54 protein-coding genes and 6 tRNA genes (2 of these 60 only partly in view) are annotated in these 56,949 nt (G+C 54.6%); 27 read left to right on the forward strand and 33 right to left on the reverse strand.

Annotation, left to right across the window (positions count from 1 at the left end; all coding sequences use genetic code 11):
• From rpoB to MKFW12EY_RS18380, 19 genes are all read right to left on the reverse strand, one after another.
• Positions 1 to 1,618, reverse strand: partial view of a DNA-directed RNA polymerase subunit beta gene (gene rpoB, locus MKFW12EY_RS18290; RefSeq protein ID WP_221053527.1) — the 5' portion only. 2,459 nt of this gene lie to the left of the window's left edge; only the first 1,618 of its 4,077 coding nucleotides appear in the window; its start codon is at positions 1,616 to 1,618; the stop codon falls past the left edge of the window.
• Between the two features lie 126 nt (positions 1,619 to 1,744).
• The gene (rplL, locus tag MKFW12EY_RS18295; RefSeq protein WP_221053528.1) at positions 1,745 to 2,116 is read right to left on the reverse strand and encodes a 50S ribosomal protein L7/L12; all 372 of its coding nucleotides are present in this window, start codon (positions 2,114 to 2,116) and stop codon (positions 1,745 to 1,747) included.
• Between the two features lie 47 nt (positions 2,117 to 2,163).
• On the reverse strand, positions 2,164 to 2,658 hold the full coding sequence (gene rplJ, locus MKFW12EY_RS18300; protein ID WP_064024020.1) for a 50S ribosomal protein L10: 495 nt from the start codon (positions 2,656 to 2,658) through the stop codon (positions 2,164 to 2,166).
• 182 nt (positions 2,659 to 2,840) lie between these two features.
• On the reverse strand, positions 2,841 to 3,536 hold the full coding sequence (rplA, locus tag MKFW12EY_RS18305; protein ID WP_064024014.1) for a 50S ribosomal protein L1: 696 nt from the start codon (positions 3,534 to 3,536) through the stop codon (positions 2,841 to 2,843).
• Positions 3,536 to 3,967 carry a 50S ribosomal protein L11 gene (gene rplK / locus MKFW12EY_RS18310; protein ID WP_054763025.1) on the reverse strand — a complete coding sequence of 144 codons (432 nt, stop codon included), beginning with the start codon at positions 3,965 to 3,967 and terminating at the stop codon, positions 3,536 to 3,538. The genes rplA and rplK overlap by 1 nt, the downstream gene beginning before the upstream one ends.
• A gap of 97 nt (positions 3,968 to 4,064) precedes the next feature.
• On the reverse strand, positions 4,065 to 4,598 hold the full coding sequence (gene nusG, locus MKFW12EY_RS18315; protein WP_064022739.1) for a transcription termination/antitermination protein NusG: 534 nt from the start codon (positions 4,596 to 4,598) through the stop codon (positions 4,065 to 4,067).
• A complete protein-coding gene (gene secE, locus MKFW12EY_RS18320; protein ID WP_054763024.1) occupies positions 4,598 to 4,978 on the reverse strand; it encodes a preprotein translocase subunit SecE in 381 nt (126 codons plus the stop codon). The genes nusG and secE overlap by 1 nt, the downstream gene beginning before the upstream one ends.
• Before the next feature lie 38 nt (positions 4,979 to 5,016).
• Positions 5,017 to 5,092, reverse strand: a tRNA-Trp gene (locus tag MKFW12EY_RS18325).
• Positions 5,093 to 5,126: 34 nt separating this feature from the next.
• The gene (gene tuf / locus MKFW12EY_RS18330; protein WP_054763846.1) at positions 5,127 to 6,317 is read right to left on the reverse strand and encodes an elongation factor Tu; all 1,191 of its coding nucleotides are present in this window, start codon (positions 6,315 to 6,317) and stop codon (positions 5,127 to 5,129) included.
• Between the two features lie 35 nt (positions 6,318 to 6,352).
• Positions 6,353 to 6,428: transfer RNA gene (locus MKFW12EY_RS18335), tRNA-Thr, on the reverse strand.
• Positions 6,429 to 6,447: 19 nt separating this feature from the next.
• Positions 6,448 to 6,521, reverse strand: a tRNA-Gly gene (locus MKFW12EY_RS18340).
• A 20-nt stretch (positions 6,522 to 6,541) separates the two neighbouring features.
• A tRNA-Tyr gene (locus tag MKFW12EY_RS18345) sits at positions 6,542 to 6,626 on the reverse strand.
• A 63-nt stretch (positions 6,627 to 6,689) separates the two neighbouring features.
• Positions 6,690 to 7,247 carry an aminoacyl-tRNA hydrolase gene (gene pth / locus MKFW12EY_RS18350; protein ID WP_054762723.1) on the reverse strand — a complete coding sequence of 186 codons (558 nt, stop codon included), beginning with the start codon at positions 7,245 to 7,247 and terminating at the stop codon, positions 6,690 to 6,692.
• 16 nt (positions 7,248 to 7,263) lie between these two features.
• Positions 7,264 to 7,860, reverse strand: a complete 597-nt coding sequence (locus tag MKFW12EY_RS18355; protein ID WP_054762721.1) for a 50S ribosomal protein L25/general stress protein Ctc — start codon at positions 7,858 to 7,860, stop codon at positions 7,264 to 7,266.
• 44 nt (positions 7,861 to 7,904) lie between these two features.
• Positions 7,905 to 8,858 carry a ribose-phosphate diphosphokinase gene (locus MKFW12EY_RS18360; protein ID WP_054762719.1) on the reverse strand — a complete coding sequence of 318 codons (954 nt, stop codon included), beginning with the start codon at positions 8,856 to 8,858 and terminating at the stop codon, positions 7,905 to 7,907.
• A gap of 35 nt (positions 8,859 to 8,893) precedes the next feature.
• A tRNA-Gln gene (locus MKFW12EY_RS18365) sits at positions 8,894 to 8,968 on the reverse strand.
• A 9-nt stretch (positions 8,969 to 8,977) separates the two neighbouring features.
• Positions 8,978 to 9,829 carry a 4-(cytidine 5'-diphospho)-2-C-methyl-D-erythritol kinase gene (ispE, locus tag MKFW12EY_RS18370; RefSeq protein WP_054762729.1) on the reverse strand — a complete coding sequence of 284 codons (852 nt, stop codon included), beginning with the start codon at positions 9,827 to 9,829 and terminating at the stop codon, positions 8,978 to 8,980.
• Positions 9,830 to 9,849: 20 nt separating this feature from the next.
• Complete coding sequence (gene lolB, locus MKFW12EY_RS18375) at positions 9,850 to 10,416, reverse strand: lipoprotein insertase outer membrane protein LolB (RefSeq protein ID WP_054762717.1); 567 nt, start codon at positions 10,414 to 10,416, stop codon at positions 9,850 to 9,852.
• 2 nt (positions 10,417 to 10,418) lie between these two features.
• Positions 10,419 to 12,143: a tetratricopeptide repeat protein gene (locus MKFW12EY_RS18380; protein WP_221053529.1), complete on the reverse strand. Its 1,725-nt coding sequence runs from the start codon at positions 12,141 to 12,143 to the stop codon at positions 10,419 to 10,421.
• A 148-nt stretch (positions 12,144 to 12,291) separates the two neighbouring features.
• Here MKFW12EY_RS18380 and hemA point away from each other — a divergent pair, with 148 nt between their 5' ends.
• The 4 genes from hemA to MKFW12EY_RS18400 are packed head-to-tail and all read left to right on the forward strand — an operon-like array spanning position 12,292 to position 15,915.
• On the forward strand, positions 12,292 to 13,542 hold the full coding sequence (gene hemA / locus MKFW12EY_RS18385; RefSeq protein WP_064022745.1) for a glutamyl-tRNA reductase: 1,251 nt from the start codon (positions 12,292 to 12,294) through the stop codon (positions 13,540 to 13,542).
• Between the two features lie 6 nt (positions 13,543 to 13,548).
• Positions 13,549 to 14,634 (forward strand): peptide chain release factor 1, encoded by a 1,086-nt coding sequence (prfA, locus tag MKFW12EY_RS18390; RefSeq protein WP_054762710.1) that lies wholly within the window; start codon positions 13,549 to 13,551, stop codon positions 14,632 to 14,634.
• A complete protein-coding gene (prmC, locus tag MKFW12EY_RS18395; protein ID WP_054762709.1) occupies positions 14,627 to 15,493 on the forward strand; it encodes a peptide chain release factor N(5)-glutamine methyltransferase in 867 nt (288 codons plus the stop codon). Before prfA ends, prmC begins: the two co-directional genes overlap by 8 nt.
• The gene (locus MKFW12EY_RS18400) at positions 15,490 to 15,915 is read left to right on the forward strand and encodes a M67 family metallopeptidase (protein ID WP_054762726.1); all 426 of its coding nucleotides are present in this window, start codon (positions 15,490 to 15,492) and stop codon (positions 15,913 to 15,915) included. The genes prmC and MKFW12EY_RS18400 overlap by 4 nt, the downstream gene beginning before the upstream one ends.
• Here the strand turns inward: MKFW12EY_RS18400 and MKFW12EY_RS18405 are convergent.
• The 5 genes from MKFW12EY_RS18405 to MKFW12EY_RS18425 form a co-directional block, all read right to left on the reverse strand.
• Positions 15,912 to 17,300 (reverse strand): sigma-54-dependent transcriptional regulator, encoded by a 1,389-nt coding sequence (locus MKFW12EY_RS18405; protein WP_221053530.1) that lies wholly within the window; start codon positions 17,298 to 17,300, stop codon positions 15,912 to 15,914. The genes MKFW12EY_RS18400 and MKFW12EY_RS18405 overlap by 4 nt on opposite strands.
• A gap of 5 nt (positions 17,301 to 17,305) precedes the next feature.
• Positions 17,306 to 18,250 (reverse strand): cation diffusion facilitator family transporter, encoded by a 945-nt coding sequence (locus tag MKFW12EY_RS18410; protein ID WP_221053531.1) that lies wholly within the window; start codon positions 18,248 to 18,250, stop codon positions 17,306 to 17,308.
• Between the two features lie 58 nt (positions 18,251 to 18,308).
• Positions 18,309 to 19,736 (reverse strand): sensor histidine kinase, encoded by a 1,428-nt coding sequence (locus MKFW12EY_RS18415; RefSeq protein ID WP_245006352.1) that lies wholly within the window; start codon positions 19,734 to 19,736, stop codon positions 18,309 to 18,311.
• A 176-nt stretch (positions 19,737 to 19,912) separates the two neighbouring features.
• Positions 19,913 to 21,358 (reverse strand): porin, encoded by a 1,446-nt coding sequence (locus tag MKFW12EY_RS18420; protein WP_221053532.1) that lies wholly within the window; start codon positions 21,356 to 21,358, stop codon positions 19,913 to 19,915.
• Positions 21,359 to 21,693: 335 nt separating this feature from the next.
• Entirely contained in the window at positions 21,694 to 22,545 is an 852-nt protein-coding gene (locus tag MKFW12EY_RS18425) for an HDOD domain-containing protein (protein ID WP_054762725.1), read from the reverse strand.
• Positions 22,546 to 22,725: 180 nt separating this feature from the next.
• Here MKFW12EY_RS18425 and MKFW12EY_RS18430 point away from each other — a divergent pair, with 180 nt between their 5' ends.
• Together MKFW12EY_RS18430 and MKFW12EY_RS18435 are read left to right on the forward strand one after the other, a co-directional pair.
• Positions 22,726 to 24,561, forward strand: a complete 1,836-nt coding sequence (locus MKFW12EY_RS18430; RefSeq protein WP_054762703.1) for an EAL domain-containing protein — start codon at positions 22,726 to 22,728, stop codon at positions 24,559 to 24,561.
• A gap of 151 nt (positions 24,562 to 24,712) precedes the next feature.
• Positions 24,713 to 25,189, forward strand: a complete 477-nt coding sequence (locus MKFW12EY_RS18435) for a hypothetical protein (protein ID WP_221053533.1) — start codon at positions 24,713 to 24,715, stop codon at positions 25,187 to 25,189.
• A 44-nt stretch (positions 25,190 to 25,233) separates the two neighbouring features.
• On the opposite strand, the gene MKFW12EY_RS18440 is transcribed toward MKFW12EY_RS18435, so the two are convergent.
• Positions 25,234 to 26,574, reverse strand: coding sequence for a sigma-54-dependent transcriptional regulator (locus MKFW12EY_RS18440; RefSeq protein ID WP_054763602.1), 1,341 nt, complete (start codon positions 26,572 to 26,574; stop codon positions 25,234 to 25,236).
• Positions 26,571 to 28,193, reverse strand: coding sequence for a sensor histidine kinase (locus MKFW12EY_RS18445; protein ID WP_064022753.1), 1,623 nt, complete (start codon positions 28,191 to 28,193; stop codon positions 26,571 to 26,573). The genes MKFW12EY_RS18440 and MKFW12EY_RS18445 overlap by 4 nt, the downstream gene beginning before the upstream one ends.
• Positions 28,194 to 28,291: 98 nt before the next feature.
• On the opposite strand from MKFW12EY_RS18445, the gene sucC reads away from it, so the two are divergent.
• From sucC to MKFW12EY_RS18470, 5 genes are all read left to right on the forward strand, one after another.
• Positions 28,292 to 29,461, forward strand: a complete 1,170-nt coding sequence (gene sucC, locus MKFW12EY_RS18450; protein WP_054763603.1) for an ADP-forming succinate--CoA ligase subunit beta — start codon at positions 28,292 to 28,294, stop codon at positions 29,459 to 29,461.
• Positions 29,461 to 30,333, forward strand: a complete 873-nt coding sequence (gene sucD / locus MKFW12EY_RS18455) for a succinate--CoA ligase subunit alpha (RefSeq protein ID WP_221053534.1) — start codon at positions 29,461 to 29,463, stop codon at positions 30,331 to 30,333. The genes sucC and sucD overlap by 1 nt, the downstream gene beginning before the upstream one ends.
• Before the next feature lie 3 nt (positions 30,334 to 30,336).
• The gene (locus MKFW12EY_RS18460; RefSeq protein ID WP_221053535.1) at positions 30,337 to 31,983 is read left to right on the forward strand and encodes an NAD+ synthase; all 1,647 of its coding nucleotides are present in this window, start codon (positions 30,337 to 30,339) and stop codon (positions 31,981 to 31,983) included.
• A 4-nt stretch (positions 31,984 to 31,987) separates the two neighbouring features.
• Positions 31,988 to 33,112, forward strand: a complete 1,125-nt coding sequence (locus tag MKFW12EY_RS18465; protein WP_221053536.1) for a hypothetical protein — start codon at positions 31,988 to 31,990, stop codon at positions 33,110 to 33,112.
• 242 nt (positions 33,113 to 33,354) lie between these two features.
• Positions 33,355 to 35,436 (forward strand): putative bifunctional diguanylate cyclase/phosphodiesterase, encoded by a 2,082-nt coding sequence (locus MKFW12EY_RS18470; protein WP_064025347.1) that lies wholly within the window; start codon positions 33,355 to 33,357, stop codon positions 35,434 to 35,436.
• 37 nt (positions 35,437 to 35,473) lie between these two features.
• On the opposite strand, the gene MKFW12EY_RS18475 is transcribed toward MKFW12EY_RS18470, so the two are convergent.
• Positions 35,474 to 38,950, reverse strand: a complete 3,477-nt coding sequence (locus MKFW12EY_RS18475; protein ID WP_096876483.1) for a PPi-type phosphoenolpyruvate carboxykinase family protein — start codon at positions 38,948 to 38,950, stop codon at positions 35,474 to 35,476.
• 318 nt (positions 38,951 to 39,268) lie between these two features.
• On the opposite strand from MKFW12EY_RS18475, the gene MKFW12EY_RS18480 reads away from it, so the two are divergent.
• The 5 genes from MKFW12EY_RS18480 (at position 39,269) to MKFW12EY_RS18500 (ending at position 46,069) form a co-directional block, all read left to right on the forward strand.
• Positions 39,269 to 39,784: an RNA polymerase sigma factor gene (locus MKFW12EY_RS18480; RefSeq protein ID WP_054763291.1), complete on the forward strand. Its 516-nt coding sequence runs from the start codon at positions 39,269 to 39,271 to the stop codon at positions 39,782 to 39,784.
• Between the two features lie 91 nt (positions 39,785 to 39,875).
• Positions 39,876 to 40,829, forward strand: a complete 954-nt coding sequence (locus MKFW12EY_RS18485; protein WP_221053537.1) for a FecR family protein — start codon at positions 39,876 to 39,878, stop codon at positions 40,827 to 40,829.
• Positions 40,830 to 40,965: 136 nt separating this feature from the next.
• Positions 40,966 to 43,329: a TonB-dependent receptor gene (locus tag MKFW12EY_RS18490; RefSeq protein ID WP_054760626.1), complete on the forward strand. Its 2,364-nt coding sequence runs from the start codon at positions 40,966 to 40,968 to the stop codon at positions 43,327 to 43,329.
• 3 nt (positions 43,330 to 43,332) lie between these two features.
• Complete coding sequence (locus tag MKFW12EY_RS18495) at positions 43,333 to 44,499, forward strand: PepSY-associated TM helix domain-containing protein (RefSeq protein ID WP_054760623.1); 1,167 nt, start codon at positions 43,333 to 43,335, stop codon at positions 44,497 to 44,499.
• A gap of 241 nt (positions 44,500 to 44,740) precedes the next feature.
• A complete protein-coding gene (locus MKFW12EY_RS18500; protein ID WP_245006353.1) occupies positions 44,741 to 46,069 on the forward strand; it encodes a D-alanyl-D-alanine carboxypeptidase family protein in 1,329 nt (442 codons plus the stop codon).
• A 12-nt stretch (positions 46,070 to 46,081) separates the two neighbouring features.
• Here the strand turns inward: MKFW12EY_RS18500 and MKFW12EY_RS18505 are convergent, their stop codons facing one another.
• Positions 46,082 to 46,294: a SlyX family protein gene (locus MKFW12EY_RS18505; protein WP_054760621.1), complete on the reverse strand. Its 213-nt coding sequence runs from the start codon at positions 46,292 to 46,294 to the stop codon at positions 46,082 to 46,084.
• A gap of 129 nt (positions 46,295 to 46,423) precedes the next feature.
• On the opposite strand from MKFW12EY_RS18505, the gene MKFW12EY_RS18510 reads away from it, so the two are divergent.
• From MKFW12EY_RS18510 to MKFW12EY_RS18560, 11 genes are all read left to right on the forward strand, one after another.
• Positions 46,424 to 46,726: a DUF6763 family protein gene (locus MKFW12EY_RS18510; protein WP_054760620.1), complete on the forward strand. Its 303-nt coding sequence runs from the start codon at positions 46,424 to 46,426 to the stop codon at positions 46,724 to 46,726.
• Positions 46,727 to 46,736: 10 nt separating this feature from the next.
• Positions 46,737 to 47,585, forward strand: a complete 849-nt coding sequence (locus MKFW12EY_RS18515; RefSeq protein WP_054760618.1) for a hypothetical protein — start codon at positions 46,737 to 46,739, stop codon at positions 47,583 to 47,585.
• 13 nt (positions 47,586 to 47,598) lie between these two features.
• Complete coding sequence (metA, locus tag MKFW12EY_RS18520) at positions 47,599 to 48,663, forward strand: homoserine O-succinyltransferase MetA (protein ID WP_221053538.1); 1,065 nt, start codon at positions 47,599 to 47,601, stop codon at positions 48,661 to 48,663.
• Positions 48,660 to 49,127: a nucleoside deaminase gene (locus MKFW12EY_RS18525; RefSeq protein WP_054760615.1), complete on the forward strand. Its 468-nt coding sequence runs from the start codon at positions 48,660 to 48,662 to the stop codon at positions 49,125 to 49,127. The genes metA and MKFW12EY_RS18525 overlap by 4 nt, the downstream gene beginning before the upstream one ends.
• A 443-nt stretch (positions 49,128 to 49,570) precedes the next feature.
• The gene (locus MKFW12EY_RS18530) at positions 49,571 to 50,689 is read left to right on the forward strand and encodes a tyrosine-type recombinase/integrase (RefSeq protein ID WP_221053539.1); all 1,119 of its coding nucleotides are present in this window, start codon (positions 49,571 to 49,573) and stop codon (positions 50,687 to 50,689) included.
• Positions 50,689 to 51,693 carry a hypothetical protein gene (locus tag MKFW12EY_RS18535; protein WP_054760613.1) on the forward strand — a complete coding sequence of 335 codons (1,005 nt, stop codon included), beginning with the start codon at positions 50,689 to 50,691 and terminating at the stop codon, positions 51,691 to 51,693. The genes MKFW12EY_RS18530 and MKFW12EY_RS18535 overlap by 1 nt, the downstream gene beginning before the upstream one ends.
• Positions 51,694 to 51,882: 189 nt before the next feature.
• Positions 51,883 to 52,122 (forward strand): hypothetical protein, encoded by a 240-nt coding sequence (locus MKFW12EY_RS18540; protein WP_054760611.1) that lies wholly within the window; start codon positions 51,883 to 51,885, stop codon positions 52,120 to 52,122.
• Positions 52,119 to 52,652, forward strand: a complete 534-nt coding sequence (locus MKFW12EY_RS18545; protein WP_054760609.1) for a hypothetical protein — start codon at positions 52,119 to 52,121, stop codon at positions 52,650 to 52,652. The genes MKFW12EY_RS18540 and MKFW12EY_RS18545 overlap by 4 nt, the downstream gene beginning before the upstream one ends.
• A 145-nt stretch (positions 52,653 to 52,797) precedes the next feature.
• On the forward strand, positions 52,798 to 53,265 hold the full coding sequence (locus MKFW12EY_RS18550; protein ID WP_221053540.1) for a hypothetical protein: 468 nt from the start codon (positions 52,798 to 52,800) through the stop codon (positions 53,263 to 53,265).
• A gap of 272 nt (positions 53,266 to 53,537) precedes the next feature.
• Positions 53,538 to 53,945, forward strand: a complete 408-nt coding sequence (locus MKFW12EY_RS18555) for a DUF5681 domain-containing protein (RefSeq protein ID WP_054760632.1) — start codon at positions 53,538 to 53,540, stop codon at positions 53,943 to 53,945.
• Positions 53,942 to 54,427: a hypothetical protein gene (locus tag MKFW12EY_RS18560; protein ID WP_054760605.1), complete on the forward strand. Its 486-nt coding sequence runs from the start codon at positions 53,942 to 53,944 to the stop codon at positions 54,425 to 54,427. The genes MKFW12EY_RS18555 and MKFW12EY_RS18560 overlap by 4 nt, the downstream gene beginning before the upstream one ends.
• Positions 54,428 to 54,595: 168 nt before the next feature.
• On the opposite strand, the gene MKFW12EY_RS18565 is transcribed toward MKFW12EY_RS18560, so the two are convergent.
• The 5 genes from MKFW12EY_RS18565 to flgA all read right to left on the reverse strand — a co-directional run.
• Positions 54,596 to 54,672: transfer RNA gene (locus MKFW12EY_RS18565), tRNA-Arg, on the reverse strand.
• A gap of 40 nt (positions 54,673 to 54,712) precedes the next feature.
• Positions 54,713 to 55,492, reverse strand: a complete 780-nt coding sequence (locus MKFW12EY_RS18570; RefSeq protein WP_054760602.1) for a flagellar brake protein — start codon at positions 55,490 to 55,492, stop codon at positions 54,713 to 54,715.
• 34 nt (positions 55,493 to 55,526) lie between these two features.
• The gene (locus MKFW12EY_RS18575) at positions 55,527 to 56,021 is read right to left on the reverse strand and encodes a flagella synthesis protein FlgN (protein WP_054760600.1); all 495 of its coding nucleotides are present in this window, start codon (positions 56,019 to 56,021) and stop codon (positions 55,527 to 55,529) included.
• Positions 56,022 to 56,025: 4 nt separating this feature from the next.
• Positions 56,026 to 56,331, reverse strand: a complete 306-nt coding sequence (flgM, locus tag MKFW12EY_RS18580) for a flagellar biosynthesis anti-sigma factor FlgM (protein ID WP_054760599.1) — start codon at positions 56,329 to 56,331, stop codon at positions 56,026 to 56,028.
• A gap of 70 nt (positions 56,332 to 56,401) precedes the next feature.
• On the reverse strand, positions 56,402 to 56,949 hold the 3' portion of the coding sequence (gene flgA / locus MKFW12EY_RS18585; RefSeq protein WP_054760597.1) for a flagellar basal body P-ring formation chaperone FlgA. Its footprint extends 142 nt past the window's final position; the window shows 548 of its 690 coding nt (coding positions 143–690); the start codon falls outside the window, past its right edge; the stop codon is at positions 56,402 to 56,404.

A 56,949-nucleotide genomic window follows, 5' to 3' on the forward strand; every position in this document is an offset into this window, starting at 1 on the left:
CCAACGCGGAAACCCGGCGTTTATGTGTGACCTGCGACAGCGGATTATTTTGGTCCATGAACTGCGACAACTGGCTGGAACCGAAAAACTCCTTCACCGCAGCTGACACCGGTTTGGCGTTGATAATTTCCTGCGGCATATAGCCTTCCGAATCGGCCAGGGTTAAACGCTCTCTGACCGCACGCTCAACCCGCACCAAACCGATACGGAATTGGTTTTCGATCATTTCACCGACTGAGCGGACGCGGCGATTTCCCAAATGGTCGATATCGTCCACGGTGCCGTTACCGTTTCTGATTTTGATCAATTCTTTCAGGACATCGATAATGTCTTCTTTGCTGAGCGTTCCCGGACCGTCGGTTTCTTCTCTGCCCAACCTGCGGTTAAACTTCATGCGTCCAACGGCAGACAGGTCGTAACGTTCGTCGGTAAAAAACAGGTTCTCGAACAAATTTTCGGCCGACTCCACGGTGGGCGGCTCGCCCGGACGCATCATCCGGTAAATTTCGACCAGGGCTTCCAGCCGGTTGGTCGTCGTGTCCAAGCGCATGGAGTTGGAAATGTACGGACCGCGGTCGAGATCGTTTACGTACAACGTGTTGATTTCGGACACACCGGCGTCGATCAGTTTTTGCAACAGGTTATCGGTAATCTCGTCGTTAACATTGGCCAACAACTCTCCGGTCGATTTGTCGATAACGTTGTGGCCAAGAATTTTGCCGTACAAATAGTCGCGCGGGACTTCAATTTCGGTCACACCGGCTTTTTCCAACTGGCGGACATGCTTCGCGGTGATTCTGCGGCCCTCTTCAATCACAACCTTGCCGTCGTGTTTGATATCGAATACCGCCATCTCGCCGCGCAAACGCTCCGGGATCACATGGAACATCAATTTGTCGGCATTCAAAGAGAACTTGTTGGTGTCGAAGAAAATCTTAACCATCTCTTCGTTTTCGTATCCCAGCGCTCGCAGCAGAATCGTGGCCGGAATTTTCCGGCGTCTGTCGATACGTACGTAAACGGCGTCTTTATGGTCGAATTCGAAATCCAACCAAGAGCCGCGGTACGGAATCACCCGAGCATTGAAAAGCAATTTTCCCGAAGAATGAGTTTTGCCTTTATCGTGGTCGAAGAATACGCCGGGCGATCTGTGCAATTGCGAAACGATAACACGCTCGGTACCGTTGATCACGAATGTACCGTTGTCGGTCATCAACGGCAGTTCACCCATGTAAACTTCTTGCTCGCGGATATCCTTGACAACTTTAGTATTAGCCGGCGCATCTTTGTCGTAAATCACCAGGCGCACCAATACTCGCAGCGGCGCCGAAAACGTCGCGCCGCGTTGCTGGCATTCTCTCACGTCGAAAGCGGGCTCTCCCAAGCGATACTTAACGTATTCCAATACGGCGTAACCAGAGTGGCTAACCACCGGAAATACGCTGGAGAATGCTGCGTGCAATCCTTGGTTGCGCCGTTTATCGGGCTCCACACCGGATTGCAGGAAATTCGCATAGGAATCAATTTGTGTCGCTAATAGATATGGGACGTCGAGTACCTCTGTACCTTTCCCAAAATTATTACGGATACGCTTTTTTTCGGTAAAAGAATAGGCCATATTGCTTCTATACCTTCGTCGTCAGAGAATATTTGTACTGCTTTTTACAAGCAGTAAAAGGCCGACGGCAAGATGCCGTCAGCCCGGTTTGGTAGGCTTACGCCAGATATGTAGCAGTCAAGATACTTATTTGATTTCGGCGGTTGCGCCAGCTTCCTCAAGCTCTTTTTTGGCCGCTTCGGCTTCACCTTTGCTGACGCCTTCCTTCAATGTGGTTGGAGCGCCTTCTACAGCGTCTTTTGCTTCTTTCAGACCCAAGCCGGTCAAACCGCGAACCGCTTTAATGACAGCAACTTTATTGTCGCCGAAGCCTGTCAAAATTACATCGAACTCGGTTTGTTCTTCAACAACTGCAGCAGCGGCAGCTGGAGCGGCAACAGCGACCGCAGCAGCCGCAGAAACGCCAAATTTTTCTTCCATCGCAGAAATCAGGTCAACGATTTCCATCACAGTCATATTCGCAACTGCTTCAAGGATGTCTTCTTTTGAAATTGCCATTTTTTATTCCTCTAAATATTTAAAGTTGTATATCGTAGGTCGCGAATTTATGCCGCTTCTTTCTCGTCTCTGATAGCCGCCAACGTACGAGCCAATTTCTCGACAGGGGCTTTCATGACCGACATCAGCATGCTGATACCTTGATCGCGAGTCGGCAATCTCGCCAGACGTTCCAATTCCGATCCGCCGAAAGCTTGACCGCCAATTGCCACAACTTTGGCGATTAACTTGTTGTTTTCTTTCGCGAAATCGTTTACCAAGCGCGCAGCAGAACCAGGATCCTCCATCGAAAAAGCTAAGATCAGAGGTCCAACCAACCCATCTTGCATGCATTCGAATTCGGTTCCGGCGACGGCACGTTTTGCGAGCGTATTTTTTACAACGCGCAAATAAACACCCGTTTCTCTCGCGGTTTTCCTGAGCTTGGTAAGTTCAGTAACGGTCAATCCACGATATTCTGCGGCAACCGCAGAAAGGGCTTTGGCGGCGAATTCAGCAACTTCCTCTACGACAACTTTTTTGCCATCTAAATTGAGTGCCACATCTATCTCCGGTGTGTTTCTGAATTTTCATCAGAATCAATAAAACGCATCTTTGCGATGCCCCTTACGGGTATCTTTCACCTTTTGGTTCCAGCTCCCGTCTGCGTAGGATAATTAAGCCTGAGCCCCTACGGTCTTTGACGGTTGCCGGCTTAGTCCGGCAACCCAAAGTTTTTTGAATATTAAATATCGATGCTTGTTTGATCGATCCACAGGCCTGGCCCCATGGTCGAAGACAGCGAGATTTTTTTCAGATAAATACCTTTGGCAGCAGTCGGCTTGGCTTTTTTCAAGTCGCCAATGAGAAACTCAAGGTTTTGTTTGAGCGCATTTTCGTCAAACGAAACTTTACCGATCGAACAATGGATAATACCTGCCTTGTCAGTACGGTATCTGACTTGACCGGATTTGGCATTTTTCACTGCGGTTGCAACATCGGGGGTAACGGTACCGACTTTTGGGTTAGGCATCAGACCTCTTGGACCTAAAATCTGGCCCAATTGACCTACAACACGCATCGCGTCGGGAGAGGCGATAACAACATCGAAATTCATTTCGCCACGTTTGACCTGCTCGGCAAGATCGTCCATGCCAACGACATCGGCACCTGCCTCACGCGCGGCATCGGCGTTAGGCCCCTGAGTGAACACTGCTACTCTAACGGTTTTCCCGGTGCCATGAGGCAAAACAGACGCTCCGCGTACGTTTTGATCGGATTTACGCGGATCAACGCCGAGGTTGACACTGACGTCTACAGATTCGTCGAATTTACTATTAGCAAATTCTTTCAACAAACTGACCGCTTCGCTGACAGAATATTGTTTGCTGCGCACAACTTTTTCTTTGATGGCTTTTGCTTTTTTCGAAATTTTAGCCATTACACGCCCTCCACGTTCAAGCCCATGCTGCGAGCGCTTCCCGCAATAATTTTGATGGCAGCTTCCATATCGGCTGCATTCAAATCTTCCATTTTGGTTTTGGCAATTTCTTCCAACTGGGCTCTAGTTACGGTACCGACTTTATTGGAGTTTGGCTTAGCGCTACCACTCTTTATTCCGACCGCTTTTTTCAACAATATCGAAGCAGGTGGAGTTTTAGTAATGAATGTGAAGCTTTTATCGCTGTAAACGGTGATCACGACGGGGAGAGGCAACCCTTTTTCCACGTCCTGGGTTCTGGCATTGAACGCTTTACAGAACTCCATGATATTAACGCCACGTTGACCTAAAGCAGGACCTACCGGCGGACTCGGATTCGCCTCCCCCGCTTTGACCTGTAATTTGATATACGAATCAATTTTTTTTGCCATTTTATACTCCCAACGGGTTATAACGCTTTATAAGCTCCCCAAGAAACAAAAATCCCGGCCACGCGAATGGCAGGGATTTCTAAAAACCTACATTTGATTAAATTTTTTCGACTTGGCCAAACTCAAGCTCGACTGGCGTTGAACGACCAAAGATCAGAACAGATACTCTCAGGCGGCTTTTCTCGTAATTTACTTCTTCGATATTGCCATTAAAGTCTTTAAACGGACCGTCTATAATTCTGACGACCTCACCTACTTCAAACAGAACCTTAGGTCTTGGCTTGTTGACACCCTCTTCGACGCGACTCAATATCGCCATCGCCTCTTTTTCTGAAATCGGTGAAGGCCTATCTGAGGCGCCGCCAATAAAACCCAACACTCTAGGCACATTACGCACCAAATGCCAGGTTTCGTCATTCAACTCCATCTGGACCAGCACATAACCAGGAAAAAACTTTCGCTCACTTTTCCGTTGCTGCCCCATCCTCATTTCAACAACTTCTTCTGTTGGGACAAGGATTTTACCGAAGTATTCTTGCAAACCTTCTCGCTTGATTCGCTCTTCAAGAGCCTGCTTTACTTTATTCTCAAAGTTCGAATATGCATGCACAACATACCAGCGAAGCGCCATTACTTAACTCCCTGGCCCATCAATAGCTGGACACCCCAAAACAGGAACATATCGAGCAACCAGAGTATCAAGCCGACGATAAAAACCATTAAAAAAACCATCAGCGTGGTACGCACCGCCTCATCTTTTGTCGGCCAAACAATCCGTTTGAATTCTTGCTTAGACTCCAGGATAAAACCCCACAAACCGCGCCCTTTTGCCGTAGCAAAACAAAGGCCGGCAGATGAAGCCAAGACCGCCAACAGGGACAGAACCCTGTACAGAAGCGGGATATCGGAGAAATAATAAAACGCTACAACGCCCGCAACAGCAACCACCAAGGACAAAGACAGCTTAACAATATCACCTACAGAGGTGACTTCTTCCGCGTGTGCGTTCATTTATCAGGACTTGAAATTAATTGAAACGATTTTCTGAGTGGCAGGCCAGGAGGGACTCGAACCCCCAACTTGCGGTTTTGGAGACCGCTGCTCTACCAATTGAACTACTGACCTAATTCAGAAAATAAACTTTCAGCCAAAAGCGGCGTTACTCGACAATAGAAGCCACAACACCCGCACCTACGGTACGACCACCTTCGCGGATCGCGAAGCGCAAGCCGTCTTCCATCGCGATCGGCGAGATCAATTTAACGGTGACGGAGATATTGTCGCCCGGCATTACCATTTCTACGCCTTCAGGCAGCTCAACCGCACCGGTTACGTCAGTCGTTCTGAAGTAGAATTGCGGACGGTAGCCGTTGAAGAATGGGGTGTGACGACCACCCTCTTCTTTCGACAATACGTAGATTTCCGCTTTGAAATGGGAGTGCGGCTTGATGCTGTTTACGTGCGCCAATACCTGACCCCGCTCGACATCGTCACGTTTAGTACCACGCAGCAGGATACCGACGTTGTCACCGGCTTGGCCTTGGTCCAGCAATTTGCGGAACATTTCGACACCGGTGCAGGTGGTTTTTTGGGTATCGCGAATACCGACGATTTCAACCTCTTCGCCAACTTTGATAATACCGCGCTCTACACGACCGGTTACCACGGTACCGCGACCGGAAATGGAGAATACGTCTTCGATCGGCATCAGGAATTTGCCGTCGATCGCACGTTGCGGCTCTGGGATGTAGCTGTCCAGCGCCTCAACCAGTTTAACAACCGATTGGACACCGATTTCGCTTTGCTCGCCTTCCAGTGCCTTCAACGCTGAACCAACGATGATTGGGGTGTCGTCGCCCGGGAATTCGTATTGGTTCAACAACTCGCGAATTTCCATCTCAACCAGTTCGATCAACTCAGCATCGTCAACCATATCGGCTTTGTTCAGGAACACGACGATGTAAGGAACACCTACTTGGCGAGACAACAGGATGTGCTCACGCGTTTGCGGCATCGGGCCGTCGGCAGCGGAGCAAACCAGAATAGCGCCATCCATTTGAGCGGCACCGGTAATCATGTTTTTGACGTAGTCGGCGTGACCCGGGCAGTCAACGTGGGCGTAATGGCGATTCGCTGACTCATATTCAACGTGAGATGTTGAAATGGTGATACCGCGAGCGCGCTCTTCGGGTGCGTTGTCGATTTGATCGAATGCTTTCGCTTCGCCACCTTGCAGTTCAGCCATCACTTTGGTCAAAGCCGCTGTCAGCGTGGTTTTGCCGTGGTCAACGTGGCCGATCGTCCCTACGTTTACGTGCGGTTTCTTTCTTTCAAATTTTTCTTTAGCCATTTCGAAACACCTACAACAATACGATCAAAATAAACTGGAGCTCATAACCGGATTTGAACCGGTGACCTCTTCCTTACCAAGGAAGTGCTCTACCTACTGAGCTATATGAGCAAAAACAACCTACTCAGAATGGAGCGGGTGATGGGAATCGAACCCACGCAATCAGCTTGGAAGGCTGGAGTTCTACCATTGAACTACACCCGCAGGATTCCTCAAAAACAAGATGGTGGAGGGGGGAGGATTCGAACCTCCGAAGGTAGAACCGGCAGATTTACAGTCTGATCCCTTTGGCCGCTCGGGAACCCCTCCGTACTTATTCGATCAATTTTCCTCTTCTTTCCCAAAGAGGTCAAGCTTTTTTTAAACCACTCCTTACGACAGCGAATTAACAACAGCTAAATCACCCGCCAGCAAAGCATCAACATCCTTCAGCAAAACTTCAAACAAATCGGAGAGCCGTGCCAACGCATCCCCAGAAAAACCGGACAATACATAATCAGCAACACCACCCACCAGAGGGCGACTTATTCCGATTCGCAAACGATGAAAATCTCTAGTTCCGATATGATCAATAATGTCGCGCAGACCGTTATGACCGGCATGCCCCCCGCCCCGCTTGAGCCTAACCAAACCCTCCGCCAACTCAAGCTCGTCGTGCACCACCAACAACTCGCCAGGGTCCAGCTTGTAATACCGCAAAACCGCACCAACCGAAGCACCGCTTCTGTTCATAAATGCCATTGGCTTCAACAACAAAATCTTGCCGTCACCAACAAAGCACTCAGCAACATCCGCTTGAAATTGCCCAGCACGAGACCACCCAGCACCACAAAAAGCAGCCAAACGATCTACAAACAAAAACCCGGCATTATGCCGGGTTTTTTCATACTGCTGACCAGGATTACCCAGACCAACAATTACCTTAATCATTCGCCCTTTCGGATAATCATTCAGACTCTTCCGAACCCCTGGTTTTCACAACCTGAGCCACCGGATGATTATGCTCAGAACCATGAGCCAAAGCAGGCAATTCGACACCCGCCGGCAACACCAAATCAGACAAGTGAATGGTCGCCCCGATATCCACCCCAGCCAAATCCACTTCGATGAATTCCGGCAACGCCGAAGGCATACACACCACCTCGACATCAGTCATGGCGTGAGTCACGACACCGCCCTTCTTGACACCAACGCAGACAGATTCATTAACAAAGTGCAAAGGAACATGGACTTTCAGTCTATGAGAATCATCGACACGCATGAAATCCATATGCAAAATCTGAGGCTTTGCAGGATGACGCTGAATGTGCTTCAAAACCGCTTTCTCAGTTTTACCGCCAACAGTCACATCCAGGACGTGGGAATAAACCGCCTCATGCGCAAGGTGCTTGACGATCTCGTTATGATCCAATATCAGCATCTGAGGAGAAGCAGAGCCGCCGTAAATAACCGCTGGCACCTTACCTTGACGACGAACAACTTTCGCAGAAGCACTCCCCACGCCAACACGGGCCTCCGCAACAAATTCAAACACGTTTGCCATTATTTCTCCTCACGCTTGCCATTCAAGCACTACTTTAATTCTTGTTAATCAACATATAACGAACTCACGGACTCTCCAACCGCTATTCGCCTTATAGTTTCAGCCAGCATTTCAGCAACGCTTAACTGCCTAATCTTAACAACCCCCCCCAACTCTTCAGTCAGCGGTATCGTATCGGTCACAACCAACTCATCAAGCAAGGACTGCCTGACATTCTCTGCCGCAGGCCCGGACAACACAGGATGCGTACAGTAAGCAACGACTTTTTTCGCACCATGCTTCTTCAATGCCGCAGCCGCGTGACACAGCGTTCCCGCCGTATCTACTAAGTCATCGACCATTACACAAGTTCTGCCGTCGACATCACCGATGATGTGCATGATTTCGGAGACATTTGGCCTAGGCCTGCGCTTATCTATAATCGCTAAATCCGCATCACCCAACCGCTTGGCAATCGCCCTAGCCCTCACTACGCCGCCAACATCAGGAGAGACGACTATCAAATCCGGATATTCTTGCCGCCAGATATCACCCAACAAAATCGGAGATGCATACACATTATCGACCGGGATTCCGAAAAACCCCATAATCTGATCAGAATGCAGATCGACCGTAAGCGCCCGATCCGCACCAGCATTACCAATCATGTCAGCCACCAAACGCGCCGTTATCGGAACCCGCGCCGATCGCGACCGCCTGTCTTGTCGCGCATAGCCGTAGTATGGCATCACCGCAGTTATCCTAGCCGCAGACGCACGCCGAAGCGCATCAATCATCACCAACAATTCCATCAAGTTTTCATTGGTGGGCGAACAAGTCGGCTGAATAACAAACACATCCCTTCCGCGGACATTCTCTTGAATCTCCACAAAAATCTCGCCGTCGCTAAAACGACCGACGCTAGCCATGCCCAGACGCATATTCAGCTTCTTTACGATACCTTCAGACAAGGCCTTATTGGCATTGCCGGAGAATACCATTACTGAAGCTTCGCGCATTCAAGCACTCCCAAGGGATTTAAATTTGGAAATTATGGCTGGGCTGCTAGGATTCGAACCTAGGTATGCGGGGATCAAAACCCCGTGCCTTACCGCTTGGCGACAGCCCAATAATTGAATTAAAACTTTCCTTGTCCTAACTTAGAGTGAAGAGGCGACCTATCGACGCCTTTGGCGAGATAAACCTGCCACACCTCACTTAATTCGAAGAACGCGCGCCTTGCTAAATCTTCGGAATCAAATTCCGCAAAAACACAAGCCCCCGTCCCGGTCAGCCTAGCCACTCCGAATTGCGACAAGGCTTCGACAGCCTCTGTGATTGTAGGATATAAATCACTCACAACCGGAAGGCAATCGTTTCGTGCATCCCCTGCAAGAAAGTCCGTCATTGTGATGGGTTTGCTATTCCTTGTCAACCCATCAGCCAAAAAAATTTGCCTCGTGTCGACATGGCAATCCGGCTTAACTACCACGACCCACCGATCAGGAACGCTAACTGCGGAGAGCTTCTCTCCAACACCCTCCGCCCAGGCAGTACGACCAAACACAAACACAGGAACATCGGCCCCCAAGCGCAACCCCAGCTCCATCAGCGTTTCCAAGGAAAGCCCCACCCCCCAAAGCCGGTTCAACACCAACAACGTAGTGGCCGCATCGGAACTCCCGCCGCCCAAACCGCCGCCCATCGGCAAATTTTTCTCGATCTCGATCCACACACCCTCAGAGCAACCCGTATATTCTTTGAGCAACCTAGCCGCCCTTACGGTCAAATCGTCGCCCTCGGGCACCCCAGGGATTGGGTTCCGTAACCTAACCCTGCCATCCACGGAAGGACTGAAACTAATCCAATCACATAAATCGATAAATCGAAAAACGGTTTGCAATAGATGGTAACCATCCGCTCGGCGACCGGTTATTCTCAACATCAGATTCAACTTTGCCGGAGCCGGCCACTTCTCGCCCCACCCCATCGAATTCAATTGCCCCTCAGTCACGACAAATCCCACTGATCCACTATTAACTTAATTTTTGTCCTGTCTTTCTCGATATTGATTTTCTTGGGCAAAGACGCCGCCTCGATCCGGTGCGAATCTTTAAAAGTAACCCGCCAGCCGGCTTGCATAAAACCGGCATCCAACTCGACATCCGGCAAATCGGGATCGATAATACCGAACACCCAATATTTCAGCGACTTGACCGGCATCGCCACACCCAACCGCTCGGACAGGACCTGCTCTGCAGAACCGAAGAACTCTTGCTGATTTTCGCCGTCGTCAATAGTAACGGTACCGTCGGCCACACTGATCGCCAACCGGCCTTGCGCCAAGGGTCCAAGCAGCTCTATATCGTCTCTGACTCCGCGATGCCGCCAGTTCACGGACGCGGAAAACGACTCCCGCTCATCCGCAACCGCCAGCCTGCCGGCAAAAGCCCATTGCTCATGCGCCTGCAACGCCTGGGTTTCGAAGGGACGGTAGACGGACACACCGGATTCGTTAACCAGCGAACAAGCCGACAACGCCAAAAAACAAGTCAATCCCAACCCTCGAAGAAGCATAATCACTGGCCGTTCTGCAAAAAGCGTTTTTTGAACTCAAGCAGATATTCGTCATCCGGAGATTTTTTAAACGCGGCATCGAACAATTCCCTCGCCTGCTTTTTGTCGCCCATCTCCCAAAGCACCTCGGCAATATGGGCGGCAATCTCGTTTTCCGGTTGTTTCTCGTAGGCCTTGCGCAAATATTCCAAGGCCAACGCCAACTTACCCTGCTTATACAACAACCAACCGTAGCTATCGACGATCACCGGCTCATCGGGTTGCAACTCGATGGCCTTGCCCAAATATTTTGCCGCCTCATCGTAGCGTTGCGTTCTATCGACTAGGGTATAACCCAGCGCATTCAACGCCGCCACGTCGTCCGGTTTCTTCTCCAAAATCTTCAACAAATCGGCTTCCAGAACGTCAAGCTTATCCAAACGCTCAGCAACCAGCGCACGGGCGTAAAGCACATCGCGATTCTCCGGAGCCTCCTTAAGCGCCAAACTTAATGCATCGAAAGCTTCCTGATACCGGCCGGACTGGTTGTACAACTCCGCCTTGACCATCAGAATCCGTAGACGCTGCTCAGGATATTTGACCTCCATCCGCTTGACGCGCGCCTCGACGTCATCTAAACGCTTCTGCCCCATCAACAACGACACTGCCGCCATATCGGCGTCGAACGCATAATTGCCTTCTTCGACCCGATCGAACCAAGCCAAGGCTTTTTCCGGTCGCTGTTGGTCCAGCTCTATCTTGCCCAGATAAAAACTGGCTTGGCCTTCCCATTCCGGATTGGACAAAAGCTTCTCCAAAGTATTTTCGGCTTTGTCGACCTGGTTTTGCTGCATGTGAATCAAAGCCAGCGTAAACAGTGTCTCGGGATCGTCGGGCTTATCGTCCAGCACCGACTGGCAAAGCTTGATCGCGTCGTCGTAATCGCGATTACTGACCAAAACCTCCAACAGCATTTTGCGCAGCTGCTTGTCGTTCGGCGCTTGTTTGACCGCTTTTTCAAGATACTCTCTGGCCTTGACCAAGTCGCCTGCGCGCCCGGCCAACTGGGCTTGAAAAATAACCGCCTTGTTCCAGTCGGGCTCCAATAACAGCGCTTGGCTGATTTTTTGTTGGGCCAGTTCGTTTTGTTGCAGTACCGAAGCCAATACGGCCTGGACGAAGAAGATGCCGGCATGCGCCGGACGCATTTGCGCCAACTCATCCAACACGTCGTAAGTAAACTGAGTCCGGCCCTCTTTTTCCAACAGTTTGCTCATCTCCAGCAACCCGGCTTCGAAACCGGCGGGATCGTCGACCAGCATCGCATCGAGATTATCCAGCGCAGCCTTACGGTCCGAATTCTTAATCGCCAACAGCGCCGCGAATTTTCTGGCCGCCAAATTTTTGCCGTCTTTAGACAGCCATACCGTCAACGCTTCCCGCGTCCGCGTTTCGTCCTTCAAGAACAAGCCGATTTTCACCGCCCTTTCGGCGATGCGCGGATCGTCGACCCGTTTTGCGGCCTGCAAGTAAGCATCCATGGCCAAATCGTATTGGTTGCGCTGGCCTGCCAACTCCGCCGCCATCAGCAAATACAACACCTCTTCGTCGATCACGGTGTTGCGGTTAACCCGGCTTTCCAGGCCGTCGACCTTTGCCGGCCGCCCCTCGACCGTTGCCTCCTTTTCAGGCGCAACAGCACATCCGGCTAAAGATAAAACTATTGCTGTGGCTATCCATTTGTTCATGCAATCAATCGACCCGTGTTCAGAAAATTGTTTTAAATAGATTACCAGAAAAACCCCGGCGAGTAGGGCCGCTGTTTGATTGGATTTGGACAAAAACAGCGCATTACTTAAAATATAGGAATTTTCTTAAGTGATTACGCTTAAACCAATGACTCTTCTTGCCGTAGGGATAAATTACAACACTGCGCCGGTCGCCGTCCGCGAACGGTTAGCGTTCCCGTCGGAAGCCCTGGAAAGCACGCTGAAAAATTTGTGGAGCATCCGCGAAATCAGCGAAGCGGCAATACTTTCTACCTGCAACCGTACCGAATTTTACTGTCAGGCCGATAGCGACGACCAAAGCTCTCTGGTGGAATGGATTGCCGATACCAAGCGGATCAAACCTGCCGAGTTCACGCCCTACCTATACAGCTATAAAGACAGCCAATCGATTCGCCACATGTTTCGCGTCGCCTGCGGCCTCGATTCGATGATACTCGGCGAGCCCCAAATTCTGGGCCAGATGAAAACCGCCTACCACGCCGCCTCGCAAGCCGGCACGCTGGGCCGCAACCTCAGCAAGCTATTCCAGCATACCTTTTCCGCCGCGAAAAAGGTGCGTACCGATACGGCGATCGGCTCCAGCCCGGTTTCCGTGGCCTTCGCCGCGGTGCAACTGGCGCAGCAAATCTTCGACAAGCTGAGCGACCAGACCGCACTGTTGATCGGCGCCGGCGAAACCATAGAACTCACCGCCCGGCATTTGTTCCAACACGGCATCGGCCGGATTATCATCGCCAACCGCACTTACGATAAAGCGCACGCGCTCGCCGCCCAATTTAACGGCTATGCCATCTCGCTGGCGGAACTGCCCAACCATCTGGCCGAAGCCGATATCGTAGTTTCGTCCACCGCCAGCCAGTTGCCGATTTTAGGCAAAGGCCGGGTCGAGAGCGCGATCAAAATCCGTAAACACAAACCGATGTTCATGGTCGATTTGGCCGTGCCGCGCGATATCGAGGCCGAAGTCGGGCACTTACGCGACGTTTATCTGTACACGGTAGACGACCTGCAGCACACCGTGAACCAGAACATGGACTCCCGCCGCCGCGCCGCCGAACAAGCCGAAGAGATCATCGACACCCAAGTCGAACATTTCCTGGCTTGGCTGCGCTCGCAAGGCGCCCAAGAAACCATTCGCGATTACCGTGCCCAAGCGGAGCAGACCCGCGACGAAGCCTTGCAACGAGCGCTAGCCCAACTCAACAGCGGCGCCAGCGCCGAAGACGTGTTGCAACGCCTGGCCCATACCCTGACCAACAAACTCATCCATACTCCGTGCGCGCAACTGCGCGATGCCGGCGCCAACGAACGCCACGACCTGATCGCCGCCTCCCGCGAAATTTTCAAATTAAGATAACTGTTAATGAAACCCTCGATAAAAACCAAGCTGGAAAACCTCGGCGAGCGCTTCGAAGAAATTACCGCGCTGCTAACCCAACCGGAAGTGCAAAGCAACCAAAACCAATTCCGCAGCCTGAGCCAGGAGTATGCCCAGCTCGAACCCATCGTCGCCTGCTACAAACAATACCAAGATAACGAAGCCAATTTGGCAGCGGCCAAGGAAATGGCCAAAGACAGCGACCCGGAACTGCGAGAGATGGCCAAGGAAGAAATCGCCGCGGCCGACAGCCGGCGGGAAACCCTGGAGCAGGAATTGCAAATCCTGCTGCTGCCGAAAGACCCCAACGATAACCACAACGTCTTTCTGGAAGTCCGCGCCGGTACCGGCGGCGACGAAGCGGCGATTTTTTCCGGCGACCTGGCGCGCATGTACCAACGCTATGCCGAGCGCCAAGGCTGGAATGTGGAAATCATCAACGAAAACCGCGGCGAGCATGGCGGCTACAAAGAGATCATCATGCGCGTCGCCGGCCAGAACGTCTATTCGCAATTGAAATTCGAATCCGGCACGCACCGGGTGCAGCGGGTGCCGGAAACGGAATCGCAGGGCCGAGTGCATACTTCGGCTTGCACCGTGGCGATCATGCCGGAAGTCGACAGCGTCGACGAAATCGAGATCAATCCGGCCGATCTGCGCATCGACACCTACCGCGCCTCCGGCGCCGGCGGCCAGCACGTCAATAGAACGGATTCGGCGATTCGCATCACCCACATTCCGACCGGCGTCGTCGTCGAGTGCCAGGACGAGCGCTCGCAACACAAAAACCGGGCGCGGGCAATGTCGGTACTGCAAGCGCGTTTGCTGGCCGCCGAACAAGAAAAAATCCATGCCGAACAATCGGAAAGCCGCAAACTGCAGGTGGGCAGCGGAGACCGTTCCGAGCGTATCCGCACCTACAATTACCCGCAGGGCCGCCTGACCGACCACCGCATCAACCTGACGCTGTATAAATTGGAAGACATTATGGAAGGCGCGCTGGAGCAAGTCATTCAACCCTTGATCCACGAGCACCAGGCCGAATTGCTGACCCAGCTCGGCAATGTCTGACACCGATCGCGGCGAACAGTCAAGCATCGCCGATTTGCTGGCTTCCGCCGCCCGCACGCTAGCCGAAAGCTCCGAAACCGCCTGGCTCGACGCCGAAGTTCTGCTTTGCCATTGCCTGGATAAGCCGCGCTCATATCTGCGCGCCTGGCCGGAGCACCGGCCGGATGCCGAACCGGTCGCCGAATTTCGCAGCTTGCTCGAACGCCGCCGGCAAGGCGTTCCGGTGGCTTATTTGACCGGCTGCCGCGAATTCTGGTCGCGCGACTTTCTAGTCAACGCCGACGTACTGATTCCGCGACCGGATACCGAGTTACTGATCGAACTCTGCTTGAGCTTGCTGCCGGCCGATAGTACCGGCAAGGTCATCGATCTGGGCACCGGTTCCGGGATACTGGCGATTACGCTGGCCGCCGAACGGCCGCTGGCCCGCGTCACCGGTACCGATGTCAGCCCGGCGGCACTGGAAATCGCCAAGCGTAACGCTGCGCAGCTCCGGGTAACTAACGTCGAATTCGCCGCATCGAATTGGTTTGCGGAAATTACCGAATCCGGTTTTGACTTGGTGGTCAGCAACCCGCCGTATATTGCCGACGACGACCCACATTTGCAGCAGGGCGATGTCCGTTTCGAACCGGCCGGCGCTTTGGTCAGCGCCGAAAACGGCCTGAAAGACATCCACTCGATCGCCGAACAAGCCCGAGCCCACCTGAAGCCGCAAGGACACCTGCTGCTGGAACACGGTTACAATCAACAAGCCGGCGTCCAGGCGATTTTGGCGGCGCTCGGTTACCGGCAGATCGCCACGCACAACGATTTAGCGAATAATCCTCGCGTTACCACAGGGGTATGGAATTCATGACCAACACTTTAGAAATCAACCTGCCGCGCAAACTGACCAACCAATTGCTGCATCTGGCGCAAATGTCACCGGAGGCCGAGATCTGCGGTTTGATCGGCGCCGACGCCAGCGGCAAACCGGTCGGCTGCTATCCGGTCAACAACAGTGCCGCCGAGCCGAAACGCCGATTTTTACTGGATGCGGCCGAACAAATCGCGGCGATGAAGCAAATGCGCGAAAACGGGCAAAGCCTGTTCGCGATTTACCATTCCCATCCCGACGCGCCGGCCACGCCCTCGGCCACCGACATCGCCGAAGCCGCTTATCCGGATGCGCTGAATTTGATTATCTCGTTGAACACCAAAGGCGTATTGGAAATGCGCGGCTTCAAGATCGACGGCAATAACGTCACCGAAGCCGTGTTGAATTTGATCGAAGCCTAAGAGCCCTTGCACTTCAGGTTGTATTTCTGCACCCGGTAACGCAAAGTCTCTCGGGTCGTGCCCAACATCCGTGCAGCCGCGGTGACATTTTCGTCGGTGCGGTTCAATACTTCCTGGATCAGGTATTTCTCCATATCGTGCAGGCTCAGACTGCCGTCCAACGGCAGAAAAATGCCGTTTTCGTTTTGCTGCACGGCCGGACCGGTCGGTGCATTCGGCAATTGCAACCAATGCTCGGGAAAGTTCTCGTCGGTTGCCAGCAACACGCAGCGCTCGACCACATTGCGCAATTCGCGCACGTTGCCGGGCCAATCGTAGCCTTTCAATAAAGCCCAGGCCTGTTTGGAAATTTTGCTGACATTCTTCGCCGACTTGCGGTTGCTCTCGGCGACGAAAAACGGCACCAGTTCCTCCAAATCCTGCTTGCGCTCGCGTAAGGCCGGCACCCGCAGGCTCATCACGTTCAGGCGGTGGTACAAATCGCTGCGGAATAAGCCCAGCTCGACTTTTTGCAACAGATTCAAGTTGGTGGCGGCGATGATTTGCACGTCTATCGCAATCTCGGTTTCGCCGCCCAAACGCCGAATGCGCAAATCCTCCACCGCCTTCAGTAACTTGGTCTGCAAATCCAGATCCATCTCGCCGATCTCGTCGAGAAACAAAGTGCCGGTGTGGGCCTGCTCGAACAAACCGCGGTGGCGCTTCTTGGCACCGGTAAACGCGCCGGCTTCGTACCCGAATAATTCCGATTCCAACAATTCCCGCGGCAACGCCGCACAGTTGATCTCGATCAGCGGCGCATTGGCCCGGTTGCCGGAGGCGTGCAGGATGCGGGCGATCAAGCCCTTGCCGGTACCGGTTTCGCCGGAAATGATCAAACTGGAAAACGGCGTATTCGCCACCTGGGCGATCATAGTCCTCAGTAAAGTCGCCGCCTGACTGCCGCCGATCAAGGCATCTACCGTGTGCTTGCTGTTGCGCGCCATAGCCTGATGCTGCACCTGGCGCTGGGCCCGCGCACTGCGCGCTGCACCTTCGACCAACAAGTTCAGCCGCTCCAGCTCGCAGGGTTTTTCGACGAAGTCGTAAGCGCCCAAACGCACCGCCCGCACCGAGTCGGCAACCCCGCCGTAACCGGTTAAAAACACCCATTCGCTGCTGACGATTTTGTCCTTGATTCTTTCCAGCAAATCCAGGGCATTGCCGTCCGGCAGGTTCATGTCGGACAACACCACCAACGGATCGATAGTCTGGCTCAACAAATGCCGCTCGGCTTGTTGCAGATTCTCGCTAATCGTCACTTCCCAATTTTTTTTCCGAAAAAAACGCGCCAGCTCGGAACCGAGCAAGGCCTCATCTTCGATGATTAACAGAGTGTCCGGCATAGGCGTTATTTATGCTCCCAGGAGGCAAGGTCTTCGATCGGTTCCAGATGGGTGTCGATATCGATGTTGTCCAAATTGTCCATGATCCGCCGCTCGATGTCTTCCAGCAAATCGTGGCCCTGCTGTACGCTCCATTGGCCCGGCACCAGCACGTGCACCGACATGAAACGGCGGGCACCGGCGTAACGGGTCCGCAAGGCGTGGTAGGCAATAGCATGGCTGGCGACGTATTGCTCCAACACCTCAACGATGGCTCTGACCTCGTCGGCCGGCAAGGCCGCGTCGAGCAATCCGGAAACGGTACGCCGAATCAACTGCAAGCCGGCCCAAACGATATGCAAGGCCACGCCGATCGCCAGCAACGGATCCAGAATTTCCCAGCCGGTCATACCCAGACTTTTCGCCAGACTCAAACTGGCTTCGAACCGGTTGCCCACTGAAATCAAGGCAATCCCGACCAGGATGCCGACCGTGGTCCAGACGTCGGTCATCAAGTGCTTGCCGTCGGCTTCGAGCGTGATCGATTGCCGGTTGCGGCCAACCCGGATCAAAATGCGCGCGACCGCCAGATTGATCAACGACGCGAACACCGATATGGCAATACCCAAATCCAGTTGTTGCAAAGCCTGCGGATGCCACAAGCGATCCCAAGCCGAAAAACCGATGCTGAAAGCCGCAAGCAGAATCATCACGCCTTCGGCGCCGCTGGAAAAATACTCGATTTTCTCGTGGCCGTAGGCGTGGGTAGCATCCGGTGGCCGGGCGGAAATACTCAACACGGCAACCATGATCACCGCCGCCAACAAATTAATCACCGATTCCAGTGCGTCGGATAACAAACCCACCGACCCGGTCAGCCAATAGGCGTAACTTTTCAGCGCGATAGTCGACACGGCCGCGGCGATGGACAGCCAACCATAAGCGGCGAGAGATTTCGGTGCGTCAGCCATTAGCGTTGCATTGTCAGAAAAGGCTGAATATTAGCAGATTGAACTACGCCGGCCGGCCTCATACGGTCAGCGGCAAGGTCAATGTTACGCAAGCATGGCCCTGGGCATCGTTTTGCAATTGCAGCGCCCCTTGGTGGTCTTTGGCGAAACGCCGGACCATCGCCAACCCCAAACCGCTGCCGCCGTCCTTCAGGCTGACAAAGGGGCGGATGCCGTGGCGCAAAAAGTCGGCGCTGAAACCCGGACCGGAATCGACCACGGTAAGCTCCAACTTGTCGTCTACAATCTCGGCCGTGACGTCGACGGCGCCGTTATTGGGGCCGATGGCCTGCACCGCATTCAACAATAAATTCAGGATCGCCTGGCGGAACTCGCTCTCCGGCAAGAAGGCATACAGGTTATCGGCCACCCGACAATTGAACGCCACATTTTCCCGGGCCTGGTATTTCAGCAAGGTTAACAATTCTTCCAGCAAAGGCTGCACCGCGACCCGTTGCGACGTCTCGCCGTTACTGCGGGCCGAGGCCAATAAATCGTTCAAATTGCGAGTCAGCCGCTGCACTTCGCGGTACACCATCCGCAACCGTTCCGCCAATTCGCTGTCGCCGCATTCCTCCAACATGTTCTCCAGTGCCAATTGGATACTGGCCAGCGGATTGCGCAGTTCGTGGGCAGTGCTGGCCGCCAATTCGGCCAATGCCGCCAAACGCTCGGCCTTGGCCAACTGCTGGCTGCGCTCCAGCAAAGCGTGGCTGGTTTGCCGGACTCGGTATTCCAGCAATTCGGTATGCTGCAAATGTTCGCGCTCCAGCTCCACCAGACGCGAGACCAAATGGTTATAGCGGTCGAACAAGGCGTGCATTAAAGGATCCGAGGTGCTGCGGTTGATCGGCTTCATTTCGCCTTCCGCCAGACCGGACAACAGTTCCTTCAAACAGTCCAACGGTTCCAATACATTGGTGCGGAAGAAATAACCGACGATCCACAGCAGCAACAGCGGCAACAAAATCGCCAACTGCATTTCGAGTTCGCCGTCGTCCTCGATATTGATCAACAGCCGCTCTTCTTCTTGAGCCTGGCGGTCCAGAACCTGCTTGATCAATTGCAAGGCATGGACCAGATTGGCCTGGTCGCCCTGCACCGCCTTGCCGAACACTTCCTGCAATTGCTGCAGATTAGCCGGAATCGCGCTGTCGTAGTCGCTCAAGCCGCCGATCAATTGCTCCTGGATATCGGACATTTGGCTTTTCTCGGCTTCGGAGGCGCTCTGATTGGTCGACAGCGTCAATTGCAGTTGCAGCAGTTCGAATAGCGTATCTTCCAAATGGTGGCCGCGGCCGATATCGCGTTCGATGATGTGGATCCGCTGATCGTTAACCCAGGTCAAGCGGCCGATCGCCAACAATTCGGCAATCACCAACAGGCCAAGAACAAAGCTGACGAAAATAACCGGCCGAAACAGCAGGCGGCGCATGGTGGGGTACATAGGCGGATACCGGGTAATCGTAAGATAGCTGGGGAGTTTACCCGACGTTGTTCGAAGTCGGTAAGCGGATAGCTAGCGACATCCGGTTTTTATTCGGCAAAAAAAACGCCTCGTTTCAGGAAAAACGAGGCGTTCATTCCACACATGCCGCTGCCCGGGTAATACCCGCGGCTCGATTAGTAGTTGAACTGCAACTGGGTACGGATCATGTCGCCGCTGGCTTGCTGCAAAAATCCGGCGGCGGTTGTTTGAGTTTGGATTTGGGTACGGTTCATAGTTGAGTAAGCCACAGTTAACTCCAAAGCCTTATTGATTTGATACTCGACACCTGCCTCGACTTCATCAACCGACACTCTCGGGGCATTGGTAACGCCTTTCCACGCGCCGTCGTAGGTTTGCCATTTCACATAAGGGAACATCGTGCCTTTGGTACCGAATACTTCGTCGATTTTGTACATGGCTTGGACATAACCGCCTTCCAAATGTTTGCGGTCGATGACGTTGGTTACCGGATCGAGCGTGGAGCCCGCCCCCCAGTTCCATTCCGCTTGCAAGCCGAATGGTTGCGGGAATAAGACTGCGTGGACGCCTACCCGGTCTTCGCTGTTATCCCGCGCGGTCGGGGTGCCGGAACCGAAGCGGCTGGTATACGCCGCAGTGGATCGGTTAAACCGGCCCGATAACGCATCAGCCCCAATTTCCACTACTTGACCTCTCAGGCCCATGAAGCCCAGGTCGAATGGATAGGTAGAGTGGGCTACCAAATACATCCCGTCATTGGCTTCGGCTTTGTTGATACCTTGACCGTTATAAACACCGATACCCAAGACACCGTAATCACCCGAGGTTTTCAAGCCCTTCTTGGTCAAATCCTTCCAGAGCTTTTGTACGTCGGACGGACTCCAGTAGGCAAATAAGCCCAAATCACGTTCGCTGGGTACCGCGCTGTTCAGGGCGTCGTCGCGGTCCAGGGTCAAACGGTTTTGCGAGGATTGCAGGTTTTCCCAACCGAACGGTACTTTCGATTGGCCGGCGCGAATCCGATATTCATGGGCTTTGTCGAAGGCCAAGTCGGCATAAGCATCGCGCAACTGGGCAAAGTTTAGGTCGCCGTTGGTAGTGGCGAAATCCGGTTGCAAGTACAACGAGATATAGTCGTTGATGTCGCCGGAGAAAACCAAACGTACCCGGCGCAATGAGAAGTTACTGTTATTGCCGATCGAACCATCGCCGACCGATTTCAGCTCCGGTTCGCCAGCGACGCGATCCCCACTCAGAGGCTGGTTATAACGCATTTGGGTATAACCGCGCATGTTGATCTTGTTGAACCACTTCTCGTCGTTCTTGGCCTTGTCTTCGCGCTGAGCCACGATATGCTCTTCGATGGCTTTCAATTCGTTGGTTTTCAGTTCCAGATCGGTTTGAATCGCAGTCAAATCGGCTTTTTGTTTGGCATTGTCTTCGACTTTTTCGAAAGACCCTAATTTGGTCCGGCCGGGACCGGGCTCGGCAAAGATCTGCTTGGTTTTGTCGTCCACGTACAGGTCCAACGCGACGGCTTCGGCAAAGCTGCCGGCACCCATCACCGCCACGATTGCCAAACTAAGCTTGGAAAGTTTCATCAAAAATGCTCCGTAATTTAAATAAATCAATAAATTAAGACAGGCCAACCGGCTTGGCCGGCGAGTTTGGAAGCATTTTAGGGAGGCAATATGACAGCTTTGTGACAGCTCGGTTTAAGCAACGCCAACGTTGCTTAAAGGCAACAAATCCGCCGAATCGGATCGAAAATATTTGATAGGCAGCACATATTCAACCGCGCGGCTTGCCGCCGGCAATCATGCAACAAAGCTGTCCTTTTTGGATTTGCAAGCGTGGCGGCCGCAAAAACGGCCGTAACATTTGCGTCACAACCGGCTGCAAGCCTTAGCGGGCAGGCACGGAAAAGCGGGATAAATTAGCGGGAGGGGTAGAACAGTTTAAAAATGACTTCGAATTCGTCGCTGATCTTGTCCAGTACGAAACTGATTTGTTCCGGGGACAGGTTGAGGGCGCTGACCGCCAGCGCGTCGTAGGGGTTCTCGATCCGGCTCAGGCAATTGGCCAACCGCACCATCGCGGCCAAGTCGGAATACGGGCTGATGGTGTCCGGAAAACTATGCAAGCGGATGCTTTCCACAATGGCTTCCGGCAGATTCCAGAGCTGGCACAGTTGGGCACCGACCTGAAAATGGTCGAATCCGATCACGCTTTGCTCGGTATGGACATCGTCGTCCACTTCCAGATGCGCCTGCGCTTGCAACAACAAATCCACTTCCCGAGCCAATACCGGAATCCGGCGGTAGAACACCAACTGGCCCAAGTTATGCAGCAAACCGCAGATAAAGGCGACTTCCGCGTGGTGCTTGCCGAATTGCGCGTCGAGTTCGCGGGCGATCAGCGCGCAACGCAGATTGCGCGCCCAAAAGTCGTGTATCGTGAAAATCTGGCCGGGCAAATCGGAAAACCGCTCCACGATAACCGCGCCAAGCACCAGATTCTGCAGCTCGCGGGTACCGATCAGCGTGATGGCGCGAGCAATGGAACCGACTTGGGCCGGAAAGCCGTAGAAAGCGCTATTGACGATCTTCAACAACTTGGCGGCCAGCGCTGCGTCGTTCTCGATCACAAACGCGGCGTCCTTTGCGGTCTTGGCGGAATCGTCGACGATCTTCTTCAATTGGAAGTAAATATTGGGGGGAGAAGCGAGTTGGAGATCGCCCCGCAACAAATCGGCAATGGTTAACGTGGAGGGTGAGGATACTATCATCAACAATTCTAAATTTATAAATTTGCACCTATACTAACTGGAAATAGCATAGAAACGACTTTAAAGTCTGCGCTTAACCCTAGTCCATTTCAATGGAATTACAAGCTTTACCAATGCCGGCCACTCTCCCAGCCCATGTTTGAAGCTCCCCATTTCCAACAAATACCTGGATGGTATTAAATGTTTGCCAGTGACGCGCTCAAAGAAAAACTCATCGTCGTAGCGGAACATGACGAAATCTCCGCGTTGAAAATCATATCCACGCTAAAAGCCAAAGGTTTTAGCCATATTCTCCAAGCCGCCAGCGGCGAAGAAATCTACCAATTACTCCGCCCTTACAGCGAAACCCCCGACGCCATCGGCCTGATCGTGCTGAATACGGCGTTGCCGCAGTGCAAAGTCCATGAGATGTGCCGTAACCTGTCCAGCACCACGACCGCGTCGGTGATTCCGGTGTTGTTGTTAAACAGCGAACACTTCGAGTGCGCCTCCGAGCATTGCCCACCCGAACCCGAATCCGATTGCCTGACTTACCGGATCCACACCCCGGTCAACACCCAGGAATTATTGTTGGCCGTGAAATTTCTGCTGAGCCTGAAGCAGGAACGTCAGTTGCGCCAACGCCAGGAAGAACAATTGATCAACGAGTTGGCTGCGAAAAACGTCATCGACGCCAAGCTCAAATTTCTGGTGGCGCACGACGAACTGACCGGCTTGTTTAACCGCAGCAGCTTCGAGCGCCAGTTACGCCTGATTTTGAACCGCAGCAACAAAACCCAAAAAGACGGGGCGCTGTTGTTCATCGACGTCGACCGCTTCAGCTTGATCAACGAATTGGAAGGCTTCGAGGTCGGTGACCGGTTGCTGGTGGAGCTGGCGATTCTGGTCAGAAAAATGACGCCGCCGGCCAGCCTGTTCGCCCGCATCGGCGCCGACGAATTCTGTTTGTTCATCGAGAACAAGACCAAGAAACAGGCACAGCTTTTGGCCGAAACCATCAAGAACACCGTCGACAATTTCCGTTTCTTCACCGGCGAAGTCTGCTACAGCGCGTCGGTTTCGATCGGCATCGCCACGCTGGACAATTCGGTATCGGCCTTCCACCCCGGAGAGATGATTCTGCACGCCCGCCAGGCCTGCAATTTCGCGAAAAACACCGGCCGCGACAAGGTCTGCGTTTACAACAGCGAAGACCTCACGGTTAAGGAAAGGCGGCGAGATATTTATTGGGTGCCGTTGATCCGTAAAGCACTGCGCGACAACAGCCTGTTTCTGGTATTTCAGCCGGTGGTGCAATTGGCCGACGGCAATATTTCCCATTACGAAGTCTTGCTCCGAATGCGCGGCGAGGGCGACGAGATCATCACGCCGGACCAGTTCATTCCGGTAGCCGAGCGCACCGGCTTGATTCACGCCATCGACCTATGGGTGGTGGAAAACGCCATCGACTTCCTGGCCGCGCTGCCGTCTTACATGTCCTACGTGTCGTTAGCGATCAACCTGTCCAGCACCGCGTTCCAGTACCCGGATTTGCTATCCACGATCAGCGACAAGCTGGAAATGACCTGGGTCGACGCCGGCCGCCTGACCTTCGAAATCACCGAAACCGCCGCCGTGGATAACTTCGATAAAACCCGGCACATGATCAATAAAATTCGCGCTTTGGGCTGCAAATTCGCGCTCGACGATTTCGGCGCCGGATTTTGTTCCTTCAATTATTTGAAAACCTTTCCGGTCGATTATGTAAAAATCGACGGCCAGTTTATTAAAAACCTGCTGGAAAACGAAACCGACCAGATTCTAGTGAAATCGATGGTGGAAATTGCCTCGAAATTGGGCAAGAAAACCATCGCCGAATTTGTAGAATCGACCGGCACCGCGCTTAAATTGAAAGAAATCGGCGTCAATTTCGGCCAGGGTTACGCATTCGGCAAACCCGACCGTAATTTAATCGACAGCCAGGTTTCCAATGCGATATTGTTCGCCGCGCCCAAATCGCCCACCAAGGTTATTTAAAGTTTATGCGGGGAAAAACTCCCGCGCTTAACAGCAAGCCAATTGGTTTACCGGCATCGCGCGCTCTGGTATATTCGGATTCGGCAATCCTATTTGCCATTGCAGCGTACTTAAACTTTAATAAATAGAATTAAAACAAGGGGGAAGGACTATGGCTGAATTGCTTTTCATCGCAACGACTATTTTCGTGGCTTATGTGGTATTTGTAGTATTAGGCGGCAAAAAGGAAGCTCCGGAAACTCCGAAAGCCGAGGCGCCCAAACCGGAAGCCGCCAAGCCGGCGCCGCTCGCGGAACCTGTCGCCCCGCCCGCCGCCGCCAAAACCGTAGAAAAGCCCACCAAACCAGCCCCCGCCAAACCAGCCGCGAAAACCGCCAGCAAAGCCGCTCCGGCCAAAACCGCCGCAACCAAACCGGCCGCAAATCCCGACAGCCTGAAAAACCCGAAAACCGGCGAAGTCGCCAAATTCCCGGCCAGCTACTCCTTTGCCAAACGCTGGATCAAAGACGCTCTGGTAGAAGAAGGCCTGCTGGACAAAGTCTATAAAAACAACGAGCTGGACGAGGCCACCAACGCCAAAATCCAAGCCGCGCTACAACAATTGAGAACGCTGGACAAATACCAATAACGACGGCGCCTTGCGGCAGCCTTGCGCAGGAGGCTGCCGGCCGCTTATTCCAGACCGAGTTTCTTCAACCGGTAACGCAACGAGCGGAAACTCATACCCAAATATTTAGCCGTCGCGGTTTTATTCCAGCGGTTTTCCTCCAAAGCCGAACTCAGCGCTTTTTTCTCGATATCTTCCAGATAACTTTCCAGCGACATTTTTTCGGCATCGAAATCTTCCGCCGCGGCCAAGTCCAAACCGGTCGGCAAATTCAAATCGTCGACCTCGATCACGCCGCCCTCGTGCAGCGCCAAAGCCCGCTCCAAAATATTTTCCAACTCGCGGACGTTGCCCGGAAAATAATACTGTTTCAGCGCATTCAACGCCGCATCCGACAGGCGCGGGATAGCAATGCCGTTGGCCCGCGCCAAACCTTGCAGCAGATGTTCGGTCAATTGCGGAATATCGGCGGCTCGCGCCCGTAATGGCGGCAGATTCAGTTCGATGACGTTGATCCGGTAATACAAGTCCTGCCGAAAACTGCCTTCCTGAACCATTTTTGCCAAATCCCTGTGGGTCGCGCTCAGCAAACGCACGTCCACCGGAATTTCGCGCTGCTCGCCGATCGGACGGATTTTCTTTTCCTGTATCGCCCGCAGTAATTTGACTTGCAAAGCCAACGGCAAATCGGCCACTTCGTCCAGAAACAGCGTGCCGCCGTCCGCGGCTTGAAACAAACCTTGCTTATCGCTGACCGCCCCGGTGAAGCTGCCTTTTTTGTGACCGAAAAATTCGCTTTCCATCAATTCGTGCGGAATCGCGCCGCAATTGATGGCGATAAAAGCCTTTTCGCTGCGCGGGCTTTGCTGGTGAATCAGCCGCGCCACCAATTCCTTGCCGGAACCCGACTCGCCGCTGATGTAAACCGGCGCCTGGTTGCGCGCCACTTTATCGATCTTGGAGCGGATATTGCGCATCGGCGCCGATTCCCCGAGCAACAAATCGCGGGTGCGGCGTTCCTTTTCGGCCACCCGGTTCAGCGAGATCTGCAAGGCATGGCTGACCAATTGCCTTAACACCGCCAGATCGACCGGCTTGGACAGAAAATCGAAAGCGCCTTTTTTCATGGCCTTGATCGCGATATCCATGCTGCCGTGGGCAGTGATCACCGCCACCGGCAGCGTCAAACCTTGGGCCTGGATGTAATCGACCAGTTCCAAGCCGTCTCCGTCCGGCAAGCGCATGTCGGTCAAACATAAATCGAAGGATTGATTAGCCAGACAATGCTTGGCTTCGGCGAGCGTAGCCGCGCTACGGGTCTGGATCTGCATCCGGTTTAACGTGATTTCCAACAGTTCCCGAATATCGGGCTCGTCGTCGACCACTAACGTAACAGGCATATTCATATTTCAATCGCCGCCCGATCGGCATTCGCCAATAACAAGGTAAAACAGGATTTTTCGCCGGGGGCGTAATTCAACTCGGCCCGGTTCAATTCGGCCAATTCCTTGGAAATGTAAAGCCCCAACCCGGTCCCCTGGTGAGACGTGGTGAAAAACGGTTCGAACAGATGCTGTAGATTGTCGGCGCCGATACCGGGCCCGTTGTCTATCACGCTGATGTAAGGCGAGCCTTGCGCCATGCCCGCCTCGACCAGAATCGGCCCCGCTTCCGGCCGGCCGTACTTCAACGCATTGGCGCACAGATTGTCCAGAATCTGCTTCAAATGACCGGCGTCGATACAGGCAGCGAGTGCGTGGGTCTGAAACGACAGTTTGAACGTATCCTCCGCCAGCCCCAGATTGAGGCGTTGTTCGCTCAAGTAAGCCGGCAGCCACTGGTCGAGCACGATTTTTTGCTTCTGCGACGGCGCCCGCCGCGACAGCTTCAGAATGTCTTCGATGATACCATTCACCCGCTGGCAGTGAATCCGGATGATTTCGGTCAGGCGCAAATCCTGGGCATCCAGCGCCCGCGATTCCGCCAACAATTGGCCGGCATGGCTGATCGCTGCCAGCGGGTTGCGGATTTCGTGGGCGATACTGGCCGTCAACCGGCCCAAGGAGGCTAATTTGCTTTGTTGCAAGCGCTGATTGTACAAGGCGATGTCTTCGAAAATCATCATGTTCAAAGTTTCTTCTTCCACGGCCAACGCCGAGAACTGAACTTGAATTTCGCTACGGTCGGGCAAAGATACGATGGCAAAATCCTGCTCGCGGCGTTCGCGCCACATCTCGAACGCTTGCTGCAATTGCGGCGAGATTTCGGCCAATGCCTGCGGCTGCCGTTCCAGCCCCAACAAGCGCAATGCCGATTGGTTGGACAATTGGGTGGCCTGGCGGTCGTCGACGATCATGATGCCGGATTGCAAATGCTGAATGATGTAGCGGTTCAGGCTTTCCAGGCGGGCGATGGTCTGCTCGTGGCGTTGCGCCAGAATCGCGGCCTGCTCGGCGCGTTGCGCCAGGATCACCGACAGAAAGGCAATCGAAAAAAAAGCCACGCCGAGCATGCCGGCATAGGTCAGCGTCGTGGTTTCGAAGGCGCGGGTCTGGATTGCATAAAGCTCCTCGGCCAAAATCGCCAGGCTGGCCAAGGCGGCAAACAAGATCGCGCAACGGCCGCCGACCAACAGTCCGCCGGCCGCTATCGATATCGCCAATAAGATGCCGATGCCGCTGCCGACGCCGCCACTGGCGTGCATCATCAACGTGACCAACACAATATCGGTAAAGATGAAAATCTGAGCCAATCTGGCGTAACCCAGCCGTTGGCGAAATGCGATCGGCCCGGCAATCAACGAAATCGCCAAATAGGCCGCACTGGCGAACTGGTACAATGCCGCGTCGTAGGCGCCGAGCAAGGACGGGCCGAAACGCAAATAAAACAGCATCGAGAACAGGCTGGCCGTGACGAAACGGTACAGGGCAAAGATTTTCAGCATCAGCCAAGCCTGCCGACTGGGAATACCGTAACCTTTGGAAAAGGGACAGGGGTATAAAGTGTCGGCCGCAGGGGTTCGCATTGCCCGTCGTTTTTTCAGGAGTTGTTTAAAATTAGTGTCCGGCAATCATAGCACCAACTTGGAACGCCGCGATGTCCGCCTCAACATGGAGCACCTAGATGAACATTCACGAATACCAGGCGAAACAACTATTTACAGATTTTTCAATCCCGGTTCCGCGCGGTGCGGTGGCAGCCAATGCCGCCGAAGCGCAGGATGCCGCGCGCCAATTGGCCGGTTCGGCTTGCGTCGTCAAAGCGCAAATCCACGCCGGCGCCCGCGGCAAGGCCGGCGGCGTAAAACTGGCCCGCAGCCCGGAACAAGCCGGACAATTCGCCGCGGACATGCTGGGTACGCGCTTGGTAACCCACCAGACCGATGCCGCCGGCTTACCGGTCAATAGCGTCTGGATCGAAGAGGCTTCGGCGATCAAATCCGAATTTTATTTGAGCCTGCTGCTGGATCGGGAAAGCGAACGCCTGATTTTCATCGCCTCCGCTGCCGGCGGCATGGATATCGAAGCGGTCGCCGCGCAAACCCCGGAAAAAATAGTCAAAGTACCGGTACACCCGGCCGCCGGCCTGCAGCCCTACCAAGGCCGGCAAATCGGCGCGGCGTTCGGCTTGGGCAAAGAGCAGCAGGGCCAATTGCAAACCATTTTGGAAGGCATCTACCGCTTGTTCCTGGCCAAGGATTGCAGCCAGATCGAAATCAATCCGCTGATCGAAACCGCAGACGGCAGGCTGGTAGCCTTGGACGCCAAAATCAATTTCGACGACAACGCGCTCGCCTTGCACCCCGACATCGCCGCCATGCGCGACGCGTCGCAGGAAGACGCCAAGGAAGCCGAAGCCAAGCAGTTCGATCTGAATTACGTCACGCTGGGCGGCAATATCGGCTGCATGGTTAACGGCGCCGGCCTGGCGATGGCGACGATGGACATGGTTAAACTGAAAGGCGGCGCACCGGCCAATTTTCTCGACGTTGGCGGCGGCACCAATAAAGACAAGGTCAAGGAAGCCTTCAAACTGATTTTGTCCGACGGCACCGTCAAGGCGGTGCTGGTCAATATCTTCGGCGGCATCGTCAAATGCGACGTCATCGCCGCCGGCATTCTGGCAGCGGTCGAGGAAATGCATTTGACCATTCCGGTCGTGGTACGTTTGGAGGGCACTAACGTCGAGCAGGGCAAAACCATGTTAAGCCAGTCCGGATTGGGCTTGGCAACGGCGGACGATTTAAACCAAGCCGCGGAATTGGCGGTTAAATTGGCGGAGGGCGTAGCGTAATGGCTATCTTGATCGATAAAAACACTAAAGTCATTTGCCAGGGTTTCACCGGCAAACAAGGCACCTTCCACTCCGAACAGGCCCTGGCCTACGGCACGCAACTGGTCGGCGGCGTCACGCCGGGCCGCGGCGGTTCCGCGCATTTGAATTTGCCGGTATTCGACACGGTCGAGCAAGCCGTCCAAGCTACCGGCGCCAACGCCACGATGATATACGTGCCGCCTTTCTTCGCCGCCGACGCGATTTTGGAAGCGGTCGCTGCCGGCATCGAGTTGATCGTCTGCATTACCGAGGGCATCCCGGTATTGCAGATGCTGAAAGTTAAAGCCGCGATGCAGGGTACGAAATCGTTGCTGGTCGGCCCCAACTGCCCCGGCGTCATCACACCGGGCCAATGCAAGATCGGCATCATGCCCGGCCATATTCACCAACCCGGCAAAATCGGCATCGTTTCCCGTTCCGGCACCCTGACTTACGAAGCGGTCCACCAAACCACCCGCGAGGGCCTGGGCCAAAGCACCTGCGTCGGTATCGGCGGCGATCCGATCCACGGCATGAACTTCATCGACGTGCTGCAGCGGTTCCAGGACGATCCGCAAACCGAGGGTATCGTCATGGTCGGCGAAATCGGCGGCAGCGACGAGGAACAGGCGGCGGAATTCATCAAAGCCCGGGTGACGAAGCCGGTAGTCGGCTATATCGCCGGCCAAACCGCACCGCCCGGCAAACGCATGGGCCACGCCGGCGCCATCGTCACCGGCGGCAGCGGCACCGCGGCCGGCAAGGTCGCGGCGATGAAGGCGGCCGGCGTCAGCATGGTCAGTTCGCCGTCGGATATCGGTGCGGCAATGCGGGCTTGTTTTTCGAAGTAATCGATGACCTTGCAAATCGCCTTAGCTCAACTCAATTTCACCGTTGCCGATATTCCCGGCAACGTCGGCAAAATCCTGGCTGCGGCCGAGCAAGCTCGCCAACGCCGGGCCGACGTCGTCGTGTTTCCGGAATTGTGCGTAACCGGCTATCCGCCGGAGGACCTGTTGCTGCGCGCCGATTTCCTGGCACAAAGCGAACGGGCCGTGCAGCAACTGGTCGCGCAAATCCGCGGCATCACTGCGGTGATCGGCTTCCCGCGTCGCCTGGATGGCAAACTGTACAACGCCGCAGCGGCAATCCGCGACGGCGCTATCGTCGCCGAATACCACAAAACCGCCCTGCCCAATTACGGCGTATTCGACGAACAACGCTACTTCAAGCCCGGAACCGGCTGCTGCCTATTCGAAGCCAACGGTTGCAAACTGGCGTTGGCTATCTGCGAGGACGTCTGGCTGCCGGATACCATGGCCGCTAATCGCGCCGCCGGCGCCGACATCGTGCTGGCTTTGAACGCGTCGCCGTTCCACGCCGGCAAAATGCAGCAACGCGAAGATGTCATCTGCAACCACGTCCGCGCTGCAGGCATCCCGCTGGTTTATGTCAATCAGGTCGGCGGCCAGGACGAGTTGGTATTCGACGGCGCCTCGTTCGTCGCCGATAAAAGCGGCGCAGTCGTCTACCGTGCGGCGGAATTCGAAGAGCAGCTCGATGTGGTCGAATTCAACGGCGCCACTCCTACCGGAACCGGCGTAGTCGCGCTTTACCGACCGATAGTCAGCGAATACAAGGCCCTGGTGCTCGGCATTCGCGATTATGTACGCAAGAACGGCTTTCAGGGCGCGATTTTGGGCTTGTCCGGCGGCATCGATTCGGCGCTGGTGCTGGCTTTGGCTGTCGATGCGTTGGGCGCCGACAAGGTCGAAGCGGTGGCAATGCCGTCGCGCTACACCGCCGATATCAGCAACGAAGACGCCCGGCTGGAAGCCGAGGCGCTGGGGGTAAATTTCCACACCCTACCGATCGAACCCGCCGTCAACGCTTTTTCCGACATGCTGGCGCCCTTGTTCGCCGGCAGCCGAAAAGACACTACGGAGGAAAACATCCAGGCCCGCTGCCGCGGCGTGTTGTTGATGGCTTTATCCAACAAGCAAGGCAAACTATTGCTGACCACCGGCAACAAAAGCGAAATGAGCGTCGGCTACGCCACGCTGTATGGCGACATGGCCGGCGGTTTTGCGCCGTTAAAGGACGTATCCAAATTGATGGTCTATAAATTGGCCGAATACCGCAACAGCCTGTCGCCTGTGATTCCGGAGCGGGTCATCACCCGGCCGCCGTCGGCCGAGCTGGCGCCGGACCAAAAAGACGAAGACTCGCTGCCGCCTTACTCGGTGCTGGATCCGATTCTGGCCCTGTACATCGAACAGGACCAATCGGCCGCCGACATTGTCGCGCGGGGCTATCCGCGCGACGCGGTCGAACGCGCCGTCTCGCTGGTCGACCGTAACGAATACAAACGCCGGCAATCGCCGCCGGGCATCCGCATCACGCCCAGGGCGTTCGGCCGCGACCGGCGCTATCCCATTTCATCGGCTTACCGCGGCGCCGCCGCGCTTAATCCAACAGCGCCCGACAACGTTAAGGAGTAAATTCATGTCAACACTGCGTACCGTTTTAATCTCTACCGCCCTGCTGCTGACGGCGGAGAACGGTCTAGCCCGCGAAATCAACATTCCCGTGCCGATGGAATACCGCTTTATCAGAAGCGTTCTGGTCAATCAGCTCTACACCGGCCCCGACGAATCGGTACGGGCCTGGAAAGACGGCAAACAATGCAGCTATCTGGATTTGGACCATCCGCAAATCAGCGGCGAAAACGGCCAAGTCAAAATCCAGAACAACGTCCAGGCCCGCATCGGCACGGCATTGGGCGGCAAATGCATGGCGCTGGTGGAATGGTCGGGTATCCTGCAGACCTTTCAGCAACCCACCCTGGACGCTTCGGGCAACGTGCTGAGTTTTCCGGTTACCCAGCTCAACGCGTTCGACCGCAACGGCCAGCCGCTGAATATCAGCCAATTGCAATCCTTGATCAAAAAAGCCGCCGAACCGAAACTGTCCGGCTTAAAAATCGATTTGAACCAAGTCCGGCCGGACATCGCCAAAGCGCTGGTACCTTATATAGCCGCCGAGCATAGCGAAGAGTTGCACGATACGATCAACAGCTTGCGCTTCAACCAAGCCAAGGCCGACGCCAACGGCTTACAAATCAACCTGGGCTACACGGCCGACAACCCGAATCCGAACGACGTCAAGCCGGCCGCGGTTCTCAACGAAGCCGAGTTGAAGCAGTGGCGCGGGCTCTGGCAAAACTGGCAAGCGTCTCTGGATAAATCGATAGCCACGGCGCAGTTGGGCAGCAATGCCGAGGATACCCGCGCCAAATTGCATGAAGTCCTGCAAAAAGCCGGCAGCGCCTTCGAGCAAGGCCTGAGCAGCGAATCGGTCGCCGAGAACGACCCGGTCCGTAAATTTTTCAACAGCTCGTGGGATACTTTCGCACCGTTGCTACGCGACGCCTCCAGCCAATTGCCGGGCGGCGAAAAGTTGCGCTACGTGACGCTGATTGCCGCGACCGATCTGATGTACGAATTGGAATCCATCGGCTCGCCGTTGGGTCTGGAAGTCTCCTCCAACGGTTTACGCAAACTGGCCCGCTCCTTGATCGCCCAGCAAACGCTGAAAGGCAAAGCCAAAAAAGCCAAACGCAAAGGCTAGCCCGCCCTCCGCTTCGACCCACCCCGGATTACTCGACGCACGGTGATCCGGGCTCATCCTGCCTGACCGCGTAATCCCCCAGCAACAGACCCACGTTATTAACCTGTTTTTTTCAACAGGAATTTACGTTAAGCTTGCCCGCCAGTTAGACGGAACGCGAGTATCCTAAACCGACAGGGCCAGAATCGCCGGTACCCGGACCGGCGCCTTCCGGCGCTCGATAAACCTATAGCGAGCGAAACATGCCAGACCACCTGTTCGACATGCACCCATACATGCCTCACGGCCAATGTTATTTGTGGCAGAACGATCTGCTATTGCTGCATGTGGTGTCCGACACATTGATCGTGTTGTCCTATTACTCGATCCCGTTCGCGCTGGTCTACATCCTGAAAAAACGCCAGGATATTCCGTTTAGCTGGATTTATTGGCTGTTCGGCCTGTTCATCTTCCTGTGCGGCACCACCCACTTGCTCAGCATCTGGAATGTCTGGGTGCCCGATTACTGGCTGTCCGGATTCGTCAAACTGGCCACGGCCATAAGTTCGATTACGACGGCGGCACTGGTTTGGCCCTTGGTGCCGAAAATCCTGGCCATACCGAGCCAAGCCCAATTGGTCGCGGCCAACTCGGCCCTGGCCAGAGAAATCGAAAACCATAAGAGAACGGAACAGGAGCTGCGCAAATTAACGCTGGCGATGCAATACAGCTCGAGCATGGTCATCGTCACCGACGCCCAAACCCGTATCGAATATTGCAACCCGGCCTTCTTCCAGATTACCGGTTACTCGGCGGACGAAGTGTTAGGCCAACGAGCCAACCTGCTCAAATCCGACCTGACCGCCGACGAGACTTACAAAGGCCTGTGGGCCACCTTATTGAGCGGCTCCGCCTGGCACGGCGAATTTTTGAACCGCAAAAAAAACGGCGAATTATTTTGGTGCCTGGAATCGATCGCGCCCATCCTCGACGAGAGCAATTCGATCAGCCATTTCGTCTCCATCATCCACGACATCAGCGACCGTAAGGATACCGAAGAAATCATCCGCCACATGGCGTACTACGATCCGTTGACCGACCTGGCCAACCGCTCTCTATTCAACGAGCGGCTGGAACAAGCCATCCACCAAGCCAAGCGCAATCCACAAATTTTTGCGCTGTTCTATCTGGATCTGGACCGTTTCAAAAACATCAACGATACGCTGGGGCACTTGGTCGGCGACAAATTGCTGATCGAGGTCGGCAGACGCATTTCGGCCTGCCTGCGCGAACAAGAAACCGTGGCCCGGCTCGGCGGCGACGAATTCGCGCTGATCGGCCTGAATTTGACCAGCCCGGCCGACGCCGGCGAGATTGCCCAGCGCGTGATCAACACCGTCAACGAACCGTTTTTCATCGACGACCACCAGTTGTTCGTCAGCACCAGCCTCGGCATCAGCGTCTACCCGCAGGACGCGACGACCAGCGAACAACTGTTGAAACACGCCGACGACGCGTTGTATCTGGCGAAACAACACGGCCGCAACACCTTCGAGTTTTACAATGCCTCGGCCAACGCCCAATCCTTGCGCCGATTAAACATCGAAAACCATTTGCGCCATGGCCTGGCCCGCAACGAATTCTCGCTGGCCTACCAGCCGCAAGTCGATTTGGCCAGCGGCCGGATTATCGGTGCCGAAGCGCTGTTGCGCTGGATGCCGGCCATCGGCCCGATCGGTCCGGACGAATTCATCCCGATCGCCGAGAACAGCGGCTTGATCGTCGAAATCGGCGAATGGGTCATGCGCACGGCTTGCCGCGACTTTATGGCGGCGCCGTTGCACGAGCGGAAGCTGTTGCTGGCGATCAACCTGTCGGCGCGCCAGTTCAAGAAAACCACGCTGGTCGACAGCGTGCGCGGCATCTTGGCGGAAACCGGCTTTCCGGCCGAGCGGCTGGAGCTGGAAATTACCGAAAGCATGCTGGTCGAGCACTTCGAGAAGACCGTCAAACAAATGCAGGAACTGAAAAACCTGGGCATTCGCCTGGCGATCGACGATTTCGGCACCGGTTTTTCCTCGCTCAGCTATTTGAAACGGTTTCCGATGGACACGCTGAAAATCGACAAATCCTTCGTTGCCGATATCTACGACAACCAGAACGATGCCTGTATCGTGCGTTCCATCATCGGCCTGGGCCACGGCCTGAACCTGAAAGTCCAGGCCGAAGGCGTGGAAACCGCGCAGCAACTGGAGCTATTGCAGCTGCACCAATGCGACCGCGGCCAGGGCTATTTCTTCCACAAACCGCTGCCGATAGACGAGTTTCGCCGGCTGTTCGTCTAGCATTGCGCTCCGTGGCGAACAGCCGGCAACCGGCGCTTTATGCGGTGACGCAGCGGTAAGGCCCTAGCGGATCGGCGCCCAGGGTACCGACCAGAGATTCCAGATAGGCCGGTCCGGACAGTTCCTGCAGTTTGCGTTGCGCCCGCTGCAAACGCTCGGCCAGTTTCAATTCGCCGACCACGGCCTGATGGCTGTTGTCGCGCAAAAACGCCTCCAGATAGCCGACGTGGCGTTGCCACAGCGCCAGCTCGCGTTGCTGTTTGATTTCCAGCCTCTCGCGGTACCAATCCGCGGCCAACAAATAGTCGCGGGTAAACATCGCCCGAATTTCGGGATGGTGCGCGTCCTTGCCCTGATAATGGCCGATCGCCATGATGTGCAGCAGCGCATACAACGGCGGGCAGGCGTCTTCGATGCTGCCGTCGTCCAGATATTGCTGCGCCACGCGCTGCTGGGTTTCGACGATATTGTTGACGCCGTCGACGAACACCTCCAGATTTTGCCGTTCCGGTTGCAGAATCTCGTCGGTGAACACCGCGTAGGGGTTGTCGAAGATCTTGCCCATCAGGCTATGCACGAAGTGGCTGGTGATACGGTAGCCGAGCCGGCTAGCCATGACCAGTTGGCCTTTGTGTTCGAAATCGGTCAGCGGCTCCAGATAACCGTGTTGCAACAGGTAATCGGCCTCGCGCTCCCGGCGCGACAAGCGCGCCCAGATTTCCGGAATCAACAGGCTGATGTCGTGGTCGACCCGGGTGTCGGGGCCGATATGGCCGGCGGAGCTGGAAAAGCCGGGATAGCCGGTCAGAATGTAGGACACCAGCGTGTTGTTCAGGTCGGTGATGCCGCGCAAGGCGTTGAACGGACCTTTGGTCAGCGCGCCCTCGCTGCCGGCGCCGGTCGTCGACGGCGATTTGCCGGTCAGCGAACTGATGAAGTCCATGAACAGCTCCGGCAACTCCTGGTAATGAATCGGGTTGTACACCGCCAACGGCCGGATGCCGGGTTCCGGCGGGTTATTGCGCCGGCCGGTCAGCACCGCATCCACCGGATGGCACAAGGGCTGGTTCAGCGGGATTTTCCGGTGCAGGCGGGCGCCGACTTCGGCGACGTATTTGCGCAGCGGTTTGACCACATCGACCCGGGTTTCCAGATAGCGCGGATTTTTCGACGGTTTGCCGTTCACCAACCGCGGATGCGCCGAAGAAACGACAAAGCCCTTGCCGTCGCGGTAAGCTTCGCTCAACAGGCTTTGCATCGGCGGGGTAAATTTGGAAAAAGTCATGACGTCTTCCACCACGGCCGCCAGCTTTTCGCGGTCCAACGGTTCGAAATTGGCCATGAAGTTGCCGGGACCGGACATGTTCAGCTCGGTCTGTTTATCGTATCCGGGAATGATCGCATCGTCCGGGCGCTGGAACAGCCGGTACTCGCAGTTGGTGACCAGCTTCAAGCTCATCTGGTAGCCGTCGTCCGGCAGCCAGGGCAGCACCGCCGCGGTCGGCACCACCACAGAGGCACTGATGTCGTCTTCCATCTGCACTTTCTCGCAGGCGATGTAGTCCTGGCGTACTTTAAAGGTGCGCCAGCCGCCTTCGGCGTCGAAGCCGACCCGCAAATAGGTGGCGACGATCTTGCGTTGGTTCAGTTTCAGCTCGTGGCCCGGCGCACCGTCGATCACATCCACCGACAAATGGTCGCGCCAGTGTTCGCCCCACTCCTCCCGGTAAAAACGTTTGATCAGGAACACCAAAGCCAGAATGCTGGGCGGGATCGACTTCAGCCAGTTGTTGAACTCCGGCGTATGGTAACTGGACGGCGTCAATAACTTGATGACCGAGCCCAAGCTGCGCTCCGGACTCAGAATCTTGCGGGCCGGATCGCGGTCTTCGTACTCGTAGCCCGGCAGGAAGCGGCCGGTGTAATCCTTGTCGAAAATCGCCTGCACCCGGTCCAGATCGTGTTGCAAATCGTCGACGAACAGCGGCCCGTAAATCACCGCATCCTCGATGGATTTGGAAATTTCCGACTTGCCGCCGCCCGAAACCGTACACGGTTTGTGGCAGAACGTGCCTTCCGCGACGGTACCGATCAAGCGCCAGGACGGTGCACCGGGGTGCTTGCACATTTCGATCTTGTAGCCGTTGGGCTGCACGTAAATCTTGCCGGGTTGCAAGCGGATACTGTGGCTCTGGCCGTTTCTGATCCAGGTGATTTTCTGGTTGTTCAAGCTCATCCGCAGATCTTGCGGCACATAGATGATGTCCGGGTATTGCTTGTCCACCGCATAGCCTTCCGGCTGCATGTCCATGATCGCGCCGTAGCGGTAAACCATGTCGTCGAAATCGTAGCCCGGCTCGCGGGTCAGGCTGCCGATGCCGAATTCGTCGCCGTGGTTGAAGCGGCGGAAGGCCAGCGCGCCGCCGGCATGCTCTTCCTCGGCCAGGCCGAACAGGTTGGCAGCATAGCTGATCTGGGTTTTCACTTCCTTTTTGCAATAGCCGTAATAATTGTCGGCCAACAGCGTGACGATGACGCCGGAGCGGTCGCGGGCAGTCAATTTAAAGGCCTGGCCGTCGTTATACAGCTCGGCCGGGTCCTGCCAGCACATGCCCTCCGCGCGCTGGCGCTCGCTGGCATCGGTCCAGTGCGGCAAGCCCAATTGTTTCTTGGTCAGTTTGACCAGATGCGGCGCCAGAATCACGCAGCCGCTGTGGCCGGACCAATGTTCGACGTCCAGTGCCGCATCGCATTCCGGCAAGGCCGGATTGCCGCCGTTACCGAAAATGCTCTCGACGAAATCCAGGTTGCTGACCAGATTTCCAGGGGCGAAAAAGCGGATTTCCATCGACTTCTCGGCGGCGACGCCGGGAATTTCCGGACAAACCACCGGACGCAGCAACAACGAGGCGAACATGTGCGCCGGCTGCGGTTGATTGGCGGTGAAGGGTAGCGTCAGCAAGTCTTGCGGCGGATTCAAGGCCTCGGCCAGCATCAAGGCAAAGGTTAGCTGCGGCACCTGCTTTTTGTCGCCGGGCACCGGCAAGCCGCCTTCGGCAATGTGGAAAGAGCCTTGAGTGGTGCGGCGGTCGCTGGCCGGATTATGCAAAACCCCTTGTTTGACGCGGAAACTGGATACGATTTCGGAGCGGAATTCGTCTTCGCCCATCGGCAACGAGAGCTCGCGGGCCACGCCGTGCCGGTCCAATTCAAAGGTCATGGTCGGCAGCGACGGCACTTTTTCGAGACCAAGATCGCCGCAATAGCGATCAAGGAAATCCTGAATCCGGCGGTCGGCGGGGTACAACGAGGAGCTGGCCAATTGCCGGCTTTTCTCCAGATAACTGTTCAATAAATCCTGAGCGGTATCCATGAACTGGGCCGAGGCCTGATCGATACAGGTCGGTTGGCCGCAGGACGCCAATTTCAAATTGATATACAAATGCAATTGCCGCTTGACCGCTTGCTCGTCTTGACCCGCAGGTCCCAGACCCAACGCTCTGAGTTTATCCATAGCCTCCCCCTTGGAATTTTTTTAATGAATGGTAGCGGCATGATATAGCAAACCCGGCTCCGGCTGAACTTGGCATTCGCTCGGTCTGAGGCCGATTCCGGCCGCCGCGTGCGCCGGCGGCCGCCGAATCGGCCCGATCCGAACATGCGCGATATGCCCGATCAATCGCGTCATTTAACTTAGATTAATTAAATTTGCCGGCAAAATTCCGCCGCGTTTTCCGCTCCGGCTTTGAAAATCCGGGATCGCCACTACTACGGCGGGACTGGCATATAAATTGCTTGGAACGGGCTCCATCTTCTGCCACCGGAGCCCGCCTTGTCCGCTGCCGCCATTCCCGCCGATCAGATTGCCGCGCTGTTTCGCGACCATAAGGAAGCGATCGTGCATTTTCTGTTACAGCGCGTCAAATGCCCCGACACGGCACAAGACTTGAGCCAGGAAACCTATTTGCGCCTGTTGCGTAAAGACGGGCTGGCTCATACCGACAATCTGAGCGGTTACCTGTTCCGCACCGCAGAGCGGCTGGCGATCGATTTCGTCCGCCAGCGCCAGCGCCTCAGCGCGCGACTGGAAGCCTTGCCGGACGACGCCCCCTGCCCTTTGCCGCAGCCGGAATATGCCGCAATCGTCAACCAACGCTACCGGCGCTTGCTGGACGCGATCGCCGCGTTGCCGGCCCAATGCCGGCATATCTTGTTGCTGCGCAAAATCGACGAACTCGGTTACCGGGAAATTGCCGAGCAACTCGGTATTTCCGAAAAAACCGTGCAACGCCAATTGGTCAAAGCGATGTTGCATTGCCACGAATATTGCCGCGATACCCCGCCATAGTCTTGGCCGTCGCGGGGTACCGCCCCATCCCGCGCCCGAATCGGGTAAACTCGCACCGGCTATTTGTCCAAGACCCGTCTGAAATCTCCGGATGACCGCTACCACTCCCGCCCAGCACCACCTAAAACAAGCCACGACCTGGTTCGTAGCGTTACAGTCCAGTTGCGTCGATCCCGAACAGCGCCGGCAATTCGAGCGATGGCTGGCGGCAAGCCCGCTGCATCGCCAAGCGTTTAGCGAAGTCGAACAATTCTGGGGCAATCTGGACGCGCTGAAATCGGCCGATTTGCCGGAGCTGGAGCACGCTCGCGCCGCCCGGCCGCCGCGCTGGCGCCAGGGCCGGCCGCTGTTGTCCGGGTTATTGCTCGCAGCAACCCTTGCCGCGGCCTGGCAGGAACTATCGGCTCCGGCCGCCAGCTACCAGACCGGAATCGGCGAACGCCGCGAAATCGCGTTGGCGGACGGTTCCCGCTTGCAATTGAACACCGCCACCCGCTTACGCACCCGCGTCACCTGGTTGCGCCGCGAAATCGAACTGGAACAGGGCGAAGCCCTATTCGACGTGGCGCACGAGCGCTGGCGCCCGTTTCGGGTCCATGCCGGCAAAGTGCACATTAGCGACATCGGCACGCGGTTTAACGTACGCCACCAGGACTCAGGCGGAACCTCGGTTTCGGTATTAGAAGGCGAAGTGGAACTGCGCGTCGGCCGCAGTTGGCTGGGAGAAGTATTGAGCGCCGGTTTCCGCCGCCGCCTCGACGCCGAAGGCCGCTGGCATTCACCGGAAAAAATCGACGCCGAGCCGGTGTTGGCCTGGACCCGCGGCCAGTTGGTGTTCAACCACACGCCGCTGGCCGACGTGACCAAAGAATTGGAGCGTTACCATAATCTCCATTTCGTGCTCGCCGATAGCTCGCTCGGCCAACAAACCCTGAGCGGACGTTTCGACGCCGGCGATCTGCAGCCGTTTTTACAAGCACTGCAAACGATGTTGCCGGTGCGGGTACAGCGCGGTAAAGACACGGTTGTGTTGCATAAACGCTGACACAGCCTCCTCAGCCCATTTTCCGCCCCGCCGAAAATTATTTTCGGTGCCGCTGTCCAGTTTCGTTGCCTTGCTTCGTTTATGACAGGTATCGCCAGCAAAGGCCTGGCCTACCTTCATTACACAGGAGACGACAATGAGCCGATCAACCAATCCACCTTACCGGCAGCGCAACCGCGGCCGCACCGTTGCGCCGGTGCTGGCTTTATCTTTGGCAGTCGCCGGCAATAGCTGGGCCGGCCCAGCCGCATCGAGCCAACTCGATCTGCCGGCGCAAAGCCTGGCTGCCAGCCTGGACAGCTTGGCGAAAACCAGCGGCGCCAAGTTGATTTATGCCGATTCGCTGGTCAAAGGCCTCCAGGCCGAGGCGCTGCACGGCGAATTTACCGTGCAGCAGGCGCTGGAGCAGTTGTTGCACAAGCACGGGCTGCAATCGGAAAACGTCGGCGACGGCGTTATCACAATCAAGAAAGCGCCACCGGCACCGAAGCCGCAAGCGGTCCGCGACGACTCGATCATCTCGCTCGGCGAAGTTACGGTCAGCGACCAACAGGAAAACGGCAAACTGACCAGCAAAGACATCGCCACGTCGGTGGATATCATGTACGCCGATAAAATCGCCGACCAAAACGTCCTGACTGCATTCGACTTGATGCATCGCATGCCGGGCGTGCAGATTACCCAATTCGGACAAGGCACCACCACCGGCAAATTTTCGTTCCGCGGCTTCAATGGCGAGGGCCGCACCAACGCGGTGAAACTGTTGATCGACGGCATTCCCAGCAACTCCAACGACGGCAACATGCCTTATTTGGATGCCTTGTTTCCGCTGGATATCGAATCGATCGAAGTGGTACGGGGCACCAACGATCCGCGTTACGGCCTGCATAACATTGCCGGTAACGTAAATATGACCACCTCCACTGGCGGCAATTACGTCAAAGGCCGGATGAGTTACGGCAGTTTCGACACCCACGAGATCCAATCGGGCTTGGGCTACGAAAAAGACGGCTTTTCGCAGAACTATCAGATTTCGTACCGAGCCAGCGATGGCTATCGCGACCGCAGCGATTCCGACAAGAACAGCTTCTCCGGCAAATGGTTCTATGCGCCGAGCGACAAATATAAAGCCGGCTTGATCGCCCGTTGGAGCGAGGCCGGCGCCCAAGAGCCGGGTTACCTGACCTATCAGCAGCAACTTGCCAGCACGACGCAAGCCACACCGCACGACCCGCTGGATTACAGCAAGCGCACCGTGGGCCAGATCAGCGCCCATCTCGACGTCAACTTAAGCGAAACCTTGTTCTGGTCGAACAAGGCTTACGGCAATATTTTCGATGACCAACGCTTGGTACAGTTTCACCCGGCGTTTTCCCAGGTCAAACGCGACCGGGACGAAGTACAGTACGGTGCCATCACATCGCTGACCTACCACCCGCAAGTCAGTTGGCTGGACGATTTCTCGATCGAAACCGGCTTCGACTTTCAACAGCAAGAAAACAAGTACAAGCAATACCGAACCACCAACGGCATAGCCAACCCCAGCAGCGCCGCCAATATCCGTAACGACGAGCATTGGACCTTTATGAATTACGGCGGTTACATCCAAGCCGTGATCAAGCCGACAAGATGGTTGAAATTGACGCCCGGCTATCGTGCCGACGTGATCGACGGCGATTTTTTCAGCTACCGTCCCGGCGCCACCTATGGCTCCTACCCGATCAACGATTACGGGACCATCTCGCAACCCAAAATTGGCGCGGTGATCACCCCTATCGAAGGCTACAGCCTCTACGGTAACTGGGGCCGGACTTTCCAAGTAGGCCTTGGACAAGCCACTTTTGTCGGGCGAAACCAATCAAATACCGGCCCTTCTCTGAACGACGGCTGGGAAATCGGCGTGAAATTATCTCCGGTCGCGTGGGCGGAAGGCCGGGTGGCCTATTGGATGCAAGATGCCAGCAATGAAATCAGCCGCAATCTGGCCAGTACCGATTCCACCATGATTGGCCCCACCAAGCGGCAAGGCGTGGACATCGAACTCAAAGTGTATCCGACCGACCGCTTCGGCGTCTGGGCGGCTTACTCCCTGCAGGAGGCCAAGATCACCAATCCGCCGGCGGTGGTCGCCAACGCCATGGAATACACCGCGGGCAACCAAGTCGTGAATACGCCCAATTACCTGTTTTCCGCCGGTATCGACTATCAAATTACCCAACAACTGCGTTCGTCGTTATGGACCAGCGGCCAAGGCAACTACTTCGTCGATCAAGCCAACGACGCCGGCAAACACGGCGAATACGCGCTGTTGAATTTGGACTTGGGTTACCAGGTAACCAAACAAGTGGAACTGCAATTCCAGGCGAAAAACCTGACCGATACCCAGCGCGAATACTTGTGGTACGACGAAAGCTACGGCGCCGGCCAGCGGTATGCCTTTTATTCTCCCGGCGACGGTCGCGCCTTTTACGGCGCCGTCAGCGTCAAGTTCGACTACTAAAACATGGCTTCGCCTGCGTTAAAAGCCAACAAGAAACAGACCGCCCGCCGGCTTTGGTTGGCGGTCCATCTTTACTTGGGGCTGAGCTTGGGTTTGGTCATTGCCGTCGTCGGCCTGACCGGCAGCCTGTTGGTGTTCTATCTCGATCTCGACGAATGGCTGAATCCGCAATTGGTCATCGCCCAGCCCGGCGCACAGCGGCAAAGCTACGAAGCCCTGTACCAAGCTTTACGCCAGGCGGAACCAAGCCGGCAACGCGGCTGGCGGCTGGAAATTTCTGAAAACCCGCGCCGCGCAGTTACCGCCCGCTATTACAAGCCGGAGGAAACCGTCCACCACGGCTTTGCGCCGTTGATGGTTTCTCTCGACCCTTACACCGGCAAAGTGCTGGCGAACCGCTTTTGGGGCGAGTTTGCGATGACTTGGCTGTACGATCTGCATTACAAACTGCTGCTGGACGACCCCGGCAAAATTCTGATGGCGATTGTCGGCGGCATTTTGCTGATTTCGCTGATCTCCGGCCTCTACCTGTGGTGGCCGCCGTTAAGCAAACTAAAAACTGCGCTGACGGTTAAGGCCAACGCCAGCAAGGAACGGCGGAATTACGACCTGCATAAATTGGCGGGCTTTTACGCTTTCATCGTGATGCTGGTTGTGGCGCTGACCGGCGTTGCCCTGGAAATCCCGCAATACGTCAATCCGCTGTTCGGCTATCTTTCGCCGCTACAAGCCATGCCCAAACCGCAATCCTCACCATCAGCGCCCGGACAACAACGGATTAGCCTCGATCAAGCCGTCGCTGCCGGCCAGTCGGTTTTTCCCGACGCCCGCTTGTGCTGGATCGAAACCCCGCACGACGCCGGCGGCAGTTTCCGCATCAATCTGCGCCAAGACGGCGAGCCTAGCCAACGCTTCCCGAAAACCAATGTCTGGGTGGACCAATACAGCGGCCGGATACTGGCGGTCAGCGATCCCGCCGATCTCGGCGGTTCGGACACGCTGATCAACTGGCTGCATCCTTTGCATACCGGCGAGGCCTTCGGATTGATCGGGCAATGGCTGGTGTTGATATCCGGATTGGCCTGCCCGCTGCTGTTCGTTACCGGCGTGATTCGCTGGCTGCAAAAACGCCAAGCCCGTCACAAATTCAAACTGCGCAGCAACGCCTGATCCAGCCACCGCCGGCTTCGCTATTTTGCGGATCAGTGCCGGCGGCGGGCGATTTCGGAGCCAAGATTGGCACGACGGTCCAGTAGTGTCGAGTTTTCCCGGCCGATTCAGGTAAAAATCCGCCACTCGGACTGCCGAATCCGTCCGCACCACCCCGAAATCCACCTTTGTCGAAAGTGAAATTTCTGATTAAATAATGTCCTCATAAGCTTACATTACCTTCCTGGAGCAAAGTAATAACTTGAGCGCCCTGCCTACGCCCCGTTTAGCCCTGATCTCCCTGGCTTGCCTGCTGCTGCAAAGCCCGTTTGCGGCTGCCCGCTACGCGGCCATCGTCATCGACGCCGACAGCGGCCGGGTGATTCACGAGAACGAATCCACCCAACGCTGGTATCCGGCATCGCTGACCAAGGTCATGACCATGTACATGACCTTTGCCGCGCTGGAATCCGGCGACCTGAAGTTAACCGATACCGTTTACGCGTCGAAACATGCCGCGTCTATGCCCAGCTCCAAGTTGGGCCTGCGTGCCGGGCAAAGCCTGACCGTAGAACAAGCGATCATGGCCGTCACCACCCGCTCGGCCAACGATGCGGCGGTGGTTTTGGCGGAACGGCTGGGCGGGACCGAGAGCAATTTCGCGGCGATGATGACGCAAACCGCCCATCGCCTGGGCATGAGCAGCAGTTCGTTCGAAAACGCCAGTGGCCTGCCTAACGACGGCCAAATCAGCAGCGCCCGCGATTTGGCCTTGTTATCGGCGGCGGTATTGCGCGACTTCCCGCAGTATTACCATTACTTCTCGGCAACCGAATTCCGCTACAAGGGCCGGGTGATGCCGAATACCAACAAAATTCTGAAAACCTACCCCGACGCCGACGGCTTCAAAACCGGCTTTACTTGCGGCTCCGGCTACAACCTGATCGCTTCGGCCAAACGCAACGGCCACCGGATCATTGGCGTGTTGCTGGGCGCCCACAGCAGCGGCGAACGCTTCGAGCAAATGAGTAATTTGTTGGACATGGGCTTCGCCAAAAGCGGCAGTAGCCAGCTTGGCGAGCATATTTCGCAATTGCACGACACAGCCCAATTGCCGCCGCCGTTTCAGTTGGCCTCCAACCGTTGCGCCGGCAGCGCCGAGCAAATGGGCGCCGATTCCGGCAGCATCAGCCGTTACGAACCGATCCGTATCAACGAAACGCCGGAAAGTAAGGAACGCCGGCTGCTGGCGGCAAACAAACCGCAGCCGCGCATTACCGGCCAATCTTGGAACGTCAGCCTAGGCAGCTTTCCGCGCAAAATCGATGCCGACGTCAACCTGCAACGGGTCCGCAATGCGTTGGGGCCGTTGGCGAAAAACGGCCAGCCGCGGATCGTCAAAAGCAAAAACAAGAGAGGCACGGTCTGGCTTAGCCAATGGACCGGCCTGCAACAGGACGACAGCCGCGATTTCTGCCGCCGCCTGCACGGCAAAAATCTGGATTGCAGCTCGTTTCCGCAACCGAAACAAACCGTGGCTGCGGCCGGCAACCACGGCAAAACCGGCCACCGCAACCGCTCCAAGTCTTAAACCGGCCGCGGATCAGTAATGCGGCGGCCGTTCGTCGAGCGGCAGCAACGGCCGCTCCGACATGCTCGACGCCAGGCTCTTGATCTTGTCGTGCAGCAATTTGCAGGTTTCTTCCAATTTGCCGATCTGTTTTTGCTGATCGGCCACCACCTGGTTCATCGCTTGAATCAAGTCTTCCTGGTAGGCTTGTTTAATTTCCAATTCGATAATGCGCTCTTCGTTCATAACCGCTTAAAAGTTCCAGTGTTGGGCCATTCTAATCGAATTTCGCCGCGGTTTTGCGCCGCCGCACTCGCACCGCCCCGCTAAACTCGCTATCATTGCCCACCACATCAACACAGCGAGGATGCAACCATGACAACCATTGCAGATCCGGTCATCGGCCGTTGGTATAAAGATTTGGAAAGCAATCTTACCTTCAAGGTCGTGGCGATCGAGGGAGCCGACGAATCCATCGAAGTCCAATACGCCAACGGCGACCTGGGCGAATACGACAACGAATCCTGGTACGGCTCGACCATCGATTACATCGAAGATCCCGACGATTGGAGCGCACCGTTCGACGACCTGGAAACCGACGATCTCGGCTATACCGATCCGGACCGCCATACCCGCGCCGATTCGGAAGATTTGGATATCAGCGACTTTTTGGATTGATTACGACTTTATGAGAATGACCCCGCAACAGTTTTTGGACTGGGAGTCCAAAAGCATCACGCTGCTGGCCATGTCCGGCGCCGGCAAGACCACGCTATCGGCCAGATTGCCCAAGGACAAATGGTTCCATTATTCCGGCGACTACCGAATCGGCACCAAGTACCTGGAAGAACCGATCCTGGACAATATCAAACAGCAAGCGATGGGCGTGCCGTTTTTGCGGGACCTGCTTAAGTCGGACTCGATCTACATTTGCAGCAATATCACCGTCGACAATCTGGCGCCGGTATCCAGCTTTCTGGGCAAAATCGGCGACCCGAGCAAAGGCGGCTTGAGCCAGGCCGAATTCAAACGCCGCCAAGCCTTGCACCACCAGGCCGAAATCGCGGCGATGAACGACGTGCCGGACTTCATCCATAAAGCGGAAGCCATCTACGGCTACAAGCACTTCATCAACGACGCCGGCGGCAGCGTTTGCGAATTGGATTGCCCGGAAGTCTTGGAAAATCTGGCCAAGCACACGCTGATCGTCTACATCAAAATCCCGCCGGCGCTGGAACAGACCATCATCGACCGCGCCAAGCAGGACCCGAAACCCTTGTATTACCGGCCCGAATTTGTCGACGAAAAGCTGGCGCAATTCATGCGCGAACGCAACTACCAAAACACCGACCAAATTCCGCCCGACGAATTCGTCAGTTGGGTGTTTCCCGAGCTGTTCAAGGCCCGCGTGCCACGCTACGAAGCGATTGCCGCCCAATACGGTTACACCGTCAGCGCCGACGAAACCGCCAAAGTGGAAACCGAAGACGACTTCATCCAACTGATCGCCAGCGCGATCGCTCGCGAAACCGTATGAGCGCAGTACTGCCATGCCTCTAGTCGCTCATACCGCATTGCCGACTTTCCGCCGCTTGCAGGAAGAAGGCGAAGAGATTCTCACCCCGGACCGCGCCGCCCACCAATCGATCCGCGAATTGCACATCGGCCTGTTGAACATCATGCCGGACGCGGCGCTGGAAGCGACCGAGCGCCAGTTTTTCCGTCTGGTCGGCGCCTGCAACCAGATCGCCCAATTCCACGTCCACCCGTTTACCATCGACGGCCTGGAACGCGGCCCGGAAGCCTTGGCACACATCGAAAAATATTACGAAAGTTTCGAGCAAATAAAGCGCGACGGCCTGGATGCGCTGATCATCAGCGGTGCCAACGTCACCCACGACCATTTGCAGCAAGAAGACTTTTGGCAGCCGTTGACCGAAGTGTTCGAATGGGCCAAGGAAAACGTCACCTCGGTTTTGTGCTCCTGCTTGGCCACCCATGCCTTGATCCAACATTGCTACGGCGTCGAGCGTACCCGGCTGCCGGCCAAACGCTGGGGCGTCTACTCGCATAAAGTCGTGGACCGTTCGCATCCGTTGGTAGCCGAGATTAACACCCGTTTCGACGTACCGCATTCGCGCTATAACGAAGTGTTCCGCAGCGACATGGAAAAACACGGACTGAAGGTCTTGGTCGCCAGCGACCAGGCCGGCGTGCATTTGGCGGTAAGCCCGGACGGCTTCCGCATCGTGTTTTTCCAGGGCCACCCGGAATACGACGACATCAGCCTGTTAAAAGAATACAAACGCGAGGTACTGCGCTATTACCGGGCCGAACGCGACGATTATCCGCCGTATCCGGAACATTATTTCGACGAGGCGGCGCAACGCCTGCTGGCCGAATACGCCAGCCACGTACAAGCCGCCCGCCACGGTGGCCGGCAACTGAAAGCGATGCCGGAGGAGCAAATTGTCGAACGTTTGGACATCACTTGGCGCGACTCGGCCAAAGCGGTATTCAACAACTGGCTGGGCAAGGTCTACCAGATCACCAACGAAGACCGCCGGCTGCCGTTCATGGACGATGTCGATCCGCGCAACCCGCTGGACCTATGATGCACCGTGACTTTCTGCACCAAGCCGTGGAACTGGCTTGTTTCAACGTCGCTAATGGCGGTGGCCCGTTCGGCGCGCTGATCGTGCAAGACCAGCGCATCATCGCCGCCAGCGGCAACCGAGTCACCGAAAACATGGACCCCACCGCCCACGCCGAGGTCCTGGCGATCCGCCAGGCCTGCCAGTATCTGCAGGACTTTCAACTGAAAGACTGCGTGCTGTACACCAGTTGCGAGCCCTGCCCGATGTGTCTGGGCGCGATTTATTGGTCCAGGTTGGAAGCGGTGTATTTCGCCAGCAACCGCGACGACGCCGCCCAAGCCGGTTTCGACGACAGTCTGATTTATACTGAAATCGATAAACCTGCCGACCAACGCCAGATTGAGATGCGGCACCTGGCCATCGAATCCGCCGCGGAGCCGTTCCGGCTATGGCAAATCCAGACCGATAAAATCCGCTACTGAGCGGCTTTTTGCATTACTGAAGGGACGGGTGAGAAATTACCTGTCCTTTTAGATCGGGACAGAACGCGAACCCAAGGCTTTCACTTGGGGGCCACTAAGATAACAACTTGACGCTCATAATTAATGGCGTCCCGGATACGATTCGAACGTACGACCTGTCCCTTAGGAGTGCGGTACAAATCAAAACCCATAACAACAGATAAAAAAATATAGTAATTAAATTCAATACCTTGGCGCCAATCTAAAGCTATCTCTTGTTACAAAAAGCTGCTGTTATTTGTCGATTAGTGCAACAAAATTGCAACAACGCTACAATAAGCCCCAGAAACAAAAACGGGCTTGGCAGTGCGACCAACACCACCAAACCCTAGACCATTCACTTATTCAAGGTAAGTGCTGGCTTAGTCAAATTATGCCATGCACCACCCTGCAAGGGAAACAACATGGCAACCATTCAGCAACGCCCCGGCAAAGACGGAAAACCTAGATATACCGCCACTATTCGGATTAAAGGCCAGAAGGAAAAGTCGATAAGCGCAAGCTTTACTCGGCTAACTGAGTGCAAGGACTGGATAACCCGGACTGAGGCGGCTATTAAGGAAAATAGGCACTTTAAGACCAACGAATCAAAAAAACACACTCTAGGCGAAGCAATAGACCGCTATCTTGCCGACGTTGCACCACTTAAATTTAAGCCCAACGAGCTACGGATAAGAGGGCCAATTCTTGAGTGGTGGAAATCTGAAATAGGCTATTGCAGGCTATCCGACTTAACCGCTAAAGACTTTGCCGCCTGCCGGGATAAGTTAGCAAAGCATGGCGGCAACAAAGGCAGACCGCTAGCCGCTGCGACAATTAAACGCCACTTTGTTTCGATTGGTCACGTTTTAAAAATCTGCCAACTTGAATGGCATTGGTTGGATCAAAACCCACTTAAAGACGGCATTGTTGAGTTGCCAGAGTTGCCACGAGGGATAGTTCGCTTTCTTGATGATGAAGAACTTGCACGGCTAACCGTCGCCTGTAAAAACTCACCTAACGAACTGCTATACCCTGCTTTTATCCTGTCGGTGTCAACAGGTATGCGTCAAGGCGAGACAATGAACCTCTATTGGCGGGAACCAGCAACACCGCCAGAAGGTACAGCGTGGGGCGTGGTCAATTTAGCCGAAAACTGCATTATCTTGCACCAAACAAAAAACGGTAATCGTCGGCGTGTACCGTTAGCCGGTGAAGCCTTGGCAGAATTGCAAAAACTTTCCAAAGTACGTCGGTTAGATACTCAACTGGTATTCCCAAGCCCAACGCACCCACAACAGCCAATCGAGCTTAAAAAGGCATGGACTAATGCCCTAAAAACCGCCGACGTTGTTAATTTTCGCTGGCACGACCTAAGACACACAGCCGCTAGTTATTTGGCTCAATCAGGGGCGAGCTTGATTGATATTGCCGCTATATTGGGCCACAGCACTTTACAGATGGTGCAACGGTACGCTCACCTATCCGATAGCCACATTAGTACGACAGTTGAACGCATGAATCAACGTATCGGCGGTGTGTGATGAATGATTGGTTAAATGATGATGAAGTGGACAGTTTCACGCTTAATGATGACATTGAAAGTGCGGTAATTCGCAAAGCATTAAAAATGCCGCCACAACCCCCCATTGATTGGCCGAGTGTTCTAAGTCTTTCGTTGTGGAGCGTATCAGAAACTATTTGCAACATATTTGGAATTGATTCTGAACTGTATGAAAAAGGCTTGCTTGATTCACCACGCCAAAAATTTGCCGACGCCATGCGAACTAGGCTTGAACGAGAGGCAATGGCCGAGAATCTACCTCATAAAATCGTGGGAGGCGAGATTTTCTATAAACCAAATTCAGCTATAGCGTGGGCAGTACAGAAAGGTTTTCCCGTAATCCCAGAGTTAAAAGACTATATTTCAAATGTAATAAAAAATAGAACTGGCGTAGATTGGGGCGTCGATATATTGCCGCTTGAGACGCTAACTGACGAAGATAACCGAGTCTACAACAATTTGGCCGCTTGGTCTTGGGTTGATGCAATTTATATTCTGCAAGGGTATAAGCCAGTTTTTCAATTAAAAACAGAGCAGGTGCGCTCTCACTTTTCTGGCTTGGTGAATTACTTCACGCAGTCAATCCAATTAGGTGTTATTGGTAAAGAAATAACCCAAGCGGGTGAAAAATCATTTATTGATTCCCCTGCCAACTGGCAAGCATTTTGGCAGGGTATCAGCAAACAAAGTGAAAATGTGGCAAGTAATGATGGCTCAGCAATTAAGCCAAGAAAAAAGCTAATCCCTAAAGAAAGAGAAACAACGGAAAGTCTATTATTAATTTACGAGATAACTAAAAAACATAAAGTTAATTACCGAGATGACCTACCAGGACCAAAAGCCTGGGGGAAAATCGTTTCTGGTGAATTTACTAGCGATTTAATAAAGGTAGTTTCTGATACAAAGAAAAGCATCACTCTAAACGACGGTGAAAAGTTATATAAAACAAGTTTTTTAGACAAATATCGGAAGCGGTTTAAATAATAACTCAATACAAAACCGGCTCTAAACCGGTTTTTTTATGCAATAAACGGCACTAAAAACGGCATTAACGGAAACAGGAGCAGCTAATAACATAATAAAAATCAATTACTTATAGTATCACCATCAACAGCGGCAAATCTTGGTAGTCGCTGGAGATAAATTTTATCAACTAATAATTGATGGTGATTTATGTCCCAGAAACAACAAACCGAAGCCGTACAAACGGCAATCATTTATTCCACAGTAAATCAATTCACAAATAAGCATCCTGCCTTTACTAAGGGCGGTATCAGGGCGCTGATATTCAATGAAAACAACAACGGATTGGCTAAGGCTGGCGCTGTTGTTCGTATTGGCCGGAAAGTCTTGATTGATGAATCAAAATTTTTCGCTTGGGTTGAGTCACAAAACCAAGGCGGTGCGAAATGAATAGCACCGACTTAGCACCGTACAAAATCCAACGCATTGTTGACGGCTCAGAAGTTTACGAAGCAAACAGCGGATCGACTTCGCCACTGGCGGCTAGAGACCTGCAAAAAAAGCTAACCGGGGACGAGTCCGCAAGGAAGATCAATTACACCCCGCCAGACGGCATTAAGCGCAGTCAGCTTGTACCACAGCGCCATTTTGAGCTGTTATCCAGGCTCGCAGATGGCAATTGGCATGCAATCGAGTCGCTGAAATCGATCAGGAGCGAAACCAGAAAGCCGATAGCCGACATGCGTGCACTTGGCCTAATTATCGAGACTGACCGCAAAAAAGCCGCATATCGCTTGCGTGGAGAGGTCGAGCTTTATCCGTTGGGCTTAGGCCTTGGCATTCCGACCGTTTGCGATTTATTGCCAAACCTGACCGAATGCCTGGAAATCGAGAAGCAGAAAGCCAAAGCCGAGATTGCCAAGCGCATATCAAGAGCAAAGCGCACAGCGGATATGTTAGAGGGGGTTAGTTATGACTAGCCAGAGAGAAACCGCCCCGCACGGCAATGCAAAGGCGGCATTTATCAAACAACTTCAAGACCATTTTAACCAGATAAACCAGCTTAAACAAAGGTTGGCGAGGTTTTCTAAATGGCTTAATTCGGTTTTGATTTAAGGAGCGGTAGTGGCGAAACATCCGAAACGCTCTACAGACAACCGGAGTTTTTCGGCAAAGCCTCACCATATTTTTAGACCTAACTTCGCAGCGGGTACACCTTCGCCCGCTGCCGTTCTGAGCCATAAGGCGGCGCATTTGCTCGATAACCTTACGGCTCAATATAACGGCAAAAATAATGGCGACTTGTCGGCGGCTCCCAAGATTATGGAATTATTCGGCTGGAAATCCCGAGGAAGTATTGACGAATCGCTGACCGAGCTTCTGGCTTTTGGCTTTATTGAACAAACCAGGCAAGGCGGTAGAAATCAATGCTCACTATATGCGATTACATGGCAACCAATAGACGAATGCGGCGGCAAGTTGGATGTTAAATCAACCATCGTTGCATCGAATCTATGGAAGCCAGAGAACGCAGAAAAGCGAGATAAACGGTTCGTGAATAAGTGGGAAGCCATGCGGAAAAAATCAAAATGACTTCCCGGTATAAGGACAAGCGTTCCCGGTATTCGGACAAGGTTTTTTATGACTTGTCCCCATACCGGGAACAGCCCCTAAAACTTCCCGGTATTCGGACAAGTCAGAGCCATTTTTTAACCGCCTCTTCCCGGTATTCGGACACCTTTATAATTTACCAAGGGGGTTTTAGGTTTTATTCGCTTCGATTCCAGGCGGCAATAGCGGCTAGGACTGCACGGCGGCCAAAATCGGCGAACCTGAATCCCTGAAACATGCAGAAACAGAACACTATGCCAACGCCAAAATTCAAACCCGGTCAAAGCGGAAACCCAGCGGGCCGACCGAAAGACAAAACCCCGGCGACATTGCTCAGAAAAGCCATTGCCGACGATATGCCCGACGTGGTTAGAAAACTGGTCGAATTAGCCAAGGAAGGCGATGTACAGGCCGCCAAGGTGCTGTTAGACCGGATATGCCCGCCACTCAGGCCGCAAGCCTTGCCGGTCGTTATCGAAACCGGCTCCACCTTGCCGGAAACAGGCGGCAATGTTGTTACAGCCACGCTAAGCGGCAATGTTCCGCCCGACATTGGTGCCATGCTGATTCGGGCTTTGGCCGAGCAAGGCAAGCTAATCGAATTGCAGGAAATGGCCGACCGCTTGCAACGGCTTGAAAAGCTATTGGAGGCCAGACCATGAAGCCCGCCCAAGTGAATAAACTTTATGCCAGGCTGACACCGCACGAACAAGCGGCGCTTGCCATCGAAGCCGCTGCAAGGCATGACGAGAGCGAAATAGATGCGATTCTGGCACACGTCGAGCACAGGCATTACCTTAGCACCCATGCCGACTATACACGGCGTATTCACGCATTAATGACGCTTGCCGGGCAATATGGAATCGAGTATTGGAAAAATCGAGCGCTGATGCTGATAGCTTGCGAATACGCCGACCAAGGCAATCAGGAAGCCGAAGCCCCGGCCTTGCGGTTCTTAGCCAAGGCGGTTGCGCTGGAATCTGCAATTGTTGAAGTCTGCAAGCAACTAAAAGTCGATGTAAAGGCAATCAAGACTATGGCGGGCTGTCCTGATGATGACGTGAAGCCGGAAGCATTGCAAAAAGCCGATGCGGAGTTGGTCACGCAATATACCGGCATGTTTGCAGGTCTGTTTACTAGCTGAAATCCGCCATACATGGCGCTTTTAGCTGGTGTGATAACGTAACAATCTTGCCGGGTAATACCGGCTTTTTTATTACCTGTTTTTGGGGCGTTTTATTTTGAATTGCAACAAAATTGCAACATTGACAGGCAAGCCAAAAAACAAAAAAACCTAAGACTTTGATTTGTATGGCGTCCCGGATACGATTCGAACGTACGACCTGTCCCTTAGGAGGGGACCGCTCTATCCTACTGAGCTACCGGGACCGAGTGAATTTAGCTGGCGGATTTTAACACAGCGAGCGAGTTAGGCTTTCTGTTTTCGAATCTCGACCCGCTCCAAAGACGTGATGAAATACGACAGCTTGGACTGGCTTCTCGCCGACAGGCCTTCGAAGAAACCGCCGATTTGCACCTTGGGAGAGGTTGCCGAAACCGGTTTGACGAAGCGCACGGCAAAATCGAAATCCATCACGTAATCGTCGAAATTGATTTGGCAATTCTTGATTACGTCGCCGCGCTGTACCCGGGCTCTATTGACCGGCACAATAACTCCGGCGCCGCCCCTGGACAGATCGAACAGATAACCGCCAATCGATATCCCTGTGCGTTGCACGACACCGCTGAACGGTATGTCGATGGCACTGATTTCCAGCCGCGGCGAGCGCCGGCGCTGCGGATAAAATACCCGATCCGGCAGCGGCGCCTTGTAGTAATTGATGCCTCTGGAATGGCCAATCTCGATGTCCGTCAAATTAAAAGACAAGTGGATGCCTTTATGAAAGGTCGATAACTTCAAGGCCCGCGAGCGAAGCAACAAGTCGTTGCCGTGTTTGGGCATCAACTCGTCCAGGATGATGCTGTTTTTGTCCAATTTGATGCTCAAGATGGACGAGCTGAAATCTTCGGCGAAACCTTCGACTTGAATGCTGCATAACGGTGAGCTGTTCTCGATTTCTCCGAGCAGCCGGGCGATTTTGTCCGGGTCGGTGATGAAATTCGGATTTTCGAACGCCAATAAATCGTCTTCGGCTTCAGGCGCCGATACGTTCGCTTTGGAAAAAAAATGCTTCAGCTTGCTCAGCATGTCAAGCGGCCCGTAAACTAGTTCGGCGCCCAGTCTACACTGAAATTAAGGTATGCGAAAACAGCTCGTTACGGGTCACGCCATCCGGTCCGTAGGTGGCCGCCAGCGGGGATTTACCGCGTAATATTTGCAAAGAACGCTGGGTATGTCGGCTCAACAGCGCGATGCTCGCACCGTTTTGTTCGTTAAGCGCGCGGCAATTTTCTGACAGCTTGGCGAGGCCGGCCCAACTGCCCCGGACACCTTCGACGCGGATGCCGGCGGCGTCGGCTTTGGCAAGGTATTTTGTGACGCCTTCGTTACCGACGCTTAGCTGTTCGGTGGCCAAGACTTGACCCAGTTGCTTGGTAAATTGCTCGAGCTGGGCTACCAACTCTCTTTTGTTGGCTGCGATATTGGCTATCGCCTCCGGGTCGATTTTCTGCTTGAGCTTATCGGATTCGATGGTTAACAGCTCGAACAGGCTTTGTGCCGCCTTTAACGCATTGGCGAGCAATTTTTCGGTGATGGGATATGTTTTTTCTATCATAACGTCATGTACTGTCGGGTAACTGTTTATCGAATTGCAGCATTTTCTCAGCCACGCGTTCAGCGTTGACTTGGTAGCTGCCAGCCTGGATCGCCGCTTTTATCGCTGCCACCCGGTCTTCGTTGACCACTGGCGTTGCAGCGCCGGCGGCCGACGCCGTTTTAATATCCTGGGCGGTGGCGGTGATCTCGACAGTATCGGTAACGACACCGCTCTCGGTCCGTTGTTTAGGCTCAGCCGCATCTTTAACCCCAGGTTTTGCGGGCACTGAGGTCGTAACAGGCTTGCCGGTGATTGATTCGATAGCCATGGCGAAATTCCCAAGTTAGTTTTATCTGAAGCATTTAGCGGCATCATAGTAAATTCCTTTAGCGCCAATTTTAAAAATTAACCGAAACTTGGCCGGCATTGACCACGACGGCTTGAATCACGCGCTTGGAAGACAGGTTCCGCACGCTGATTTTCTGGCCCTTCGCGCCGTCGCTCATCGCCGCCCCGACCGCACTGATCACGACTCCGGCTTTGCTGGATTCGATATTCACCCGTTCGCCGCGGCGAACCACCGTCGGATCGGTAACTAGTTGCCGATTCAACACGCTGCCTGCCGGAATATTCCGCGCGGCCTGCTTGTCCAGCACATCGCTGATATCGGTAACGTAGCCCTGCGGCAGCATGCCGGCATCGCGGGTCTCCACATTCAAGTGCTCTTGCCGAATAATGTCGTTGCGCAGCATCGACTTGTTCAATACAAACACGTCCTTAAACGACTTGACCAACACCGTGCTGTATATGGTCCAGCCCTTATCGCCGTAACAACGGACGCCGACGGTATTGCGGCCTGGCTTAATTTCCCCGGTTTGGGCAAACACTTGCAGCGCTTGCTCGCAGTTAGGCAATTGCAGACGGGGATCCGGCTGCGCCAGGTTGA

Source organism: Methylomonas koyamae (assembly GCF_019669905.1).
GTDB classification, from domain to species: Bacteria; Pseudomonadota; Gammaproteobacteria; order Methylococcales; family Methylomonadaceae; genus Methylomonas; species Methylomonas koyamae.

Bases quoted from the DNA above. Each gene is read 5' to 3' on its own strand.
- MKFW12EY_RS18535 (WP_054760613.1), top strand. From the start codon at position 50,689: ATGAATGATTGGTTAAATGATGATGAAGTGGACAGTTTCACGCTTAAT.
- rplL (WP_221053528.1), bottom strand. From the start codon at position 2,116: ATGGCAATTTCAAAAGAAGACATCCTTGAAGCAGTTGCGAATATGACT.
- MKFW12EY_RS18485 (WP_221053537.1), top strand. From the start codon at position 39,876: ATGACCGCTACCACTCCCGCCCAGCACCACCTAAAACAAGCCACGACC.
- MKFW12EY_RS18540 (WP_054760611.1), top strand. From the start codon at position 51,883: ATGTCCCAGAAACAACAAACCGAAGCCGTACAAACGGCAATCATTTAT.
- MKFW12EY_RS18510 (WP_054760620.1), top strand. From the start codon at position 46,424: ATGACAACCATTGCAGATCCGGTCATCGGCCGTTGGTATAAAGATTTG.
- secE (WP_054763024.1), bottom strand. From the start codon at position 4,978: ATGAACGCACACGCGGAAGAAGTCACCTCTGTAGGTGATATTGTTAAG.
- MKFW12EY_RS18445 (WP_064022753.1), bottom strand. From the start codon at position 28,193: ATGCGAACCCCTGCGGCCGACACTTTATACCCCTGTCCCTTTTCCAAA.
- MKFW12EY_RS18490 (WP_054760626.1), top strand. From the start codon at position 40,966: ATGAGCCGATCAACCAATCCACCTTACCGGCAGCGCAACCGCGGCCGC.
- MKFW12EY_RS18405 (WP_221053530.1), bottom strand. From the start codon at position 17,300: ATGCCGGACACTCTGTTAATCATCGAAGATGAGGCCTTGCTCGGTTCC.
- nusG (WP_064022739.1), bottom strand. From the start codon at position 4,598: ATGGCGCTTCGCTGGTATGTTGTGCATGCATATTCGAACTTTGAGAAT.
- MKFW12EY_RS18460 (WP_221053535.1), top strand. From the start codon at position 30,337: ATGACCTTGCAAATCGCCTTAGCTCAACTCAATTTCACCGTTGCCGAT.
- MKFW12EY_RS18410 (WP_221053531.1), bottom strand. From the start codon at position 18,250: ATGGCTGACGCACCGAAATCTCTCGCCGCTTATGGTTGGCTGTCCATC.
- rplA (WP_064024014.1), bottom strand. From the start codon at position 3,536: ATGGCTAAAATTTCGAAAAAAGCAAAAGCCATCAAAGAAAAAGTTGTG.
- MKFW12EY_RS18575 (WP_054760600.1), bottom strand. From the start codon at position 56,021: ATGATAGAAAAAACATATCCCATCACCGAAAAATTGCTCGCCAATGCG.
- MKFW12EY_RS18505 (WP_054760621.1), bottom strand. From the start codon at position 46,294: ATGAACGAAGAGCGCATTATCGAATTGGAAATTAAACAAGCCTACCAG.
- MKFW12EY_RS18525 (WP_054760615.1), top strand. From the start codon at position 48,660: ATGATGCACCGTGACTTTCTGCACCAAGCCGTGGAACTGGCTTGTTTC.
- MKFW12EY_RS18495 (WP_054760623.1), top strand. From the start codon at position 43,333: ATGGCTTCGCCTGCGTTAAAAGCCAACAAGAAACAGACCGCCCGCCGG.
- MKFW12EY_RS18400 (WP_054762726.1), top strand. From the start codon at position 15,490: ATGACCAACACTTTAGAAATCAACCTGCCGCGCAAACTGACCAACCAA.
- MKFW12EY_RS18425 (WP_054762725.1), bottom strand. From the start codon at position 22,545: ATGATAGTATCCTCACCCTCCACGTTAACCATTGCCGATTTGTTGCGG.
- MKFW12EY_RS18380 (WP_221053529.1), bottom strand. From the start codon at position 12,143: ATGAACAAATGGATAGCCACAGCAATAGTTTTATCTTTAGCCGGATGT.
- MKFW12EY_RS18570 (WP_054760602.1), bottom strand. From the start codon at position 55,492: ATGCTGAGCAAGCTGAAGCATTTTTTTTCCAAAGCGAACGTATCGGCG.
- hemA (WP_064022745.1), top strand. From the start codon at position 12,292: ATGACTCTTCTTGCCGTAGGGATAAATTACAACACTGCGCCGGTCGCC.
- MKFW12EY_RS18475 (WP_096876483.1), bottom strand. From the start codon at position 38,950: ATGGATAAACTCAGAGCGTTGGGTCTGGGACCTGCGGGTCAAGACGAG.
- prfA (WP_054762710.1), top strand. From the start codon at position 13,549: ATGAAACCCTCGATAAAAACCAAGCTGGAAAACCTCGGCGAGCGCTTC.
- MKFW12EY_RS18420 (WP_221053532.1), bottom strand. From the start codon at position 21,358: ATGAAACTTTCCAAGCTTAGTTTGGCAATCGTGGCGGTGATGGGTGCC.
- MKFW12EY_RS18465 (WP_221053536.1), top strand. From the start codon at position 31,988: ATGTCAACACTGCGTACCGTTTTAATCTCTACCGCCCTGCTGCTGACG.
- MKFW12EY_RS18435 (WP_221053533.1), top strand. From the start codon at position 24,713: ATGGCTGAATTGCTTTTCATCGCAACGACTATTTTCGTGGCTTATGTG.
- MKFW12EY_RS18440 (WP_054763602.1), bottom strand. From the start codon at position 26,574: ATGAATATGCCTGTTACGTTAGTGGTCGACGACGAGCCCGATATTCGG.
- MKFW12EY_RS18545 (WP_054760609.1), top strand. From the start codon at position 52,119: ATGAATAGCACCGACTTAGCACCGTACAAAATCCAACGCATTGTTGAC.
- MKFW12EY_RS18415 (WP_245006352.1), bottom strand. From the start codon at position 19,736: ATGTACCCCACCATGCGCCGCCTGCTGTTTCGGCCGGTTATTTTCGTC.
- lolB (WP_054762717.1), bottom strand. From the start codon at position 10,416: ATGCTTCTTCGAGGGTTGGGATTGACTTGTTTTTTGGCGTTGTCGGCT.
- flgM (WP_054760599.1), bottom strand. From the start codon at position 56,331: ATGGCTATCGAATCAATCACCGGCAAGCCTGTTACGACCTCAGTGCCC.
- sucD (WP_221053534.1), top strand. From the start codon at position 29,461: ATGGCTATCTTGATCGATAAAAACACTAAAGTCATTTGCCAGGGTTTC.
- MKFW12EY_RS18555 (WP_054760632.1), top strand. From the start codon at position 53,538: ATGCCAACGCCAAAATTCAAACCCGGTCAAAGCGGAAACCCAGCGGGC.
- MKFW12EY_RS18530 (WP_221053539.1), top strand. From the start codon at position 49,571: ATGGCAACCATTCAGCAACGCCCCGGCAAAGACGGAAAACCTAGATAT.
- MKFW12EY_RS18560 (WP_054760605.1), top strand. From the start codon at position 53,942: ATGAAGCCCGCCCAAGTGAATAAACTTTATGCCAGGCTGACACCGCAC.
- MKFW12EY_RS18355 (WP_054762721.1), bottom strand. From the start codon at position 7,860: ATGGCAAACGTGTTTGAATTTGTTGCGGAGGCCCGTGTTGGCGTGGGG.
- pth (WP_054762723.1), bottom strand. From the start codon at position 7,247: ATGATTAAGGTAATTGTTGGTCTGGGTAATCCTGGTCAGCAGTATGAA.
- MKFW12EY_RS18470 (WP_064025347.1), top strand. From the start codon at position 33,355: ATGCCAGACCACCTGTTCGACATGCACCCATACATGCCTCACGGCCAA.
- prmC (WP_054762709.1), top strand. From the start codon at position 14,627: ATGTCTGACACCGATCGCGGCGAACAGTCAAGCATCGCCGATTTGCTG.
- MKFW12EY_RS18430 (WP_054762703.1), top strand. From the start codon at position 22,726: ATGTTTGCCAGTGACGCGCTCAAAGAAAAACTCATCGTCGTAGCGGAA.
- ispE (WP_054762729.1), bottom strand. From the start codon at position 9,829: ATGGGGTGGGGCGAGAAGTGGCCGGCTCCGGCAAAGTTGAATCTGATG.
- tuf (WP_054763846.1), bottom strand. From the start codon at position 6,317: ATGGCTAAAGAAAAATTTGAAAGAAAGAAACCGCACGTAAACGTAGGG.
- sucC (WP_054763603.1), top strand. From the start codon at position 28,292: ATGAACATTCACGAATACCAGGCGAAACAACTATTTACAGATTTTTCA.
- MKFW12EY_RS18515 (WP_054760618.1), top strand. From the start codon at position 46,737: ATGAGAATGACCCCGCAACAGTTTTTGGACTGGGAGTCCAAAAGCATC.
- rplK (WP_054763025.1), bottom strand. From the start codon at position 3,967: ATGGCAAAAAAAATTGATTCGTATATCAAATTACAGGTCAAAGCGGGG.
- metA (WP_221053538.1), top strand. From the start codon at position 47,599: ATGCCTCTAGTCGCTCATACCGCATTGCCGACTTTCCGCCGCTTGCAG.
- MKFW12EY_RS18360 (WP_054762719.1), bottom strand. From the start codon at position 8,858: ATGCGCGAAGCTTCAGTAATGGTATTCTCCGGCAATGCCAATAAGGCC.